Origin of the sequence: Nocardia sp. NPDC049149 (genome assembly GCF_043197455.1) — a bacterium.
Classification (GTDB): domain Bacteria; phylum Actinomycetota; class Actinomycetes; order Mycobacteriales; family Mycobacteriaceae; genus Nocardia.
The window spans coordinates 684,093-737,382 of sequence record NZ_JBICTD010000004.1 but is presented as its reverse complement, the minus strand read 5'-3'; the positions used below and the strand labels follow the sequence as shown (position 1 = coordinate 737,382).

At 66.6% G+C, this 53,290-nt stretch carries 63 protein-coding genes (2 of these 63 only partly in view); 30 read left to right on the top strand and 33 right to left on the bottom strand.

Features of this window, described 5'->3' with window-relative positions:
- The 3 genes in view from ACGFNJ_RS19120 to ACGFNJ_RS19110 are tightly spaced (at most 28 nt apart) and all read left to right on the top strand, a layout consistent with a single transcriptional unit that may run on beyond the window.
- Positions 1–103, top strand: partial view of a hypothetical protein gene (locus ACGFNJ_RS19120; protein WP_393449386.1) — the end only. The gene continues 341 nt to the left of window position 1, outside the view; only the last 103 of its 444 coding nucleotides appear in the window; the start codon falls outside the window, past its left edge; its stop codon occupies positions 101–103.
- The gene (locus ACGFNJ_RS19115; protein ID WP_393449383.1) at positions 100–1,749 is read left to right on the top strand and encodes an FHA domain-containing protein; all 1,650 of its coding nucleotides are present in this window, start codon (positions 100–102) and stop codon (positions 1,747–1,749) included. The genes ACGFNJ_RS19120 and ACGFNJ_RS19115 overlap by 4 nt, the downstream gene beginning before the upstream one ends.
- Before the next feature lie 28 nt (positions 1,750–1,777).
- Complete coding sequence (locus tag ACGFNJ_RS19110) at positions 1,778–2,017, top strand: hypothetical protein (RefSeq protein WP_393449380.1); 240 nt, start codon at positions 1,778–1,780, stop codon at positions 2,015–2,017.
- A gap of 330 nt (positions 2,018–2,347) precedes the next feature.
- Here the strand turns inward: ACGFNJ_RS19110 and ACGFNJ_RS19105 are convergent, their stop codons facing one another.
- Positions 2,348–2,785, bottom strand: coding sequence for a DoxX family protein (locus tag ACGFNJ_RS19105; RefSeq protein ID WP_393449377.1), 438 nt, complete (start codon positions 2,783–2,785; stop codon positions 2,348–2,350).
- Positions 2,786–2,920: 135 nt separating this feature from the next.
- On the opposite strand from ACGFNJ_RS19105, the gene ACGFNJ_RS19100 reads away from it, so the two are divergent.
- On the top strand, positions 2,921–3,316 hold the full coding sequence (locus ACGFNJ_RS19100) for a S26 family signal peptidase (RefSeq protein ID WP_393449374.1): 396 nt from the start codon (positions 2,921–2,923) through the stop codon (positions 3,314–3,316).
- A 184-nt stretch (positions 3,317–3,500) separates the two neighbouring features.
- The gene (locus ACGFNJ_RS19095; RefSeq protein ID WP_393449371.1) at positions 3,501–3,716 is read left to right on the top strand and encodes a DUF1918 domain-containing protein; all 216 of its coding nucleotides are present in this window, start codon (positions 3,501–3,503) and stop codon (positions 3,714–3,716) included.
- 130 nt (positions 3,717–3,846) lie between these two features.
- Here ACGFNJ_RS19095 and ACGFNJ_RS19090 read toward each other — a convergent pair whose 3' ends face one another.
- A complete protein-coding gene (locus ACGFNJ_RS19090) occupies positions 3,847–4,398 on the bottom strand; it encodes a TetR/AcrR family transcriptional regulator (protein ID WP_393449368.1) in 552 nt (183 codons plus the stop codon).
- Between the two features lie 88 nt (positions 4,399–4,486).
- Between ACGFNJ_RS19090 and ACGFNJ_RS19085 the strand changes: the two genes are divergently transcribed.
- On the top strand, positions 4,487–4,897 hold the full coding sequence (locus tag ACGFNJ_RS19085) for a nuclear transport factor 2 family protein (protein WP_393449365.1): 411 nt from the start codon (positions 4,487–4,489) through the stop codon (positions 4,895–4,897).
- A 55-nt stretch (positions 4,898–4,952) separates the two neighbouring features.
- On the opposite strand, the gene rox is transcribed toward ACGFNJ_RS19085, so the two are convergent.
- From rox to ACGFNJ_RS19070, 3 genes are all read right to left on the bottom strand, one after another.
- Complete coding sequence (rox, locus tag ACGFNJ_RS19080; RefSeq protein ID WP_393449362.1) at positions 4,953–6,425, bottom strand: rifampin monooxygenase; 1,473 nt, start codon at positions 6,423–6,425, stop codon at positions 4,953–4,955.
- Between the two features lie 334 nt (positions 6,426–6,759).
- Complete coding sequence (locus tag ACGFNJ_RS19075) at positions 6,760–7,614, bottom strand: class I SAM-dependent methyltransferase (protein ID WP_393449359.1); 855 nt, start codon at positions 7,612–7,614, stop codon at positions 6,760–6,762.
- Between the two features lie 110 nt (positions 7,615–7,724).
- Positions 7,725–8,600: a LysR family transcriptional regulator gene (locus ACGFNJ_RS19070; RefSeq protein ID WP_393449356.1), complete on the bottom strand. Its 876-nt coding sequence runs from the start codon at positions 8,598–8,600 to the stop codon at positions 7,725–7,727.
- 376 nt (positions 8,601–8,976) lie between these two features.
- Between ACGFNJ_RS19070 and ACGFNJ_RS19065 the strand changes: the two genes are divergently transcribed.
- The 6 genes from ACGFNJ_RS19065 to ACGFNJ_RS19040 all read left to right on the top strand — a co-directional run bounded on the left by ACGFNJ_RS19065 (position 8,977) and on the right by ACGFNJ_RS19040 (position 14,413).
- Entirely contained in the window at positions 8,977–10,419 is a 1,443-nt protein-coding gene (locus ACGFNJ_RS19065) for a form I ribulose bisphosphate carboxylase large subunit (protein WP_393449353.1), read from the top strand.
- A gap of 15 nt (positions 10,420–10,434) precedes the next feature.
- Positions 10,435–10,857 carry a ribulose bisphosphate carboxylase small subunit gene (locus ACGFNJ_RS19060; RefSeq protein WP_393449350.1) on the top strand — a complete coding sequence of 141 codons (423 nt, stop codon included), beginning with the start codon at positions 10,435–10,437 and terminating at the stop codon, positions 10,855–10,857.
- Positions 10,847–11,908: an AAA family ATPase gene (locus tag ACGFNJ_RS19055; RefSeq protein WP_393449347.1), complete on the top strand. Its 1,062-nt coding sequence runs from the start codon at positions 10,847–10,849 to the stop codon at positions 11,906–11,908. Before ACGFNJ_RS19060 ends, ACGFNJ_RS19055 begins: the two co-directional genes overlap by 11 nt.
- A gap of 18 nt (positions 11,909–11,926) precedes the next feature.
- Positions 11,927–13,006, top strand: a complete 1,080-nt coding sequence (locus ACGFNJ_RS19050; RefSeq protein WP_393449344.1) for a class 1 fructose-bisphosphatase — start codon at positions 11,927–11,929, stop codon at positions 13,004–13,006.
- A 41-nt stretch (positions 13,007–13,047) separates the two neighbouring features.
- Positions 13,048–13,926, top strand: coding sequence for a phosphoribulokinase (locus tag ACGFNJ_RS19045; protein ID WP_393449341.1), 879 nt, complete (start codon positions 13,048–13,050; stop codon positions 13,924–13,926).
- Between the two features lie 73 nt (positions 13,927–13,999).
- A complete protein-coding gene (locus ACGFNJ_RS19040) occupies positions 14,000–14,413 on the top strand; it encodes a nuclear transport factor 2 family protein (RefSeq protein ID WP_393450045.1) in 414 nt (137 codons plus the stop codon).
- A 109-nt stretch (positions 14,414–14,522) separates the two neighbouring features.
- Here the strand turns inward: ACGFNJ_RS19040 and dinB are convergent, their stop codons facing one another.
- The 3 genes from dinB to sigJ all read right to left on the bottom strand — a co-directional run bounded on the left by dinB (position 14,523) and on the right by sigJ (position 18,070).
- Positions 14,523–15,755, bottom strand: a complete 1,233-nt coding sequence (gene dinB, locus ACGFNJ_RS19035) for a DNA polymerase IV (protein WP_393449338.1) — start codon at positions 15,753–15,755, stop codon at positions 14,523–14,525.
- A gap of 43 nt (positions 15,756–15,798) precedes the next feature.
- Positions 15,799–16,998, bottom strand: a complete 1,200-nt coding sequence (locus tag ACGFNJ_RS19030) for an FAD-dependent monooxygenase (protein ID WP_393449335.1) — start codon at positions 16,996–16,998, stop codon at positions 15,799–15,801.
- Positions 16,999–17,176: 178 nt separating this feature from the next.
- Positions 17,177–18,070: an RNA polymerase sigma factor SigJ gene (gene sigJ / locus ACGFNJ_RS19025; RefSeq protein WP_393449332.1), complete on the bottom strand. Its 894-nt coding sequence runs from the start codon at positions 18,068–18,070 to the stop codon at positions 17,177–17,179.
- A gap of 131 nt (positions 18,071–18,201) precedes the next feature.
- Between sigJ and ACGFNJ_RS19020 the strand changes: the two genes are divergently transcribed.
- Positions 18,202–18,774: an NADPH-dependent FMN reductase gene (locus ACGFNJ_RS19020; protein ID WP_393449329.1), complete on the top strand. Its 573-nt coding sequence runs from the start codon at positions 18,202–18,204 to the stop codon at positions 18,772–18,774.
- Between the two features lie 37 nt (positions 18,775–18,811).
- Positions 18,812–19,252, top strand: coding sequence for a YybH family protein (locus tag ACGFNJ_RS19015; protein WP_393449326.1), 441 nt, complete (start codon positions 18,812–18,814; stop codon positions 19,250–19,252).
- Positions 19,253–19,254: 2 nt separating this feature from the next.
- On the opposite strand, the gene ACGFNJ_RS19010 is transcribed toward ACGFNJ_RS19015, so the two are convergent.
- Positions 19,255–19,875: a TetR/AcrR family transcriptional regulator gene (locus ACGFNJ_RS19010; RefSeq protein WP_393449323.1), complete on the bottom strand. Its 621-nt coding sequence runs from the start codon at positions 19,873–19,875 to the stop codon at positions 19,255–19,257.
- 122 nt (positions 19,876–19,997) lie between these two features.
- On the opposite strand from ACGFNJ_RS19010, the gene ACGFNJ_RS19005 reads away from it, so the two are divergent.
- The gene (locus ACGFNJ_RS19005; protein WP_393449320.1) at positions 19,998–20,393 is read left to right on the top strand and encodes a nuclear transport factor 2 family protein; all 396 of its coding nucleotides are present in this window, start codon (positions 19,998–20,000) and stop codon (positions 20,391–20,393) included.
- A gap of 157 nt (positions 20,394–20,550) precedes the next feature.
- On the opposite strand, the gene ACGFNJ_RS19000 is transcribed toward ACGFNJ_RS19005, so the two are convergent.
- The 3 genes from ACGFNJ_RS19000 to ACGFNJ_RS18990 all read right to left on the bottom strand — a co-directional run bounded on the left by ACGFNJ_RS19000 (position 20,551) and on the right by ACGFNJ_RS18990 (position 22,503).
- On the bottom strand, positions 20,551–21,090 hold the full coding sequence (locus tag ACGFNJ_RS19000) for a hypothetical protein (protein WP_393449317.1): 540 nt from the start codon (positions 21,088–21,090) through the stop codon (positions 20,551–20,553).
- A 260-nt stretch (positions 21,091–21,350) separates the two neighbouring features.
- On the bottom strand, positions 21,351–21,992 hold the full coding sequence (locus tag ACGFNJ_RS18995; protein ID WP_393449314.1) for a DsbA family protein: 642 nt from the start codon (positions 21,990–21,992) through the stop codon (positions 21,351–21,353).
- Positions 21,993–22,044: 52 nt separating this feature from the next.
- Positions 22,045–22,503, bottom strand: coding sequence for an ester cyclase (locus ACGFNJ_RS18990; protein ID WP_393449311.1), 459 nt, complete (start codon positions 22,501–22,503; stop codon positions 22,045–22,047).
- Between the two features lie 88 nt (positions 22,504–22,591).
- Here ACGFNJ_RS18990 and ACGFNJ_RS18985 point away from each other — a divergent pair, with 88 nt between their 5' ends.
- Both ACGFNJ_RS18985 and ACGFNJ_RS18980 read left to right on the top strand, forming a co-directional pair.
- Positions 22,592–22,951, top strand: coding sequence for a winged helix-turn-helix transcriptional regulator (locus ACGFNJ_RS18985; protein WP_393449308.1), 360 nt, complete (start codon positions 22,592–22,594; stop codon positions 22,949–22,951).
- A gap of 25 nt (positions 22,952–22,976) precedes the next feature.
- Positions 22,977–23,756 (top strand): hypothetical protein, encoded by a 780-nt coding sequence (locus tag ACGFNJ_RS18980; protein WP_393449305.1) that lies wholly within the window; start codon positions 22,977–22,979, stop codon positions 23,754–23,756.
- On the opposite strand, the gene ACGFNJ_RS18975 is transcribed toward ACGFNJ_RS18980, so the two are convergent.
- The gene (locus ACGFNJ_RS18975; RefSeq protein ID WP_393449302.1) at positions 23,705–24,301 is read right to left on the bottom strand and encodes an imm11 family protein; all 597 of its coding nucleotides are present in this window, start codon (positions 24,299–24,301) and stop codon (positions 23,705–23,707) included. The two genes, ACGFNJ_RS18980 and ACGFNJ_RS18975, sit on opposite strands and share 52 nt — an antisense overlap.
- Positions 24,302–24,526: 225 nt before the next feature.
- On the opposite strand from ACGFNJ_RS18975, the gene ACGFNJ_RS18970 reads away from it, so the two are divergent.
- From ACGFNJ_RS18970 to ACGFNJ_RS18955, 4 genes are all read left to right on the top strand, one after another.
- Positions 24,527–25,021, top strand: a complete 495-nt coding sequence (locus tag ACGFNJ_RS18970; RefSeq protein WP_393449299.1) for an NUDIX domain-containing protein — start codon at positions 24,527–24,529, stop codon at positions 25,019–25,021.
- Positions 25,022–25,201: 180 nt separating this feature from the next.
- The gene (locus ACGFNJ_RS18965) at positions 25,202–25,606 is read left to right on the top strand and encodes a BlaI/MecI/CopY family transcriptional regulator (RefSeq protein ID WP_393449296.1); all 405 of its coding nucleotides are present in this window, start codon (positions 25,202–25,204) and stop codon (positions 25,604–25,606) included.
- Positions 25,603–26,553 (top strand): M56 family metallopeptidase, encoded by a 951-nt coding sequence (locus tag ACGFNJ_RS18960; RefSeq protein WP_393449293.1) that lies wholly within the window; start codon positions 25,603–25,605, stop codon positions 26,551–26,553. The genes ACGFNJ_RS18965 and ACGFNJ_RS18960 overlap by 4 nt, the downstream gene beginning before the upstream one ends.
- 15 nt (positions 26,554–26,568) lie before the next feature.
- A complete protein-coding gene (locus ACGFNJ_RS18955; RefSeq protein WP_393449290.1) occupies positions 26,569–27,669 on the top strand; it encodes a winged helix DNA-binding domain-containing protein in 1,101 nt (366 codons plus the stop codon).
- Between the two features lie 90 nt (positions 27,670–27,759).
- Here the strand turns inward: ACGFNJ_RS18955 and ACGFNJ_RS18950 are convergent, their stop codons facing one another.
- Both ACGFNJ_RS18950 and ACGFNJ_RS18945 read right to left on the bottom strand, forming a co-directional pair.
- Entirely contained in the window at positions 27,760–28,287 is a 528-nt protein-coding gene (locus ACGFNJ_RS18950) for an NUDIX domain-containing protein (RefSeq protein WP_393449287.1), read from the bottom strand.
- Between the two features lie 89 nt (positions 28,288–28,376).
- Complete coding sequence (locus ACGFNJ_RS18945) at positions 28,377–29,174, bottom strand: prolyl oligopeptidase family serine peptidase (RefSeq protein ID WP_393449284.1); 798 nt, start codon at positions 29,172–29,174, stop codon at positions 28,377–28,379.
- 105 nt (positions 29,175–29,279) lie between these two features.
- Between ACGFNJ_RS18945 and ACGFNJ_RS18940 the strand changes: the two genes are divergently transcribed.
- Positions 29,280–29,678 (top strand): NUDIX domain-containing protein, encoded by a 399-nt coding sequence (locus tag ACGFNJ_RS18940; protein ID WP_393449282.1) that lies wholly within the window; start codon positions 29,280–29,282, stop codon positions 29,676–29,678.
- 31 nt (positions 29,679–29,709) lie between these two features.
- A complete protein-coding gene (locus ACGFNJ_RS18935) occupies positions 29,710–30,207 on the top strand; it encodes a hypothetical protein (RefSeq protein WP_393449279.1) in 498 nt (165 codons plus the stop codon).
- A 31-nt stretch (positions 30,208–30,238) separates the two neighbouring features.
- Here ACGFNJ_RS18935 and ACGFNJ_RS18930 read toward each other — a convergent pair whose 3' ends face one another.
- The 4 genes from ACGFNJ_RS18930 to ACGFNJ_RS18915 are packed head-to-tail and all read right to left on the bottom strand — an operon-like array spanning position 30,239 to position 33,966.
- A complete protein-coding gene (locus ACGFNJ_RS18930; RefSeq protein ID WP_393449276.1) occupies positions 30,239–30,838 on the bottom strand; it encodes an ATP/GTP-binding protein in 600 nt (199 codons plus the stop codon).
- Entirely contained in the window at positions 30,819–31,193 is a 375-nt protein-coding gene (locus ACGFNJ_RS18925; RefSeq protein WP_069161094.1) for a DUF742 domain-containing protein, read from the bottom strand. The genes ACGFNJ_RS18930 and ACGFNJ_RS18925 overlap by 20 nt, the downstream gene beginning before the upstream one ends.
- Positions 31,190–31,615 (bottom strand): roadblock/LC7 domain-containing protein, encoded by a 426-nt coding sequence (locus ACGFNJ_RS18920; protein WP_069161093.1) that lies wholly within the window; start codon positions 31,613–31,615, stop codon positions 31,190–31,192. The genes ACGFNJ_RS18925 and ACGFNJ_RS18920 overlap by 4 nt, the downstream gene beginning before the upstream one ends.
- 2 nt (positions 31,616–31,617) lie before the next feature.
- Positions 31,618–33,966: a nitrate- and nitrite sensing domain-containing protein gene (locus ACGFNJ_RS18915; protein WP_393449272.1), complete on the bottom strand. Its 2,349-nt coding sequence runs from the start codon at positions 33,964–33,966 to the stop codon at positions 31,618–31,620.
- A gap of 203 nt (positions 33,967–34,169) precedes the next feature.
- On the opposite strand from ACGFNJ_RS18915, the gene ACGFNJ_RS18910 reads away from it, so the two are divergent.
- A complete protein-coding gene (locus ACGFNJ_RS18910) occupies positions 34,170–35,756 on the top strand; it encodes a succinic semialdehyde dehydrogenase (RefSeq protein ID WP_393449269.1) in 1,587 nt (528 codons plus the stop codon).
- A gap of 110 nt (positions 35,757–35,866) precedes the next feature.
- On the opposite strand, the gene ACGFNJ_RS18905 is transcribed toward ACGFNJ_RS18910, so the two are convergent.
- Together ACGFNJ_RS18905 and ACGFNJ_RS18900 are read right to left on the bottom strand one after the other, a co-directional pair.
- The gene (locus ACGFNJ_RS18905; protein WP_393449266.1) at positions 35,867–36,268 is read right to left on the bottom strand and encodes a DUF779 domain-containing protein; all 402 of its coding nucleotides are present in this window, start codon (positions 36,266–36,268) and stop codon (positions 35,867–35,869) included.
- A gap of 159 nt (positions 36,269–36,427) precedes the next feature.
- Positions 36,428–37,675 carry a transcriptional regulator gene (locus ACGFNJ_RS18900; protein WP_393449263.1) on the bottom strand — a complete coding sequence of 416 codons (1,248 nt, stop codon included), beginning with the start codon at positions 37,673–37,675 and terminating at the stop codon, positions 36,428–36,430.
- A 138-nt stretch (positions 37,676–37,813) separates the two neighbouring features.
- Here ACGFNJ_RS18900 and ACGFNJ_RS18895 point away from each other — a divergent pair, with 138 nt between their 5' ends.
- Positions 37,814–38,236, top strand: a complete 423-nt coding sequence (locus tag ACGFNJ_RS18895; RefSeq protein ID WP_393449260.1) for an MmcQ/YjbR family DNA-binding protein — start codon at positions 37,814–37,816, stop codon at positions 38,234–38,236.
- Positions 38,237–38,270: 34 nt separating this feature from the next.
- Here the strand turns inward: ACGFNJ_RS18895 and ACGFNJ_RS18890 are convergent, their stop codons facing one another.
- The 3 genes from ACGFNJ_RS18890 to ACGFNJ_RS18880 all read right to left on the bottom strand — a co-directional run bounded on the left by ACGFNJ_RS18890 (position 38,271) and on the right by ACGFNJ_RS18880 (position 40,219).
- On the bottom strand, positions 38,271–38,594 hold the full coding sequence (locus tag ACGFNJ_RS18890; RefSeq protein WP_069161211.1) for a hypothetical protein: 324 nt from the start codon (positions 38,592–38,594) through the stop codon (positions 38,271–38,273).
- 133 nt (positions 38,595–38,727) lie between these two features.
- Positions 38,728–39,867, bottom strand: coding sequence for an alkaline phosphatase family protein (locus ACGFNJ_RS18885; RefSeq protein WP_393449257.1), 1,140 nt, complete (start codon positions 39,865–39,867; stop codon positions 38,728–38,730).
- Between the two features lie 43 nt (positions 39,868–39,910).
- Complete coding sequence (locus tag ACGFNJ_RS18880) at positions 39,911–40,219, bottom strand: nuclear transport factor 2 family protein (protein WP_393449254.1); 309 nt, start codon at positions 40,217–40,219, stop codon at positions 39,911–39,913.
- A gap of 139 nt (positions 40,220–40,358) precedes the next feature.
- Here ACGFNJ_RS18880 and ACGFNJ_RS18875 point away from each other — a divergent pair, with 139 nt between their 5' ends.
- The gene (locus tag ACGFNJ_RS18875; protein ID WP_393449251.1) at positions 40,359–41,243 is read left to right on the top strand and encodes an LLM class F420-dependent oxidoreductase; all 885 of its coding nucleotides are present in this window, start codon (positions 40,359–40,361) and stop codon (positions 41,241–41,243) included.
- A gap of 39 nt (positions 41,244–41,282) precedes the next feature.
- Here the strand turns inward: ACGFNJ_RS18875 and ACGFNJ_RS18870 are convergent, their stop codons facing one another.
- Positions 41,283–41,690 carry a hypothetical protein gene (locus ACGFNJ_RS18870; protein WP_069161085.1) on the bottom strand — a complete coding sequence of 136 codons (408 nt, stop codon included), beginning with the start codon at positions 41,688–41,690 and terminating at the stop codon, positions 41,283–41,285.
- Positions 41,687–41,974 carry a hypothetical protein gene (locus ACGFNJ_RS18865; RefSeq protein WP_393449248.1) on the bottom strand — a complete coding sequence of 96 codons (288 nt, stop codon included), beginning with the start codon at positions 41,972–41,974 and terminating at the stop codon, positions 41,687–41,689. Before ACGFNJ_RS18865 ends, ACGFNJ_RS18870 begins: the two co-directional genes overlap by 4 nt.
- A 151-nt stretch (positions 41,975–42,125) precedes the next feature.
- On the opposite strand from ACGFNJ_RS18865, the gene ACGFNJ_RS18860 reads away from it, so the two are divergent.
- Both ACGFNJ_RS18860 and ACGFNJ_RS18855 read left to right on the top strand, forming a co-directional pair.
- Entirely contained in the window at positions 42,126–44,408 is a 2,283-nt protein-coding gene (locus ACGFNJ_RS18860) for an ATP-binding cassette domain-containing protein (protein WP_393449245.1), read from the top strand.
- 120 nt (positions 44,409–44,528) lie between these two features.
- A complete protein-coding gene (locus ACGFNJ_RS18855) occupies positions 44,529–44,831 on the top strand; it encodes a hypothetical protein (RefSeq protein WP_393449242.1) in 303 nt (100 codons plus the stop codon).
- Positions 44,832–44,992: 161 nt separating this feature from the next.
- On the opposite strand, the gene ACGFNJ_RS18850 is transcribed toward ACGFNJ_RS18855, so the two are convergent.
- The gene (locus tag ACGFNJ_RS18850; protein WP_393449239.1) at positions 44,993–45,841 is read right to left on the bottom strand and encodes a helix-turn-helix transcriptional regulator; all 849 of its coding nucleotides are present in this window, start codon (positions 45,839–45,841) and stop codon (positions 44,993–44,995) included.
- Between the two features lie 100 nt (positions 45,842–45,941).
- Between ACGFNJ_RS18850 and ACGFNJ_RS18845 the strand changes: the two genes are divergently transcribed.
- A complete protein-coding gene (locus ACGFNJ_RS18845) occupies positions 45,942–46,661 on the top strand; it encodes an SDR family oxidoreductase (protein ID WP_393449236.1) in 720 nt (239 codons plus the stop codon).
- Between the two features lie 323 nt (positions 46,662–46,984).
- Here ACGFNJ_RS18845 and ACGFNJ_RS18840 read toward each other — a convergent pair whose 3' ends face one another.
- The 3 genes from ACGFNJ_RS18840 to ACGFNJ_RS18830 all read right to left on the bottom strand — a co-directional run bounded on the left by ACGFNJ_RS18840 (position 46,985) and on the right by ACGFNJ_RS18830 (position 49,027).
- Entirely contained in the window at positions 46,985–47,377 is a 393-nt protein-coding gene (locus tag ACGFNJ_RS18840) for a nitroreductase/quinone reductase family protein (protein WP_393449233.1), read from the bottom strand.
- Positions 47,378–47,572: 195 nt separating this feature from the next.
- Positions 47,573–48,325: a 3-oxoacyl-ACP reductase FabG gene (gene fabG / locus ACGFNJ_RS18835; RefSeq protein ID WP_393449230.1), complete on the bottom strand. Its 753-nt coding sequence runs from the start codon at positions 48,323–48,325 to the stop codon at positions 47,573–47,575.
- Positions 48,326–48,394: 69 nt separating this feature from the next.
- Positions 48,395–49,027, bottom strand: coding sequence for an HAD family hydrolase (locus tag ACGFNJ_RS18830; RefSeq protein ID WP_393449227.1), 633 nt, complete (start codon positions 49,025–49,027; stop codon positions 48,395–48,397).
- 227 nt (positions 49,028–49,254) lie between these two features.
- On the opposite strand from ACGFNJ_RS18830, the gene ACGFNJ_RS18825 reads away from it, so the two are divergent.
- Positions 49,255–49,722: an SRPBCC family protein gene (locus tag ACGFNJ_RS18825; RefSeq protein ID WP_393449224.1), complete on the top strand. Its 468-nt coding sequence runs from the start codon at positions 49,255–49,257 to the stop codon at positions 49,720–49,722.
- Between the two features lie 62 nt (positions 49,723–49,784).
- Here ACGFNJ_RS18825 and ACGFNJ_RS18820 read toward each other — a convergent pair whose 3' ends face one another.
- The 3 genes from ACGFNJ_RS18820 to ACGFNJ_RS18810 all read right to left on the bottom strand — a co-directional run.
- Positions 49,785–50,645: an alpha/beta fold hydrolase gene (locus tag ACGFNJ_RS18820; protein WP_393449221.1), complete on the bottom strand. Its 861-nt coding sequence runs from the start codon at positions 50,643–50,645 to the stop codon at positions 49,785–49,787.
- A 932-nt stretch (positions 50,646–51,577) separates the two neighbouring features.
- On the bottom strand, positions 51,578–51,988 hold the full coding sequence (locus ACGFNJ_RS18815) for a YybH family protein (RefSeq protein ID WP_393449218.1): 411 nt from the start codon (positions 51,986–51,988) through the stop codon (positions 51,578–51,580).
- Between the two features lie 129 nt (positions 51,989–52,117).
- On the bottom strand, positions 52,118–53,290 hold the 3' portion of the coding sequence (locus ACGFNJ_RS18810; RefSeq protein ID WP_393449215.1) for an APC family permease. It continues 231 nt past the right edge of the window; the window shows 1,173 of its 1,404 coding nt (coding positions 232–1,404); the start codon falls outside the window, past its right edge; the stop codon is at positions 52,118–52,120.

Genomic DNA, 53,290 nt, shown 5'->3' with positions numbered 1-53,290 from the left:
CATTCAGTTCGTCCTCACCTGGATCGTGTTCTGGCTCATCGTGAACGGGCCGATGCGGGTGGTGTTTCATCGGTGGCGTTTTCAAGGTGGCAGGTTCCTGTGAGCAGACAGATCGAAGTACTGGCCGGACGGCACCTGGTTGCCGGATCCGGCGGTGTGATCGTGGTGGTCGCGCATCGGCTCGAGACCGCGGTGACGGCGGATTCGATCGCGGCGCGCACGATGACGGCGTTGCTGGACATCGTGGGGCAGGCGGCGTCCAACGAGCCGCGGCGCAGCGGGCGGACGGTGGCGCGGTTGGCCACCAACTGGTTGATGGGGTTGCCGAACGGGGACGAAGACGAGGTCGAGTTCGGGGTGATTACGCCAGGGGACAGTGGGATCGCGGTGTTCCTGCATGGTGGGGTGTCTGCGGTGCTGGCGGGGGCGGAGCGGTCACAGGTGTTGCGGGGGCGGGAGGCCGGGTTCACCGTTGATCGGGTGGTGATGCCCGGGCCTGAGGTCGGGGCGGGGTTGTTTGTCGACGAGGTGGGGCGCGAGGTGGAAACGTTGCCAGCGCGTGGGGTTTTCGGATTGGGGGACGGGACGGTGCCCGGGGCCGGAGCGGTGTTGTGGTTCGCGGGGGCTGAGGTTTCGCCGGTCGAGCGGCCGGTGGTGGAGTCCGTGCCTGCGTCGCAGCCTGCGCTGGATCTGCGCAAACCTGCGGAATCGTCGTATGCGGCAACGATGCTCGACGCAGGGTCGGGGAGCGCGCCGGTGGTGTCGCGTCCTGATCCCGTCGAGGTGGGCGGAGCGCCTGTCGCGTCCCATGTTTCGGGGCCTCAGCCGGTGGTGGACGTGCCCACAGCGAGTGTTGTCCCGTCGAATGTGCCGGCCGAGAGCGCTGCGGAAGGTGTACCGGCACGCAGTTCGAATGTGACGCCTGCCGAGAGCATGCCGCACGCGAGCGCAACGCCGTCGCACCGGCCTACGCCCGTTGCGGGTTCGCCGCGCCAGACTCCCACAGACGCACCGCGTACCGGACCGCAGTCGGCTGACGCACCGCGTACCGGGCCGCAGCCGCAGGAACCGCTGTATGCCGGTGGCGCCGAACAACCCGCGGACCGCCCGAGCGATTCCGGCCCGCTGGCCAGCGTGCACGAATTCGCGCCGGACCACGACTATCGGCCACCCGCCGACGAAGCCCGCAGCCCGGTCGACCTGGACGAAACCAGGATCGCCTCGGCCCTGACCTCCCGCATCCTCGACACCGACCCGCCCGAGCCAGGCCCGGGCGTGGTGATCAAGGGATTCAAATGCGCCCGTGACCATCTCAACGATCCGCGAGTCTCCTTCTGCGCGGTCTGCGGCATCCGCATGGACCAGCTCACCTGTGTCCTCACCGACGGCGTCCGCCCACCGCTCGGCGTGCTGCTGCTGGACGACGGCACCTCGTTCGTTCTCGACAACGACTGTGTTCTCGGTCGCGAACCCGAACATGCCGAGGCGGTCGTCTCGCGCGGCGCCCGGCCCGTCCGCCTCGAAGACCGTTCCGGTGGCATGTCGCGCGCGCATGCCGAGATCCGGCTCATCGACTGGGACGTCACCGTCGTCGACGGCGGCTCCACCAACGGCACCCACGTCCGCCAACCTGCCCATCAGGACTGGACCCGTGCCATCCCGGGCCATCCCGTCAAACTGACCCCCGGCGCGCAAGTTCAACTCGGCAGCCGCGTCGTCACGTTCGACTCTCAACACGGTCAGCTGTAATTCCGTCGGGTCTACTACGCTCGGTCGCATGACAGCGATCACGCGTTTCGGCGCCGGTCGCCGAGGTGCGTGGGCGGCTCTGGTCGTGGGCGTCAGCGTCCTCGGCGTGCTGGAAGTCGGCGTCCTCCACCTGGTGGTCGGCGCCTACGCGCCACCGCTCGTCGCCATGGTCGTCGACCTTGTCGCCGGAATACCCACCGCTGCACTGCTTGTCGCGATGGCGTCGCCCCTCTGGAGTTCCCATCGACTGGACCGCGAGCAGCTGTAGCTGCGTTTCGGCTGGCTCGGCGGCATCGATATCCCGCTGCGCGTCATCCGCGACACCACCACCTATCACCCCCGCCGCGCGCCAACCTGCCCACACCGGCCTGGATTTCGACGTCGAATCGGCGACCTTGCTCCCGAGATGCGTTGCTGGACGGGCGATCAGGGGGCTCTGAGGTAACTGGTCTCTTGGCCGATGCCGCCAACAGAGCCTCCTGATCGCCTGACCAGGGTTGGATCGGTCGCCGCCAACCCCGACGGGCGACCGATCCGGGGACGCACGAAGGGCGATCGGCGGCCAGGCCACCGATCGCCGGTCGTGCTCAGCGGTGTGTCATCGCGTCAGCGTGTTGTGCAGGTCGGTGAGGGTGGCGCGGCGTTCGTAGGCGATCCAGGCGAAGATCGCGGCCAGCACCAGCGGGAAGATTCCCATTGCGGGCTTGTCGGCGATGAAGGCCTGGGTGGCTGCGGCGAGCACGGTGAGCACCGACAGGCCTGCTGCGGCCAGGGCGCTCAGCCGTGGCACCATCAGCCCGATACCGCCGGCGACTTCGACGATTCCGATGAAGATGAGCAGTCCGAAGGGGATGGTCAGGTTCTCGGGGGCGTTGTCCATCAAGGTGTTCGGGATGACGAGCTTGGGCCCGCCGGAGGCGATGATGAAGAACAGGCCGAGCACGATCTGCAGGGTCCACAGCACGCGGTTGCAGATCTTGCCCGGGCGGTAGGTGGCGTCGTCGGCGAAGTGGGCGGCGGGGTTGGCGGTGGTCATCTTCTGATCCTTCTGGTCGGTCGCGCCGGGTTGGTAGCGCGTTCACCAGATAGGACGGAGCACCCGCACAGAACTCATCGCTGCCCGCAGAAATTCCATGGACACCAATTCGGGAGCTCCCGCATGCTGTCGCCCATGGGGAAGTTGGACGTTGTTGCCGCCCGAGTCGCCGCCGGTGCTCTGGTGGAGTTCCGGCCGACGGGCTCCTCCATGGTCCCGCTGATCCGCAGCAGAGACTTGGTCGCCGTCGCTCCGGTGGATCCGACGACACTCGAGGTCGGCGATATCGTTCTGGCGAAGGTCGCGGGAACCGTCTACCTCCATCTGATCTCGGCTCTGGACGTCCCCCGAGGACGAGTGCAGATCAGCAACAACCGAGGCCGAGTCAACGGCTGGACCAACCACGACAGAGTCTTCGGAATCTGTATCGCGGTGGAGGGCATATCGCGGCCCGGCGCGAAGAAGAAAATTCGGCAGTCGCCGCCTCGACGCGGCCATGTCGGTGCAGATTTGCCGAATTCGGAGTCTTGATCACCGCACCGCGTTTGTGGCGTCGCACAATCGCTTGTCGGCGCGCCCCAGGTCAATCGGGTTTCGTTGGGGTGCTTGGCGTGTCGAGTGTACGAACAGTCGCCGAAAACGGCGAAACAACACGATGCGAGTCGTACCGTTTTCACTCGACAGATTAGCGCTTCGGGGGACGAGGAGGCTACTCGTGCAAGCATCAGTGGGTGACCGACTACTCCTGCGCGGTCACGTTGCCGGCCAACAGGATCGGCAGGCTGAGGTCATCGAGGTGTTCGGCCCCAACGGCACGCCACCCTATCGGGTGCGGTTCGAGGACGGCCACGACACGCTCATGTCGCCAGGCCCGGACACGCTCGTGCACCATTTCCCGGCCGAGGGAGAGAACGCCGGTGCTATCCCCTGAGTGACGGCTTCGTCGCCGGTCGGCACCGGCGGCGGGTAATCATCTGAGCGCCAGGCCATCCGACGGCCAAGATGGATGCGTGGCAATCAGATTCGTGCGGCGTGGTGACGGCTCGGCGCTGGTTCGCGACTCAGCGGGTGACGCCGTCGCGGACGATGGTCAGTAGTCGGTCGATTTGGGCGGCGTCGGTGGCGGCGCGTCCGATTCCGTTGGCCGAGGTGAGCAGGTCGGCGACGTCGAGGTCGGGTTTGATCGCGTCCGCTTCCTTGGCGCGGCGCAGCAGATCGGCCGCCGCGGTGTGCATCGTCTGGTGCCAGTCCCGGTACAACGCGGACCGTTGCCCGGCCTCATCGTCCGTAATGGCCAGGGGCAGTTCCCCTTTCGTGGAGACGTGCGCGATGAACGCGCGCAGCCAGGTGAACAGCGCGTCGACCGCCGACGGATCGTCGAGCAGGGTCCGGCCCAGCTCGCCCAACGCGGTGACTTCCTCGGCGTAGACGGCAATAACCATGTCGCGGCGGGTGGGGAAGTGGCGGTACATCGTCGCGTTTCCGACTCCGGCGCGCCGGGCGATCTCGTCCAGGGGTGCGGTCGCCCCGAGCTCGTCGAATACCTCCCTCGCTGCTGCCAGTACCAGCTCGTAGTTGCGGCGCGCATCGGCGCGACGTGGTCGGTCGGCCACCGTCCTCCTTGCCAAGTGGGGTATGCCCCGTTTAGTGTAGTGGCAGTTGAAACGGGGAACTCCCCACTTGTGCGAGAGGTACCTACGAATGCAGGACATCACCGCGGCGGATCGCATCGCGATACACGAGACCATCGCATTGCACGGACATGTGGCCGACGACCGAGACTGGGATCACTGGGGCGAGCTGTACACCGACGATCTGGTACTCGACCTGGAAGATTTCGGGCTCGGCACGATCAACGGCCTTGCGGCGCTGCAGAAGCTGGCCCGCGACAGCCAGGACGACCCGTCCCAGCCACTGGGCCATCACGTCACCAACATCGTTGTCGGCGCACAGGACGGCGACCGGGTGCGGGCGCGATCCAAGGGGCTCGGCGTCAATGCGGACGGGACGACCGGGACCGTCGTCTACGAGGACACGCTCCGCCGGGAACCGCAGGGTTGGCGCATCTGCCACCGGAAGATCCGCGTGCGCCGCGCATCCGTGCAGGCCTGATCCTGATCTCGACCCGAGACAGGCACATTCGCCTGCCTCGGGTACCCGGGTGAAATCAGTTGACGGGCTTGCCGAACCAGCGGGCGAGGTGCTCGTTCAAGTCCTGCTGGCGCTCACCGATCCAGGCGACGTGGCCGTCGGGTCGTAGCAGGACAGCCGGAACATCCAGTGCCGCAGTCGGATCCGCGAGGCAATCGACGCGATCCGACCAGCCGTCGACGGTCAGACGTTCGGTGCGGTCGAGGACAAGACCGCGCCCGCGACGCAGCCGGTCGTAGAGCCTGCCCTGTTTCAGGTCGATATCGCGCATGCGGCGGCCGAGCAGGTCAGGGCCTGCACCGAAGTCGTAGCGGATGCCGATCGCGGTGATCTTCTCGATCAGATGGCGGTTCACCTCGTTGAAGTCCATCAGTTCGGTGAGCAGCCTGCGCACGGCCTGCGGGCCCGGTTCGGTGGACTGCAACTCCATCTGCGCCCGGGTGTTGTCCAGGACGTCGGCGGCGACCGGATGGCGTTCGGTGTGGTAAGTGTCCAGCAAGGTGTCCGGTGCCCAGCCGCGGATCTGCGCGGCCAGTTTCCAGCCGAGGTTGACCGCGTCCTGAACACCGAGATTCAGGCCCTGACCGCCGGTGGGCGGATGGATGTGCGCCGCATCGCCTGCCAGCAGCACCCGTCCGACCCGATAGTGCTCGACCAGCCGGGTGGCGTCGCCGAAGCGGGACAGCCAGCGCGGCGAGTGCACGCCGAAATCGGTTCCTGCGACGGCACGCAACCCTTGTTTGAAATCCACGAGGGTGGGCGGTTCCGCGCCGGGCCCCGCGGCAGGGACGACGACGCGATAGATCTCCGCGCCGAAGGGCGTGAGGCTGAATACCTTGTTGGTCTCGCGTATTTCGGCGACCGCGGCGGCGATCTCCGCCTGCGGCACACCCACTTCCAGCTCACCCATCAGCGTCTCGATGCGCGAGGGCTCGCCGGGGAAACCGACGCCGAGCAGTTTGCGCACGGTGCTGCGCGCACCGTCACAGCCGATGAGGTACCGCGACCGCAGGCGCTCCCCGTCGGCCAACGCGACGCGCACCCCTGCGTCGTCCTGCTCGAAACCGGCTACCGCACAACCACGTCGGACCTGCGCGCCCAGTGCAACCGCGTGTTCTTCGAGCAACTGATCGATGATCGGTTGCGGGAGGCCGAGCAGATAGGCGTGCGCGGAATCCAGGCCCTCGGGAACAGGTTTAGCGATGGCGGCGAAAAAGCCTGCGGCCGGACGTTGTCGCCCGTGCTCGAGCAGGCGATCGAGCAGTCCGCGCATCGCCATCAGCTCGAGACTGCGAATGTGCAGACCGACGATGCGGACGAACGACGCCGGCTCGGTTTCCTTCTCCAGCACGAGGACTCGCACGTCGTGCAACCGGAGTTCGGCGGCCAGCATCGCGCCGGTCGGCCCGCACCCGGCGATGATCACATCGACGTCGGGAGAAGTGTTCGACGACGGAGAATCCGTCGATGATTCAGAGGCGAATTGCATGGTGTTGCCCTTCGGGATTGCCTGATTCCGGCGCTCCCGGCGACACCTACGTCAATCGCCCGACCGTGCACACGAGTGGGAGCACCCACATAGTTGTTGCGTTCATGGGTCTCACCTCCTGGCGTGTTGTCACGGTCTGGAGGACGCTAGCAACCCGGACCTAACCCCGTCCACCCTATTTCTCGCCGCCCCGATTGACCGGTGGCATGCTCCTTCGCGACCGATCGCGCGAATAGGCCGTGGATCGCCGCCTCGGCCGTGGCGCTCTCGGTCGTCGGATCGCGGTCGTGCCGGCCAGCGCTGGCGGCCTCGTGCGAATCTTCGCCCCGGACGCCTAGACGTGCTGGAAGCGGATAACTGCCGACCACGGGTTGCGGATCGGTTTGCGGGGGTCCTGTTGGGGGAGGTAGCTGAACGGGCGCAAGAACCAGGGTAAGCGGCCGACATTGCGGGCGTTGACGAAGATGTTCTCGACCTCGATGGGCTGCCAGCCGAGGTCTTCGAAGAACGTGAGCCCGTTGTCGGGGTCGAACTTCAAGGGTGCGTTGTCGAAGATGGTGCCGGTGCGCATCTGACCCATGTGCAAACTGAGATCGGCCATCCACCAAGCGACTTCGGGGCGCGTCAACGCGCGCGCCAGGTCCGTGACGACCTCGGGGTCGAGGTAGAAGAGCAAACCTTCGGTGAGGACGAGGGCCTTGCGCGCGGGTGTGGTGATCGACTCGATCGCGCCGAGCGCCTCGTCGAGGAACTTGTCCCTGACCGAAGGGTCGGACAGGTCGACGGCACGACGAATCAGCCTGCAGCGCGGGGTCTGATCGGCCAGCGCGGCATCCTTCTCCGCGAGGATCTCCGGCAGGTCCGCCTCGATCCAGACGAAGTCCGCGGGCAGACTCAGCCGATAGGGCCGAGTGTCCAGTCCCGCAGCAAGATTCAGCACCCGGTCGCAGCCTTCGGCGATCGACTTCGCAAGAAGATCATCGATCAACTTGGTCCTGGTGACGATCGGCCACCCGTTGCGCATCACCCGCGGCGCACCGTCGGCAATAGCAAACCCCTGCGCCCCAGCCAACCGCTCCGCCAGCGGATCCCGAAACAGCGCGTCAGGCCGCGCGGTCTCGCGCGCACGATAAGCGGCCACCCAGCGAGCGGTGTCCGACACATTCGAGATCGGTACGTCACCAGCCATGCCGACCAGTCTGGCACAGCGCTGCATGTGAAGCAGGTGCCTGCCAGCTGCGCTCTTAGGCAGCGGCAACTACATCATTCCGAAAGAATTGACCCAGCTGGGGGAGCAGTTCAGGCGGGGTGGAACGCGTCGGGCCCTACTTCGGCGGGGTCGCAGATGTGGGTGAGGAAGAGGCGGGTGGAGGGGGTGGGGGTGCGGGTGGTGATGGCGTGCCATGGGCGGTCCATGGGGGTGCCGGTGACCGGAAGTAGTTGGAGGACACCGGATTCGAGGTCGTGGGAGATGGCGTCGCTGTGGATGAGGGTGACGCCGAGACCTTCGCGGACGGCAGCGAGGACGGCGCCGTGGCTGCCGAGGGTGAGGGTGGGCGGGGTGATGTCGAGGTGATCGAGCAGGGACAGGGTGGCGTCGCGGGTGCCGGAGCCGCGGCCGCGCAGCAACCAGGTGGTGCGGAGCGGGTCGGGGCGGTGCTGGACGGCGCCGACGACGACGAGTTGGCTGGGACGACGAGCGCGGATGACGAGCCCGGTGTTGCGCGGCGGGCGGCCCGCAATGACGAGATCTGTTTCGTGGTGCTGTAATTCGAGGAACAGGACGTCGCGGGGATGGACGGACAGGCTCAGTTCGATGTCGGGGTAGCGGTTGCGGAACGAGGCGAGCGGCCGCAGCAGGACGTATTCGCCCGCGGTGGCGACGACCCCGATGCGTAGTCGCCCGGTCTCGGCTTGTTGCACCGCTGCGTGGGCTTCCTTCATCAGGCCGAGGATGCTGCGGCAGTAGTCGGCGTAGACGCGTCCTGCTTCGGTGAGTGCGATGCCGCGCCCGGATTTGGCGATCAGCTTGGCGCCCAACTGTTTTTCGATGTGCGCGACGGCCGCGGACACGGCGGCCTCGGTGATGTGCAGCTGGGTTGCGGCGCGCCGGATGCTGCTCAACCGTGCGACCACCAGGAAAGTTTCCATTCTGGCCGCGCTGACCGCTCCCATCTGCCGACGGTAGCAAACTTCGACCGCGACTCTGGTGCCATAGGAATTGGTGGCGCAGCGAGGGCGCTGATCTGTGGAAACATCGCTGGCGTAAAGGGTCCATCCGACCGCGGCGCGTTGATCCCCCTTCCGCGCCGCGCTCGAGCACCCCGGGGTGGTGCGCGCTCCGGGGTGCTCGTAGCGGTTCCGGAAGTTTTCCGCCGCGAGCATCCCCTTATACCCGGCCGGCGACGCCACGAAACCTGACTCTTTCCTTGAGCTTTCGCAGGAACAATCAAATTGTTTGTTGTGCACCCTGCCGTCATTCTGGAATTCGCAAGGCGCACAACCCGACCCGGGTTCGAGCGTCCCGCAGTACCGAACGCCAGGAGGAACGATGGCCGATGCGACCGAGCGGGACCGGTGGGATCCGGGTGTTCAATCGTATGCGTCGATGGGATATTACGCGCCGGACTATCAGCCGTCCGATACCGATGTGCTCGCGGTATTCCGGGTCACCCCGCAGCCGGGCGTTGACCCGATCGAGGCCGCCGCTGCCGTCGCGGGCGAATCGTCAACGGCCACCTGGACCGTGGTGTGGACCGACCGGTTGACCGCGCACTCGAAGTACCAGGCCAAGTGCTACCGGATCGTCGAGGTGCCGGGCAGGCAGGGGGAGTACTTCGCCTATATCGCTTACGATCTCGACCTCTTCGAAGAGGGATCGATCACCAACCTGACGTCCTCGATCATCGGCAACGTCTTCGGATTCAAACCGCTGCTGGCCTTGCGCCTGGAGGACATGCGCATCCCGGTGGCCTATGTGAAGACATTCCAGGGCCCACCGCACGGGACGGTGATGGAACGCGAATATCTGAACAAATACGGCAGGCCACTGCTCGGCGCGACGGTGAAACCGAAACTCGGTCTGTCGGCGCGGAATTACGGCCGCGTTGTTTATGAGGCGTGTAAGGGTGGCCTGGATTTCACCAAGGACGACGAGAACATCAACTCCCAGCCGTTCATGCGCTGGCGCGACCGCTATCTGTACGCGATGGAGGGTGTGAACCGCGCGATCGCCGACACCGGTGAGATCAAGGGCCACTACTTGAACGTGACCGCGGCGAGCATGGAGGACATGTACGAGCGAGCCGAGTTCGCCAAGGAGCTCGGCAGTGTCGTGATCATGATGGACCTGACCGTCGGCTACACGGCGATGCAGTCGATGTCGCACTGGGCGCGGCGCAACGGCGTGCTGCTGCACCTGCATCGGGCCGGTCACGGCACCTTCACCAGGCAGAAGACGCACGGCGTCAGCTTCCGGGTGCTCGCCAAATGGTGCAGGCTGATCGGCGTCGACCATGTGCACGCGGGCACCGTCGTCGGGAAGCTGGAGGGTGATCCGGCGACCACCCGCGGCTTCTATGACACGTTGCGGGAGAACCACATTCCCGAGAATCTCGGCAACGGCATCTTCTTCGATCAGGATTGGGCCAGCATGCCCGGCGTGATGCCGGTCGCGTCCGGCGGCATCCATGCGGGCCAAATGCACCAACTGCTCGATCTTTTCAGCGACGACGTGATTTTGCAGTTCGGTGGCGGCACCATCGGGCATCCGCTCGGGATCGCCGCGGGCGCGGAGGCCAACCGGGTGGCGCTGGAGGCGGTGGTGAAGGCGCGCAACGAGGGTCGTGATCTGCTGAAGGAAGGCCCCGACGTGCTGCGCAAGGCGGCCGAGATCTGCCGCCCGCTCGAGGTGGCGCTCGCGACCTGGGGCGATGTCACCTTCGAGTACACCTCCACCGACGCACCCGATGCGGTGCCGACGGCGACCCGCTGACCGATTGGAGCCGACATGTATCTGCGTCACGGAACCTTCTCGTACCTGCCCGAATTCACCGACGCGGAGATCGCCGCGCAGGTGCGGTACGCGCTGCTCAACAGCTGGCCGGTGTCGATCGAATACACCGACGATCCGCACCCGCGCAACGCCTATTGGGAGATGTGGGGCCTGCCGCTGTTCGACCTGGACGAGCCGGACGGCGTGCTCGCCGAGATCAACGCCTGCCGGTCGACGTTTCCCCGCCACTACGTTCGCGTGCTGGCCTACGACGCGCGCTACACCAGGCAGACGACGGCGCTGAGCTTCCTGGTGCAGCGCCCGGCCGACGAACCAGGATTCCTGCTGACCCGGCTGGAAGGACCGGACCGTCAACAGAAGTACGGTTTCCACTCCTATGCCACCGAAAACCGCCAGGGGCAGCGGTATGGCGGCTGAGCCCAACGGTTTCCGACTACACCGGCCAGGCACCGGCGACGGCAGGCCGGTGCGCCCCGAGCCTGCCGAGCCGGTGCCGGAGACCTTGGCCGACGACGCACTGCTCGACCTGTCCACCGATATCGCGGGCGACGATGTCGAGGAGACGTTGCGCAGGCTCGACGCCGAGCTCGTCGGCCTGGCGAATGTGAAGCGCAGGGTGCGCGAGATCGCCGCCCTGCTCCTGATCGACCGGGCGCGGGAACGTTTCGGGTTGAGCTCGACCCGGCCGACCATGCACATGAGCTTCACCGGCGGGCCTGGCACCGGCAAGACCACGGTCGCGCTGCGCATGGCCGAAATGCTGCACGCGCTCGGCTATATCCGGAAACCGAAGGTGCACACCGTTACTCGGGACGACCTGGTCGGTCAGTTCATCGGCCACACCGCGCCGAAGACCAAGGAGGCGCTGGCCAAGGCGGCGGGCGGGGTGCTGTTCATCGACGAGGCCTACTACCTGTTCCGCCCGGAGAACGAGCGGGACTACGGGCAGGAGGTCATCGAAATCCTGTTGCAGGAGATGGAAAGTGAGCGCACCAGCCTGGTGGTGATCTTCGCAGGCTATCCGGACCGGATGGAGCGCTTCTTCTCCGCCAACCCCGGCCTGTCCTCGCGCGTCGCCCATCATCTGGAATTCGCCGACTACACCCACGCCGAACTGCTGGGCATCGCCGAACTCATGGTGGCGCGGGAGAACTTTCACTTCGACGAGGCCGGGCACGCCGCCTTCGCCGAATATCTCGAGCGGCGGATGACGCGGCCGCGATTCTCCAACGCCCGCAGCGTGCGTAATGCGCTGGACCGGTGCCGGTTGCGGCAAGCCAAGCGCCTGGTGGAGCTGCACCGACCGCTGGCCAAAGCCGAGCTGATGATGCTGACCGACCGTGATGTCTACGGCAGCAGCGTGTTCGGCGACGAGCAGGGCGGACGGGAGCCGGCAGGGTCGGCGCGCGCGGGGGAGCAGTCGAACATCGCACCGCCGGACGGACCGACCGCGCGGGCCCCAGCGTGAAACGAGATCGAGGCGCCCATGCCAGAAGGACTGAAGACGCTCACCCGCTACACGATCGAGGAGGAGCACCGGCATCCCGGTTCGTCCGGTGAGTTCTCCGCCCTGGTGAATGTCGTTGCCACCGCGACGAAAATCATCGCCAATCAGGTGACCAGAGGGGCCATCGTCGGCTCGCTCGGCGCCGCTGAGCCGGACAATCTACCGCCGACAGTGCACCGCAAGCTCGACGCCATCGCCAACGACATCATGGTGGCCGAGACCCAATGGACGGGGCACCTGTCGGCGCTGTTGTCCGAGCAGATGGCCGCCATTCACGCGGTGCCCGACGTGCATCGGCGCGGCAAGTATCTGCTGGCGTTCGATCCGCTGGACGGATCCTCGAACATCGACGTGAACCTGCCTGTCGGAACGATATTCAGTGTGTTGCGGGCGCCCGATCGGCCCAACGGCGTGCCTATCGCCGACGACTTCCTGCAACCGGGTGTGCGTCAGGTATGTGCCGGATTCACGCTCTACGGGCCCGCGACGATGCTGGTGCTCACCACCGGCCGCGGTGTCGACGGTTTCACCCTCGACCGCGAGATCGGCGCGTTCGTGCTGACCCACCCGCGCATGCGAATCCCCGAGGACACTTCGGGTTTCGCGATCAACGCCGCCAACGAGCGGTTCTGGGAGCGGCCGGTGCGCCGCTATGTGCACGAATGCCTCGACGGTGTGGAAGGTCCGCGCGGGCGCGATTTCAACATGCGCTGGGTAGCGTCGCTGGTCGCGGACACCTTCCACATTCTGACCAGGGGCGGGGTCTATCTGTATCCGCACGACAACCGCCCGCCGGTGCGGCCTGGCCGAGTGGCGTTGCTGTACGGCGCCAATCCGATCGCCTACATCGTCGAGCAGGCCGGTGGGTGGGCCACCACCGGCGGCGAGCGGGTGCTCGAGGTGCCGCCCGAGCACGTGCACCACCAGGTGCCGTTGATCTTCGGTTCGCGCAACGAGGTCGAGCGGATCGAGCGCTACCACAGCGAGCCGGAGGCCGGACCGAGCTTCGACAGCTCGCTGTTCGGGTCGCGGTCGCTGTTTCGGCCTGCGCCGCACTGAGTTTCCGCTGCGGAAGCCCTTCCGGCAATCGAGGAGATGCCATGTCGATCAAACATCCCGTCGTCGCGATCACCGGGTCCTCCGGGGCCGGCACCACGAGCGTGACCAGGACCTTTCAAGAGATATTCCGCCGCGAAGGCATCAATGCCGTTGTGGTGGAAGGGGATTCGTTCCACCGCTTCGACCGCAACGAGATGAAGCTCGCGATGGCCGAGGCGGAGCAGAACCGCAATCTCACCTTCTCGCACTTCGGGGAGGAAGCGAATCTGCTGAAGGAACTGGAGACGCTGTTTCGCGATTACGGCGAGACCGGGGTGGGTTCGGTGCGCAAATACCTGCACGACGACCGCGAAGCCAAACCCTACGGGCAGCCCGCGGGCACCTTCACGCCGTGGGAGGACCTGTCGCCCGGCAGTGATCTGCTGTTCTACGAGGGGCTGCACGGTGCGGCCGTCACCGACAGCGTGAACGTCGCGCAGTACGCGGACCTGCTGGTGGGGGTGGTGCCGATCGTCAATCTCGAGTGGATCCAGAAGGTGATCAGGGACAAGACCGAACGCGGGTATTCCAGCGAGGCGGTGATCGACACGATCCTGCGGCGCATGCCCGATTACGTGAAGTACATCTGCCCGCAGTTCTCGCACACCTACGTCAACTTCCAGCGGGTGCCGACCGTGGACACCTCGAATCCGTTCATCGCCCGCAGCATTCCGACCGCCGACGAGAGCTTCGTCGTCATCCGCTTCGCCGACCCGAAGGTGATCGACTTCCCCTATCTGCTGTCGATGCTGCACGACTCGTTCATGTCGCGCCCCAATTGCATCGTCGTGCCCGGCGGCAAGATGGAGCTGGCCATGCAGCTCATCTTCACCCCGCTCATCCTGCGGCTGATGGACAAGCGCCCGAAGCGGTCGCGCTGATCTTGCACTGGTGTTTTCCCGGGCTTACTGTCGTGGGATCCCTATTCAACGAGTTGCATATGCGAGGTCGATGATGACTACGTTCCGTGAAGCCGTCGAAGCCATGGACGCCGACGCGGTCGAGGCGCTGCTCGCCGACGACGTCGTGTTCACCAGCCCGGTCGCATTCAAGCCGTACCCCGGCAAGCCGATCACCGCCGCCATCCTGCGCGGCGTCATGCGAGTCTTCGAGAACTTCCGCTACCTTCGCGAGATCGAGAGCGCCGACGGCCGCGACCACGCCCTCATCTTCGAGGCCACCGTCGACGGCAAAACCGTCAACGGCTGCGACTTCCTGCACTACGACGCCGACCACAAAATCGACAGCCTCACCGTCATGGTCCGCCCCCTTTCCGCCGCCCAAGCACTCAGCGAAGCCATGGCCGCGCAGTTCCCCCGCATCCAAGAAGAAGCCCTCGCCGCAGTCCAGGCGCAATCAGCGTCCTAGGCCGCTTCGAAGGCCGTCGGAAAAGGCTTGTTGGAGAAGGCGTTTCGGAACACTGTGAAGGCGATCGAGGCACGCGGCAACGGCGGAGCGGCCGGCTCGACGACGTGAGTCAGTCCGGGAGCATGGGCACGGACAGGCCTTCGCCGCTGCGGAGTAGTGCGGCGCGGGTGACGGCGGCGGAGCCGAAGCGGTGGCGCAGGTCGTCCAGGGTGGCGTCGAGGGTGTTGGTGGCGCGCGGCCCGAAGGGGAGGGTGAGTTGGAAGGGGTCGGCGTCGGCGAGGTTGGTGAGCGACAGGCCGATCAGGGTGAGGCCGCGTTCCTGGATGGTGGGCATGGCGGCGGCAAGCAGGGTGCGGGCTGCGTGCAGGATGGTGTCGGTGTGATCGGTGGCCTCGGTCAGGGTGTGGGAGCGGGTGGCGCGGGCGAAATCGTCGAAACGCATGCGCAACACCACCGTTCGGCAGATGCGGTCGGCGGTGCGGAGTCTGCGCCCGAGCCGATCGGTGAGGCCGTGCAGGCAGGCCTCGATCTCGTCGGGTTCGCGCGGGCCGCGACCGAGGGCCCGCTGGGCGCCGATGGAGCGGCGGCGCACGCCGGTCTCGACGCGGCGTGGGTCGCGGGCCCACGACAGAGCGTAGAGGTGGCGGGCCGCGCCAGGGCCGAGGATGGCCCGCAGTGGGCTTTCGCCGAGATCGGCGAGCTGACCGACCTTCGTGATGCCGTGCTCGTGCAACGTGCGGGCGGTGACTTCGCCAACGCCCCACAGTCTTTCGATCGGCAGCGGATGCAGGAAGTCGAGTTCGCCGTCGGGCGGGACACATCGGAGCCCGTCGGGTTTCGCGACGGCGCTGGCCACTTTCGCCAGGAACTTGGTGCGGGCGATGCCGACCGAGATCGGCAGGCCCACCTGGTCACGCACTGCGCTCCGCAAGCGCTCGGCGATGCCGATCGGTTCCCCCGCGATCCGGCGCAGACCGCCGACATCGAGGAACGCCTCATCGATCGAAATGCCTTCCACCACCGGCGTTGTGTCGTGAAAGACCTCGAACACCGCCTTGCTCGCCGCCGCGTACGCCGCCATCCGCGGCGGCACCACGATGGCATGCGGACACAACCTGCGCGCCTGCCGACCGTTCATCGGCGTGCGCACCCCGAATGCCTTCGCCTCGTAACTCGCGGCGAGCACCACCCCGCTGCCGACGATGACCGGCTTGCCGCGCAGCTGCGGATTGTCCCGCTGCTCGACCGAGGCATAGAACGAGTCGAGGTCGGCGTGCAGGATCGACGCTTCGGCCCGCGCTTGTATCCGCGGGCGAGGTGCGGAGGTGCCGGACACGAACATATGTTCGCATAGACCTCCGACAGGTGCGTCGATTCCTGCCCGGTCAGGCTCCCGGGCCGACCCGAGTCCCGGAGTCCGGCACTCCTGCGTAGTCGGGCAGCTCGACGCCGTTGATTGCGCGCTCGATCAGGTCGGCGAACTCTTGGCTCTCGAAATCGATGCTCGGCTCGGCGCCCGCTCCGGCGACGCTGTGCACATGCAACCGGCCGATCTCCTGGTTGGCCTCCACGAACGAGCGCATCCGCTGCTCATAGGCCGCGAACCCGACCTCGGGATCCCAGTCGGCGGCAGCCAGTTCCCCGGCCAGCAGGTAAGCGCCGACCAGAGCCAGCCCGGTGCCCGCCCCCGACATCGGCGATGCACTGAACGCCGCGTCCCCGAGCAACCCGACCCGTCCGCTCGACCAGCGGTCCATCACCACCTGGGCAACCTGGTCGAGATAGAAGTCGGGGGCGTCGTCCAGGTGCGCGAGGATGTCGGAGGTCAACCAGCCGAAGCCGTCCATCCGCTCGCGCAGCAGACGCTTCTGCGCCTCGACGTCGCGGTAGTCGACATCGAAATCGGCTGAGGGGAACGAAAACATCGCCATCGCCCGGATGGCGTCCTGGATGGGCCGCAGGCCGGCCGAGCGCCCGGACTCCTGGTAGTCGAGGAGCCAGCGGTCCAGGTCGAACTTGTTGGGCACGCTGTAAAAAGCAAGTACGAGCCCGAGGTGGCGGACGAACTGTTCGTGCGGTCCGAAAACTGTGGCGCGCAGCGCCGAGTGCAGTCCGTCCGCGCCGATCACCAGGTCGAAGCGCCGCTGGTCGCCGCCCGCGAAGGTCACGTCGACACCGTCCGCGTCCTGGGTGAGTTCGGCGATGCGGTCGCCGAAGATGTACTCGACACCGTCGCGGGTGTCGTCGTAGAGCACCTGGGACAGGTCCCCGCGCAGGATTTCGATCTCCGCGATGTATCCGTCGCCGCCGTTGTCCTCGGCGCTGTAGGTCTCCAGCACGTTGCCGTCCGCGTCAACGGTGTGCGCGCCTGCGGTATCGGTGCAGGCCGCGCGGACTTCCGCATCGAGGCCCATCCGCCGGATGACTTCCTTGGCGATCCCGCGCGCGTCCACTGCCTGCCCACCGGGGCGCAGTTCGGGGGCGCGCTCCACCACCGTCACCTCGGCTCCCCGCCTGCGCAGCCAGTGCGCCAGCGCGGGCCCCGCGATGCTCGCTCCCGCCACCAACACTCTGGTACCGCTCACTTCCGCCTCCTGTTTACCCGTCCGGAGCATGGTCCGGATCATTGCATCTGGTCTGACCCACCGATGTCGGTGTATCCAGAGGTATGGACGACGGGTCCAACCAATATTCATCGGTGCAGCCCAGATCGTGTCCCCAATCCTGCGAACACGCAATCGAACTGCTCGATGCAGGCGCGGCTCAGCTGTCCGATGCGATCCAGCGGCGCAGCTTCTCGGGATTGCGGATCGCCCAGATGCGAGTGATACGACCGTCGGCGATGTCGAAGGCGTAGACCGAGACGATGGCGTCGTCGACCAGGGCCACCAGGCCCGGTTGGCCGTTGACGGTGCGTTCGAGCAGCTGCACCGTGGCCCCGCGGGCGGCGATCTCGAGCCAGGCCCTGGCGATCTGCGTGCCGCCGGTGATCGGTTCGCGGAAGGCCGGTGCCAGGCCGCCGCTGTCTGCCGTTGCGATCGCCTGCGGATCGAGCAGGCCGATCAGCGCCTCGATATCGCTTGTCTCCCAAGCTCTTTTGAAGTCTCTGACCACGGCCGCGTGCTCGGCTTTCGACGGTTGCGGCGTGCTGCGAATGCGGCGGCGGGCGGAGGACGCGAGTTGACGGCAGGCCGCAGGGGAGCGGCCGACGATGTCGGCGACTTCGGTGAAGGAGTACCGGAACACGTCGTGCAGCACTAACGCCACCCGTTCGGCGGGCGTCATCGAATCCAGGACGACGAGAAAGGCCATGCTGATCGACTCGTCGAGGGTGACGCGGTCGGCGGGATCGGCGAAGGGGTGGCCGCCGAATTCGGAACGGTCCGGTACCGGCTCCGGAATCCATTCGCCCACATAGCGTTCCCGCCTGGCGCGGGCCGAGCCGAGCAGGTCGAGGCAGATGCGGCCTGCGACCGTCGTCAACCAGGCCGCGGGCGTCGTGATGTCTCGGCGCTGCTGCTCGGTCAACGCATACCAGCGCGCGTAGGTCTCCTGGACCGCGTCTTCGGCTTCGGCCAGCGAACCGAGCAGGCGGTAGGCGAGGTTGATCAGCTGACGGCGTTCGCTGATCACCGCGCCCAGGTGCGGATCGGTCATGGCTGCTCCCTAAGTTCGGTCGATCCCTTACCGAACCGACGAAATAGTGGCCCGAAGTGTGAGCCTGACATTCCCGTTGGCTGCGTCGTCGGATGGTGGTGACCGTTTCCGCAGAGCAGGAGTTTCCAACCATGACTCGAATCGCCATCATCCTCGGCAGCACCCGGCCCAACCGCAACGGACCGCAAGTCGCGCAGTGGGTGCTCGAAACCGCGTCGCGTCGCGGCGATGCCGAGTTCGAACTGATCGACCTGCGTGATCATCCGTTGCCGCATTTCGACGAGCCGGTGGCGCCGATGTTCGGGCCGTCCGTGCACGCGCACACGCGGGCCTGGGCCGAGCGGATCGCGCCGTTCGACGGGTTCGTGTTCGTGACGCCCGAGTACAACCATTCGACTCCCGGCGTGGTGAAGAACGCCATCGACCATCTTTTCGTGGAGTGGGCTGACAAGGCGGTCGGGTTCGTCTCCTACGGGGTGGATGGTGGCGTGCGCGCGGCGGAGTTTCTGCGGTTGGTGTGCAGCGCTTTGCGCATGGCCGTGGTGAGCCATCAGGTGTCGATTTCGGTGCTCACCGATTTCGAGAACCACACCACCTTCACGCCGAACGATCGGCACGCCGCGACCTTGGACAGGACGTTGGATCAGGTTGTCGCTTGGAGTACCGCGCTTGCGCCGTTGCGGTCTGCGGTCACGGTCGCTTGAACGCCTTGCCAGTAGCTGAGATTCGAAAGGATTCGCAATGCCTACTCAACGTGAGGTCGACGAGGCCGCGCTCGCGCAGCAAGTCGACAAGATCATCGAAGGAATCCAGGCCAAGGATATCGAAGCCCTGAAGCGCTGTTACGCAACGGATGTCGTGTCCTTCGACGTCGAGCCGCCGCTGCAGCATGTCGGGGTGGACGCGAAAATGCGGAACTGGGCGAAGGTATTCACGTTCTTCACCGAGGTGACCTACGAGCTTCGTGATCTGACGCTCACCGTGGGTGACGAGGTGGCGTTCGGCCACGGCTTCGGTCGCTTGCGCGGCACGCTGCAGAACGGAACCACCACCAGCGGCATGTGGGTCCGAGTCACCTTCTGCTACCGGAAGATCGACAGCACCTGGCTGATCACCCACGACCAGGCCTCGGTGCCGTTCGATGTGTCGACCGGCAGGGGAGTGGCCGACCTCGAACCCTGAAACTAGTTGTGCGCCTTCGGGTCGAGCGTCAGGCCGGAGATGAGCTGCTCGATCACCGCGCGAATGGCTGCGGTGTCCTCGGTGGGGTTGTCGGAATGCGCGAGATATTGGGCTGCCTCGTCCAGTGCGCCGACGATGACCAGCGCCAACGGGCGCACGGGTTGGGCCATGATGCGTTTCGCGGCGATGGCGCCGGCCAACGCGTTCTCGACCCGGCCGATCGTGTGGCGCAGTTCGATCTCGCGCCACCGGCTCCAGCCGAGTACGGCGGGTCCGTCCAGCAGCGCGATCCGCCGTACCTCGGGCGCGGTCGAGGCCTGCAGCCAGGCCAGACAGCCGACGATCAGGTTGGCGATCGGATCGGGCGAAGGCGACTCGGCGATCGCGGCGCCGATCACCTCGACGAGGCCGCGTTCGAGGTCCTCGAAGACCGCCTCGAACAGGTCGCGCTTGTCGTTGAACTGGTGGTAGAGCGCACCGCGGCTGACACCGGCCGCCTCGGCGACCGCAATGGTGCTTACGGCCCCGTACCCGTGCTGCCCGAACAGGTCTCGCGCGGCACGGATCACGGCGCCGCGGGTCGAGGCCGAGCGTTCGGCTTGGGTTCGGCGATCAGCGTTCATGGCGACGTCGAAGTCTAGGGCAGGACCGAATCTGTCTGCGATTCGGCTCATTTCGGCCCGGGCTCGGTGCTACCCTCCTGGAACATACAGTCATCCTGTTTGTATCTTAGAAGGATCAGCATATGTCCGCTGCCACCAAAGATCTGTTCGACCGCTACCACGCCTGCTGGGCTGGGCGCGACCCCGACCGCATCGTCGAATTACACACTCCCGACTCGATTTTCCACCTGCACTCCGGTCGCGAACCTGCGCGCGGGCGTGCCGAGATCCGCGCCGCCGCCGCGGAAACCTTCGCGCTGGTCCCCGATCTCGTCTTCACCCTGGTGAACCTGCGCGTCGGAGACGACTTCTGGGCTGTTCAGTGGAAGCTGTCCGGCACGTCGGTCACCGGCGCCGCCGTCGACGTGGACATCGCCGATATGGTGTACGTCGAGAACGGTGCGGTGCGCGAAAAGCACACCTATGTAGACGGTGTGGCGATGCAGGCCGCGCTGGCCGCACCCGCCGAGATCATTTGAGATAGACGGGACGCGTTCTGGCACGCGCCATTTCGCCGATGAGCCGCGTCTCCGGTTGACGGCAACTCGGGGACACGGCTCAGTCCGGAATCGATGCGTGATTCTGTTGCACGGTCTCACCTGCAAGGCCGGTGCCGCCATGACGCCGTGCGGTCGGTCAATTCTTGCTGATGGTCAGAGCGACCTTCGCTGGACCCAATTGTGCGAGCCCGGGAGATATGAGGCAGTCCGTCGTCCGCGGCGTCGTAAAGGCAATCTGCTCGGTCACCGTGCTGCCGACGAACTCGCCCTTCACGACGGCGCCGGTGAGGGTCACCGTGGACTGACCACCGGCATCCTTGATGGCGCGGTCGAAGGCGAAGGTGCTCGAACGTCCGTCGCCCCAACGGAACACCCTCGTTCCACTCGATTCGGCAAAGAAGGTGGCACAGGACAACGTCGCTGAGCTTTGCTCGCTGTAGCTGCCCGCGATGATGCCCGGGTCCGATGAGCTGCATGGGGACAGAACTCCGTTGACTGCATAGCTGACCGGTTGTGGGGTCTGTCGCAGTCCCGGCTCATAGGTCGCCGTCTCGGTGCCCTCACATGCCAGATCGACTGACACCGCTGCCGCGTGTGGTGTCAGTCCGGCGACGCTGCCACCGGCCAAAGCGGCAACGAGCAGTCCGACCATGGAGCGTGCACGGCTGTTGATCATCTAGCCAGATCCCTTCCTCGTGCTTCCTGGTAGATCTGTCGTGCTGCGGCCCGGGCGGGTCCAGTGCGTCTTCCTGCTTATTCGATCCCGCGGGCGGCCCGGATCGGATGACCCGCCGCGCGGCCAGCGTGTCGGATATATCCGATTCGGCGCCTGTCGTACGCGGACGCGTGCTTTCCGGCATGACGAGTGGCACATGGCTGCGGCATCGTGCGAGTAGAGCTCTCCACCATGTGCCACTCGTCGCGCGGTTACCGGTGTTAGAGGGGGACCGTGGCGAGGATGCTGTCGAGGTGTTCGCCGATCTGGCTCGGGGCGGTGTGCGTGACGTCGAGAATGCGTGGGCCGGAGCCGGTGTCGAGGAGCAGGGTGGGGTAGGACTCGACGCCCAGTATTCGGGACTGAGTGAATTCGCGCCGGGCTTGCTGGTGGCGGACCGGGTCGGTGAGGGCGGCTGCCGCGGTGTCACCGTCGAGGTCGTACTGCTCGGCTATGGCGCGGTAGGTGTCGGGGTCGGAGAGGCCGCGGCCGTCGTGATAGAAGGCGTAACTCATGGCAGAGGCGAGGTCGAGCACCTTGGCCGGCGCCAAGTCGCGTAGTCCGGCCAGGCCGGCCGCGGCGTCTTCGGAATCCATCACGAAGTCACCCTGTTCGAGCAACGTCAGGAAGGCGGGGCCGAAGACGGCGCCGGTGTGTGCGGTGACGCGGTGCCTTGCGGTGGGGATGTGGCGGAGTTCGCGGATCGGCACGCGGCGGGATCCGGTGAACAGGCCGCCCGACACCACCTCGACGGCTAGGTGCGGGCGATCGGCGACGGCGCGGCGCAGCCACGGCGTGAATCCGTAGCACCAGCCGCAGTAGGCGTCGAAGGCGTAGATCAGGAGCGGTCTGAACGGTGCCATGGTCGTTCCCTTTCGAAAGTGGTTGCGGTGGTTTCTGGTTCGACCTTTCGAGTCAGGCCTTGACCTGCATGGTCAGCTGGAGCAGCTCCTCGACGTGGTAGATCTCGGCGATCTTGCCGTCGACCACACGGACGATGTCGGTGCCGTTGAAGGCCACGGGCTTTCCGCTGGCAGGCAGGCCGAAGGCGTCGCCGGTGTGCACGGCGGTCATTTGCCAGTGGTTGACCACCCAGCCGTCGGACAGTTCCTGCTGGAACAGGATTCGATGCTGGGTGTCGGTGAACCCGTCGCGCACCTCGCGGATCAGGTATCGCATGCCGTCGAGTGCGTTCGGTACGCCGGGGACCGGGTTGTGGTCGATGAGGTCGGGGGCGAAGACCTCGTCGACGGCTGCCACATTGCCGGTGTCGTAGAGCTCGTAGTTGCGGCTGGCCACCCGCAATGCGGTGGTCGGGGCCGTGCGGACCATCTCGGCTGCGGTGTTGGCTTGCGGGTCGATGGTGAGGGTCATGATGTTCTCCTGAGGTTTGCTAGCGGGTGGACAACCGTTATAGTTCCTTCGGGGAACCAGTTACTTCAAATGAACTATTGGAGCTATCGTGAGTGATGTCGATCACCTGTTGCCGGAATGCCCGATCGCGCGGTTCCTGGTCATCCTCGATGGACCGTGGGCCACCCTCATCGTGCGAGAGCTACTCGACGGCCCCACCCGCTTCTCTCAATTGCGTTCCGCCCTACCGGGAATCAGCCCCAAAACGCTCTCCTCGCGCCTGCAGCGCTTCCAAGAAACCGGGCTGGTGACACGCACCGCTTACGCCGAAGTACCGCCCCGCGTCGAATACGAACTGACACCTGCGGGTCGCCGGTTGGACGCTGTCCTGGCCGCCATGGCGGACTGGGCTGAACGCGACCTTCCTCGCACAACCACCGCATCGGCAGAAACGGTCGCAGTCTCTTAGTGAGAGTCCGCTTACGGTGGTGGCCATGCAGGGAGGTGCGGTCGGCGCGGTGGAGGAGTTGGCGCGTGGGGCGGTCGAGTGGATGCTCGCGCAAGCCGAGGTGGGGGAGCACGGGCCGGCCTGGCGGCCGGTCGTCGGCGAAGCGGAAGTGGACCCCACCCTGTATCACGGGGGCGCGGGGATTGTGTTGGCGCTGCTCGAGGCGCACGAGCATTTCGGGGACGATCGGTACGGGGAGGAGCGGGAGTCCTCGCCCTGGCCTGCGACCGTCTCGTTGCCCAGCCCGACCCTGTTGCCCGCCGCCAGGCTCGCGAATTCGCCGACGTTCTGGTCGAAGACCTCACCGGGCGCGCCACCATCGACCAGGCAGGAGTCCGCTGGTCCAACCACGAGCATCGCGTCACACCCAGCGACTTGGCGCCACGGCCAGGCTGGGCCATGGGAAACGCAGGCATCGCCCGAGAGCTACTGCGCTACGCACGCGTCTGCCATGGACGGCCGCCCGGATACGCCGTGCAGTGGCCCGGCCATCCCTCGGCGGCATCCCCGGGTTCCGATCAAATCAGTCGCCAATCCGCGAGGCAGGGCACACAATCGCGCCATGCGTGACCTGGATCCGACGCCGGACGCGTTGATTGTCGACAGCGTCCCGCCACTCCGCGCCGCCGAGATCGCCGCCGAATGGTTCATCGGCATCCGGGAGCGGACATGGTTTGTCCGTGTGCCAGGAAGCGGCGCAAAGAAATCGAGCACTCACACGACCCGGTCGGCCTCGAAAACCTCGGCGTCGAAACGGTTTCCGTAGGATCCGTTCTCGGTGTCCCACACTGCCTTGAACCACAGCCCGGTGAACCCGGACGCTTCGATCTCACGCACGATCTCGTCGGTGTAGAAGATTTCACCGTTGTAGAGCTGCTGTGGGATCTTGAACACGGCTCGCGGCGGAATCCGGTCCGGATGGAACGCGTGGGACTCGATCATCATGATCTCACCGGAGCTGAACCGGGCAATTTTGGCGGCACTCTCGTCCAAGGCGTCTACGACGTTCAGCACGTTGAACACCGCGAGCCGGGCGTCGGGGAACTGTGCGGGCAGTAGTTCTCCGAACTCGGCGAGCACAGGACCGAGGACGTCGATAGCCCGGTCCTTCAGCACTAGGGTCGCGGAGAGGAACCAGGGGAAGTCCGACGGCTTTTCGTTCCCGTCCTCGCGAATCGACTCCATCTGCACCGTCCGCCAGGAATCCGCCTTCGGGACACCCGCGAAAGTAAGGTGTTCGAAGGTGTCATCACTGTCGACCGGCATGGCCCACTCGAAGCCTGCGCGGGGAGCACCCACGTAAATCCTCATGCATTCTCCTCGCTCGAGTCGGGCACCGGCTGATCCCCGCACATCGCGTGCCATCCTCGCAATCAACCCTGATGCGACCAACCCCCCAGATCTGGTAGCAGCTCCACTACCGGCACCTGCCGATCTCCAACAACGACCTCCGGCACCGCATCAGCCATTCATTCGATCGAGCGTGAAACTCCAGCGGACAAGGTGAAATAGCCTGCGGCGCATAGGGTGTGTTCTATGCAGTCGGAGATCGCTGAGCACATTGCCTCGCTGCCTCGTAAGCGGATGGGGGCTGGCGCGCTGTTCGTCGATGAGCTGGATCGGGTGATGCTGGTCGAGCCGACATATAAGGACTACTGGGAACTGCCGGGTGGCGTTGTGGAGGCGGAAGAGTCGCCCTATTCCGCAGCTGTCCGGGAGGTTCATGAGGAGTTGGGCCTCACGGTCGCGTTGGGGCGACTGTTGGTGGTGGACTGGGTTCCTTCAGGTCTCTATCCCGGTGACGGCGTGATGTTTGTCTATGACGGTGGAGTGTTGAGTGCTGATCGGACAGCAGCGATAGACCTTCAGGCAGAAGAGCTTCGGAGCTGGGCGTGGTGTGACGACGGCGAGGTTGCGGCGCGACTCCCCGATGTATTGGCTCGACGGGTGCGGGCAGCGCGTCGCGCTCGTGTCGAGGGGGCGATGGCATATCTGGAGGATGGTTTCGCTGTCGGTCAGGCTGCGCCCTGAGGTTTTCGGCGCGGTTGAGCCGAATCGTCCAGGTGCGATGCGGCGAGGTCCAGCGGCGGCAACACGCTCACCCATCCCTGTCGGACAACCCTTCGAATCTACGGGTTGACTACGTAGCAATTCGGGCGAACCGGTAGGCTGGCCCGACAGCAGGGCACGCTTGGATGAGGGAGTCGTACGGTGCGCGGATTTGGAGACCTGGAGGCGGTGATCATGGACCGCATCTGGGATCGGGACGCAGAAGACACCACGGTTCGCGAGATATTCGACGAACTGTCCGCGCAACGTGACATCGCCTATACGACGGTGATGTCGACGATGGACAACCTGCATCGTAAGGGCTGGCTGGCCCGCGAGCGTTCCGGCAAGGCATACAAGTACTGGCCGACCCTCACCAGGGAAGAGCACAGCGCCCGGCTGATGCTGGAGGCGCTCGGCGCGGGCGGGCGCTCCGATCTGGTGCTCAGCCATTTCGTCGACCGCATCAGTGCCGAGGAATCCGCCGGTTTACGCGCCGCCTTACGCAGGCTCACCGCCCGCAAGACCCCGGACGCGCCGCCGGGTGCCGGAGAGGCAGCCCCATGACGTTGGCTGTTGCTTTGATGCTCTACGGCAGCGCGGTCGCCACGCTCGGCCCGCCGGTGCTGCGGCGGCTGACCCGCCGCGGGAATGCGCCGCGTTTGGGCATCATCGCGTGGATCGTCGCCATCGCCGGCACGCTCGGCGCGTGGACCGCGGCCGCGGCCATGCTGACATTCGAGTTCGCCACCTACTGGGGACATCCGCACGACGCGTTGCGCGCGTGCCTTGCGCTCCTCTGGACGCCGATGGACGCGGACGGCAGTGGCGCGAAGCAAGCCGCCACGTTCGCGGTCGGCGCATTGGTCGCCGCCTCCACCATCGCGGTGGTCGCGCGGGCAGTCACGGTGGTGACCGATATGCGCAGGCGCACCAGGTCACATGCGAGGGCGTTGCGGCTGGTCGGACGCCGGGTGCCCGGTGTCGACGCGCTGGTGCTGGATTCGCCGCAGCGCCAAGCGTATTGCGTGCCGGGACAGCCGGACACAATCGTCGTCACGAGTGCCGCGCTCGACGCGTTGACGCGGGATCAGCTCGCCGCAGTGCTCGCGCACGAGCAGGCGCATCTGCGGGGCAGGCATGCGCCGCTCACCGCGGTGCTGCGCGCGATCGCGACAACGCTGCCCGGTTTGGCCCTGGTCACGGTCGGCAGCGCGGAGATCACGCGGCTGCTCGAGATGTGCGCCGACGACAAGGCCGCAGACAAGCATGGGTGCGAACCCCTGCTCGGCGGACTGCTCGCGATCCTCGGCGTGACCGAGCCGGTGCCCGACGGCGCGCTGGCCGCCGCCGGAACGGCCGTGCTGGCCAGGGCGCAGCGCCTGGTGGACCCGGTGAGCTCGCTCCGGCTCGCAACCACCCGCACGGCACTGCTCGGCGTAATCGCCACGACGGTAACCGGGTTCGCGGTCATCACGGCGACGGTGGCATTCTGTAGCGCCATACTCGGCTGATCGAAGGAGCACCCTGTGCCGCTGACCTGGGACCAGGTTTTCACCTGGCGGCTACGCAGGCAGTTCGTCGAACCGCGCGCCACGAGCGTCACCGAGATCGTCCGTCGCTTGTGCGGGGTGCAAGCGCAGGTCACCTCCGCCGCCGAAATGGCGGTGGCGCTGCGGAGTACGGCGCCGGAGTCGGGTGCGCTGGTGCGCGAGTTGCACGACGGCACCTTGATCAAGACTTGGGCGATGCGCGGCACGCTGCACGCACTCACCCCGGAGGCGGCCACCGCCTACCTGTCGCTGCTCGCCTCGACGCGGGTGTGGGAAAAGCCGGTGTGGCAGCGCAATTTCGGCGCATCGCCGGACGATGTCGCGGCATTGGGCGTCGAGGTGCGCCGCGTGCTCGACGGCAAGGCACTGACCCGCGATGAGCTTGTCGACGCCATCATCGCCGACCCGTCCTTCGATCGGCTCGGCGAACAGCTGCGGTCGGGGTGGGGCGCACTGCTCAAACCGCTTGCCTGGCAAGGATTTCTTTGCCACGGTCCGGCACAGGGCAGCAAGGTCACCTTCGCCGATCCGGCCCAGTTGATCACCGGGTGGCCCGGTCTGCCGGAACCCGATGCTGCTGCGCCGCTGGCGATCAGGTCCTATCTGAGCGCCTACGGCCCGAGCACGCCGGAGGCGTTCGATGCCTGGCTCAGCCGGGGCAGTGTCCGCAAACCTGTACTGCGCCGATGGTTTTCGGAGCTGGGCGACGACCTCACCGAGATCGAGGTGGAAGGCCGGCGCGGCTATCTCTGCACCGAGCACGTCGACGAACTCGCCGCGACCAAGCCGACGAAGTCGGTCCACCTGCTCGGCGGCTTCGATCAGTACGTCCTCGGTCCCGGCACCAACGACACCGCACTGCTGCCTGGCGACCATCGGGCCGAGGTGAGTCGCACCGCGGGCTGGATCTCCCCGATTGTCGTCGCCGGCGGCCGCATTGTCGGCACCTGGGAGCTCGACGAGGACACGGTGGTGGTGTCGATGTTCGACGACGCACCACTCCCGAAGAAGGGGCTCGGCACCGCGGTCGACCAACTCGGTGCCGCGCTCGGCCGCGACGCATTGACGGTGCGCTAGCAGCAGGGAGATACATGCCTCGAGAGTTTGGACTCATAGAGGTTCTGCGAATCGCGTTGAGCGCCTGCGCGTCAGGTGAAGGGCCGGAGGTCAGACGATGCGCTGGCCCTGCTCGCACAGCGCTGTCGCGCCCTGATCGACGGCCGCCAGTGCTGAGGCGATTCGGTCGGCGAGTATAGGTTTGACCTTGCGGCGGGCTTCGGCGACGGTGTGGAGGCTTGCCGAAAGGAGTTCGCCGTCGGCGAATTTCATTTCGGCGATGTCGTTGTCGGTGACTAGGCCGCCGTCGAAGACGAAGACGATGCCTTCTGGGCGTGCGTCGTACGGCTTGATGTAGTCCACTACCAGTAGTCGGCCGGGTGGGCGGTGCCAGCTCAGTTCCTCGGCCAGCTCGCGTTCCGCGGCGGCCCAGGGGGATTCGTCCTGCTCGACTACGCCGCCGGGTATCTCCCAGTTCGGTTCGTAGGAGGGTTCGACCAGCAGCACCCGCCCTGCTGCGTCGCGGAAGATCACGCCTGCGGCCATCCGCTTGCGGGCCAATCCCGCTATGTACTGCGCGGCCGGAAGCTCGCCGTCTGCTGATGGTTGACCCGAATCCGGTGTGCTCGGCTGCGGCATCTGCCGAACGTACTCCACTGCTTGCGAATATGGCTGGCTGTGGCGGGTATTCGGTCGTCTGGGCAGGCGGATTCCGTAGCTCGGCGACCTCAGCTTCCGTTGGCGAGGTGGCGGCCGAACCAGGTGGTCAGGGCGATGTCGACCTCACGGGTCAGGGGGAGTTGGGGAGCGGGTTCGATGCCGGGTTCTTCGGCGAGGGCGTGCGCCAAGCCGGGGATGGTGCGGAGTTCGGCGCGATCACCAAGGGCGGCGTCGAGGTTTGTTGCGTCGGTACGCAATCGAGGGTCGTCCATTTCGCCGCTGACGATCAGGAGCGGAGCGCGGGTGGCGATGGCGGGTGCTTTGGCGATGAAATCCAAGTCGTCTACGGCCTTTTCGGATTCGGCGTCGTAGGGGTAGTCGCCGGGGAAGAGGTCGACGACGGACCGCATTCTGATCGCGGCGTTGACGACGGCGGCGGCGAAGACAGGAGTCTCGGTGGTGGCGAGGATGTTCAGCGCGACCGCTCCGCCCAGCGAACCACCGAGGATCCCGATGGGGCCGTCGTCGACGGGGAGTTGGGTGCGGATCGCGGCCAGGGCGGCGGGGAATTCCTCGGTGGCCTGTTCGACGAACGGATGCAGGAAGGCCATCAGCGGGTCTTTCGTGAACAGCTCGACGATGGCGTCGGTGCTGCCGTTGATCATGCGGGCGCCGCACATCGGCATGGCGAGGTGCACTCGCCACGCAGGCAGGTCGTGCATCGGCAGCGCGGCGGCGAAGGCGGCGTCGGATCGCGGCGCATCCAGCATGTGCCAGGTGAGGATCAGCGGCGCGGTGGCGTTGTCGGCGGGTGGGAGCGCGGTGAACGGTACGCCCGCGGCGGTGCCGGTGATCGGTGACTGCATGCGGGTCATGCTAGGGCGGATGTCGGATACCTGGCATCGGTTATCGCCAGCAGCGAAACCGAGCCGGGTCGTCGGCACACAGAGCGCCGGGCCTAGGGTGCTGGGGTGGCGGACGCACAGTTGATCGATACGGTGGCGTGGGTGCGGATCGAGGGTGGGCGGATTCTGTGTGCCCGGCCGCGAGGAAAAGACGTCTTCTACATCCCCGGCGGGAAGCGGGAAGGCGACGAAACCGATCTGCAGACGTTGCTGCGGGAGATCGAGGAAGAGCTGACGGTGGCGTTGCTGCCGGACACGGTCGCGCACGTCGGCACGTACGAGGCGGTGCATGGGGCCGACCTCGTCGTGCGAATGAGCTGTTACAGCGCGGACTATCGCGGCACCCTCGCCGCAAGCAGTGAGATCGAGGAGATGGCGTGGTTCAGCTACGCCGATCGCGCGTTGGTGCCGCCGGTCGATCAGTTGCTGTTCGACGATCTGGTGGATGCAGGCCGATTACGGTGAGCCACAGCGGTAACCGGTTACCGTCGTCGGTATGAGCTGGGTTCGGATGTGGTTGCGCGCCGCAGGGTATGCGGTCTGGGCACTACCGCTCGCGATGAGCCCGGTGGCTACCCGGCTGCGGGTGCCCCGGCGGACGTTCGGTGAATCCGTCACGCCGCGTGACCGATTGGCATGGCGTGCGACGATGCATTCGGTGCTGAGTGCGGCGGTCGCGTTGCTCGCGATGTTCTTCGTTCTTCTCGCGGTGCTCGGCGCGGTGCGTGGCGTCGCTTATCCGCTGGTGGCGGGCGACAACCACGAGAACTCCTGGGGTGGGCCGACGTTGGTCGGCGCGTGGGCCGTGCACGCGGTACTCGGCCTCGGCGTGCTGCCGCTGTGGTTCGCGGCGCTCGCCGGGCTCGGTGCGCTCCAGATCAGGCTGGTCCGTGGCACTCTCGGCCGGGTGGGACCGCGTTGGCCGGTCCCTGTCGCGATGCTGCTGATCGCAGGCGGTGTGCTGTTGTTCGTCTGCTGGCTACACCAGGTGTGACCCGTCGAGTCGAACCCCGGCCGCCTCCGTCTCAGGTGGCGATCGGCTGTCGCTGCACGCGTTCGATGAGATGCTCCACCAGCGTCATCAGCACCGTCTTGCAGGACGCCCGATCGCGGGCATCGCACAGCATCACCGGAGTTTGCGGGTCCAGGTCGAGCGCATCACGGACCTCGTCGATGGTGTAGCGCGGCGCACCGTCGAAACAGTTGACGCCGACCATGAACGGCAGTCCGCGCCGCTCGAAGAAGTCAACGGCGGCAAAGGAATTACCGAGGCGGCGGGTGTCGGCGAGCACGACGGCGCCGAGCGCGCCGCGCGCGAGCTCGTCCCAGAGGAACCAGAAGCGGTCCTGTCCCGGCGTGCCGAACAGGTACAGCACCAGGTCCCGGTCGATGGTGAGCCTGCCGAAGTCGAGCGCGACCGTGGTCGTTGTCTTCGACTCCACGCCGGACAGATCGTCGACGCCGGTGCTGACCTCGGTGATCAGCTCTTCGGTGCGCAGCGGCGCCACCTCGCTGATCGCGGAGACCATGGTCGTCTTGCCGACGCCGAACCCGCCGGCGACGAGGATCTTGACCGAGGCGGCCAGGTGCGGCGTGCCGCTCGGGTCAAATTTTTCGGATTCCATCCAGTACCGCTCGCAATATGTTGAGGTCTTCGGGCCCGGCTTCCGTCGGGACGGGAGCACGGAATATGAGTTGCCCGTCGCCGATGAGGTCGCCGACGAGGATCTTCGTCACCGCGAGCGGTAAACGCAACTGTGCCGACACTTCGGCGACCGACTGCGAAACCCGGCACAGCCGAAGGATATCGGCGTATTCCGGTTCCGCCCGGCGCAGCGTGCCTGCCGAATCGTTGACCACCACGGACGTGAGCATGTCCAATTCGGGGCCTGCTCCGGTGGTGCGCCCACGCGTGAGCGCGTACGGGCGGACCAGCGGGCCCGCCGCTTCGTCGAACCAGGGCTCACGCGGGTGGGTCATGGCAGATTCGGCTCTCCTTGCCCGACAAGGTCATGTCGCGGCGTAGTGGACAGGTAGGTGCCGACCCGTTGTACGGTCAGGTTCATCTCGTAGGCCACCATGCCGAGGTTCGCGGACTCGATGGCTTGCAGTGCGAGACAGGCGTTGTCGCCTGCCGAGGTGACAAACAGTACGGCACGGTCGAGTTCGATCACGGCCTGGCGCACGCCGCCGCCGTCGAACCGGTTGCCCGCGCTGCGCGCCAACCCGTACAACGCGGACGACATCGCCCCGAAGTGTTCGGCGTCTTCCCTGGTCATCGCGCTGGAGCGGCCGAGAAGCAGTCCATCGGTGGACAGCACCACCGCGTGCCTGACGCCGGCCAGCCGATCGACGAGATCGTCGAGCAGCCAGTTGAGATCACCTGTCGGAGTAGCGGACACCCCTAACCTTCCTGTTCGTCCGGGATCGTAGCGGAGCGTCGGCCCTGCTTTGTCCCGTTCTCGATGGCGGACATGAGATCACGAGCCTGCTCGGCGGACCTGGCCTGCGCCGGGGGAGCGAACGGCGAGGGCGCCGGTTCGGCCAGTTGCGGAGGCAGATTGGTCTGCCTGCTGCGGCGTGGCAGGGCAGGCCTGGTGTCGCCGGGTGACGGCTGTGGCGGCTCCGGCTGTGCGCCAACCCCATTCATCGGTGGCGATTCGATCGCGAGCGTGGCGACGGCGCCGACCGGCTGGGGCTCGGACGACGACATGGACACCGGCGCCGCCGGAATGCGCCGTCGCCGACCGGGATCGGTGAGCTCGGCCGGGGTTTGATCGGGCACGCTGTCGGTGACGATGAGCGCGGAGGGGATGAGCACGATCGCCTTGATGCCGCCGTAATCGGATTCCGACAACCGCACCGTGATGCCGTGCCGGATGGCCAGCTGCGCGACGACGAACAGGCCGAGCCGAGAGTCCGCCGACAACGCGGCGACACCGAAATCCGGTGGCGTGCGCAGCATGTCGTTGAGGCGGGCCTGCTCGCCGTCGGACATGCCCATGCCCTGGTCGCTGATCTCGACGACCACGCCCTTGCCGACGACGTTGCCGCCGACCTCGACCCGGGATTGCGGCGGCGAGAAGGCGGTCGCGTTGTCGACGAGCTCGGCGAGCAGGTGGATGAGGTCGGCGACGACGGTGCCGAGGACGTGCACCTCGGGCAGCCGGGATACGCGAACCCTGGCGTAGTCCAGGGTTTCTCCGACGGCACTGCGCACCACGTCCATCAGCGGAACGGGGTTGCGCCACTGCCTGCCCGGCTGGCCGCCGCCGAGGATGGTCAGGTTCTCGGCGTTGCGGCGTTCCCGGGTGGCCAGGTGATCGAGCCGGAACAGGGTGTCGAGCAGTACCGGATCTTCTTGCCGCTGTTCGGCTTCGTCGAGGATCTCCAGCTGGCGGTGCACCACGATCTGGCTGCGGTGCGCGATGTTGAGGAAGACCGCCTTCACGCCTTCGCGGGTGCGGGCCTCGGCGACGGCCGCGCCGATGGCGGCGGCGTGCGCGTGCTCGAATGCCTTGGCCACCTGACCGATTTCGTCCTGGCCGAAGTCCAGGGACGGGGTTTCCGCGGCAGGGTCGATGATGTCGCCCTCGTTGAGCCTGCGCATGGTCTCGGGTAGTCGCTCGTCGGCCATCAGCAGGGTTTGCCTGCGTAGTCGCTTGAGCCTGCGGATGATTCGATTGGCCAGCACGAGCGCGATCAGGAACGCCACAATGCTGACGACCAGCACGCCGCCACCCGCGTAGAGCGAATTCGCCGCCGACGCAGTGGCTTTCTTCTCGGCCAGTTCCTGGGAGTGCCGGTTCTGCGAGATCCACACATCGATGAGGCCGCGGTTGACTTCGGATGCCGCGTTCTGCCACTCCGTCGTCGTCAACGGCAGCGGGGGCAGCGACTGCTTGGACGACGAGGCGGTGCTCGACGAGCCTGCGGAGTTGGTCGTCGAGGTCGGCTGCGCCACCAGATAGCGTTGCGCGACGGCGCTTTCCATCAGCGACAGCTGCTGCCAGGAGTTGCTGCCGGTGAGCGCCTGGATGCGTTGCTGCTGGGCGCCCGCGGTGCCCTGTTCGGTGGTCAGGTAGCCGATTTCGGTGTGGTAGAAGCCGACCTGGCGCAGGAACTCGTCGATCGGGATGGCCGAGGGCCCGTTCGAGGTGGCGAGCATGACGCCGAGTGCATTGCTGCGTGACATCGCCTCTGCCGCATTGAGAAAGCGCATGCCGTCGGCGATCGCGACGCCGATCTCGGTGTCCGGCGCGGTCTGCTCGGCGATGCCGGTGCCGACGGAGATGACGTCGAGCAGCCGGTTGTAGAACATGTAGGCATCCGACGGTTGCAGCTGGCCTGCGTCGGTCGCCATCCGCACCTGCGTCATCTGGCTGAGCAGGGTGTTGAAGCCCGCGACATCGTCGCCGATCTTGGAATCGTCGACTTCGCGCAGGCCGGTCGAGGCTTCGATCAGGCCGCGCATCGCGCCGTCGAGCCGGATCCTGGCCGCGGCAAGCGCGGGCGGCACGGTGTCGTCACCGGCGAGCTGTGCGAGGGTCAGGCGGCGCTCCTGCTGCACCGATTCCATCAACTCTCTGGTCGGCGGAATCGCCTGCTGATTCTGGACCGCCCAGTCCTTGGCCTTGGTCCCCTCGGCTACCAGATATCCCGCTGCGCCCACGCCGACCACAAGCAGAGTCAGGCTCGGAATGAGCGCGATCGCCAGAATCCGCGTACGAACCCCGAGCCTCGCTCTGAACATCGGCACAACCTAAACCAGAAATCGGACCGACCGACCAGACGGTCCCGCTGAGTGAGACTCGGTTTGACTTCGCTGCCGCACCGGGGTTTCGGCGGGTCGAAGCCGACATATCCGGCCGAATGATTGGCTGGACAGGCGAGGATCGATGGGGATTACCCGCCGGTAGGACATACCGGCGTAGATTGTGTGTATCTCACAGTTACATGAGATCTCACCCACACCATCAGGAGGCAACGATGCCCGCGCCGGAAGCCGCAGTCTTCGACCGTCTGAGCGCACTGGCCGCGATCGACAGCCCCGACGCGCGGTCACGCAAGACGATCGCCGAGACCTTTACCGGGAAGCCGCTCGGCAGCGTGCCCGTCGGCACCGTCGAGGATGTCGAGGCCGCGTTCGAGAAGGGCCGTGCCGCGCAAGCGCGCTGGGCCGAACGCTCGGCGGCCGACCGCGCCGCGGTGCTCGACCGGTATCGCGCGCTGGTGGTGGAGAACCGCGAATTCCTGATGGACATCGTGCAAGCCGAAACCGGCAAGGCGCGCTGGGCGGCGCAGGAAGAGATCATGGGCCTGATGTTCGCGGCCCGCTACTTCTCGAAACACGCTGCGCCGCTGCTCGAACCGCACCGGGTGCCCGGCGCGTTTCCAGTGCTCAACCGCACCTCGGTGGGGGCCAAGCCCAAGGGTGTCGTCGGCGTCGTCGCGCCGTGGAACTACCCGATGCTGCTCTCGATCGGCGACTCGATCCCCGCGCTGATCGCTGGCAACGCGGTGGTCGTCAAGCCGGACAGCCAGACCCCGTTCTCCTCGCTGGCCAACGCCGAACTGCTCTACCGTGCCGGCCTGCCCCGCGATCTGCTCGCGGTGGTGCCAGGGCCGGGCACCGTGGTCGGCACGGCCATCGTCGACCGCTGTGACTATCTGATGTTCACCGGTTCGTCCGCGACCGGCCGCACCCTGGCCGAGCAGTGCGGGCGCAGGCTGATCGGCTTCTCCGCCGAACTCGGCGGCAAGAACCCGATGATCGTCGCCAAGGGCGCCAAACTCGACAAGGTCGCCAAGGCCGCGGTGCGCGCCTGCTTCTCCAACGCCGGGCAGCTGTGCATCTCGATCGAGCGGCTCTACGTCGAACGCGAGATCGCCGACGAGTTCACCGCGCAGTTCGTCGCGGCCGTCAAGGCCGCGAAACTCGGTGCCTCCTATGACTATTCGGCCGATATCGGCTCGCTGATCTCCGAGGCGCAGCTGGAGACGGTGTCCAAGCACGTCGCCGACGCCACCTCCAAGGGTGCGAAGGTGCTCGCGGGCGGCAAGGCACGCCCGGATCTGGGGCCGCTGTTCTTCGAGCCGACCGTGCTCGCCGACGTGACCGACGAGATGGAATGCGGGCGCAACGAGACGTTCGGCCCGCTGGTGTCGATCTACCCGGTCGACTCGGTCGATGAGGCGATCCGGCTGGCCAACGACACCGAGTACGGCCTCAATGCCAGTGTGTGGGCGGCAAGCAAGTCCGAGGGCGAACGCATCGCCGCCCGGTTGCACGCGGGCACCGTGTGTGTCGACGAGGGCTACGCGCCCGCGTGGGGCAGCACCGCCGCGCCGATGGGCGGCATGGGCATCTCCGGTGTCGGGCGCAGGCACGGCCCGGACGGGCTGCTCAAGTTCACCGAGCCGCAGACCGTCGTGGTCACCCGCTTCCTGAATCTCGATGCGCCGCCGATGGTCTCGCAGGAATCGTGGCAGCGCTTCCTGATGACGGTGTCGCGCAGCCTGCGGTTCCTGCCCGGTCGCTGATCCGGTGTCCGCCAGGTGGTCGTGCCCACCTGGCGGACACCGCCTCCGGTTGGCCGCGCCGCGCAGAGCCGTCCGGTTCGACCGCGCAGGCTCGGGGCATCGGCGGAGGTTCAGGTCATCCGATCAGCACCGGTGCGCGGCGGTGACAGCAGCGCCGCCTCCGCATCGGTGAGCAGACGCGATCGGATGAGGAAGCGCACGCCGTCGGACGCCTCCAGGGAAAAGCCGCTGCCCCGGCCGCTTGTCACATCCACGGTCAAGTGGGTGTGCTTCCAGAGTTCGTACTGATCGGCGCTCATCCAGAATTCGGTGTGCCACGGCAGATAGCCGAACAGCACGTCCGCCCGCCCGATCTGGTACTCGCGTATCGGAAAACACAGTGGCGAGCTGCTGTCACAGCAACCACCGGCGGACTGGTGTAACAGCACCGCACCGTGCTGTTCGATCAACTGCCGCAAAACATCTCGCGCCCGCTCGGTGATGGCGACGCGATGGGTTCGGTGCTGCTGCATCAGCAGTTCCCGAGTTCGGTGCACACTACTTTCTCGACGGACCCCGGTCTGGCATAGATCATGGCGTCGCTCCTCGCAGCATCTCTGTGATCGGGCAACTATGAACCGTGAAGGTTGGCGTGAGGTTGGTGCCGTCTGCCACCTGCGCTGGAACGCGTTCTAGGCGTGTAGCGCGGTGTGCAACCTGGCGGCGACCACGGCGCGACGCACGTCGTCGATGGGTAGCAGGCGCAGCGCGTGCTCGTGCACCGCGATATCGCCGGGTGCGCGTTCACCGAAGGCGACGGCATGCTCGGCGCGGTCGCTGGCCAGCACCGCATTGCGCACGCCCACATCGAGATACGCGCGCCACTGCACCACGCCCGGGGTGTCCGAGCCGGGCAGCAGCGGGCCGCGATAGAGCCACACGGCCGAGGTGGTGTCGCCCGCCGCGATGGCGGCCAGCAAGTCGACGGCATCGCAGGCGACCGGGCCGGTCAACAGCCAGCGACGGGTGGCTATCTCGCCGCCGGTGGCGCGGCGCAGGTGCGAGACATCGGCTTTGAGGGTGCTGGTGGAGACCGCGCGATCGCCGTAGACGGCGGCGTGCAGTTGTTCGGGGGTGAACCCGTCGGGTTCCAGGGCGAGCAGCGCCAGGATCTCCAGCTGCCGCGGCGGCAGCGGCACCGGCCTGCCGTCGCGCATGAGCCGTGCGGCGCCGAGACATTCGAGGCGAACACCGGGCCGAGGCGCGGGTTCGGCGGCGCGCAGCATGGTTTCGACGGCGGTGACCAGGGCCCGCACCGAGGTCAGCACCAGCGGGTGCGAGCGGTCCCATGAGCTGGACAGGTCGAGCACGCCGACCTGGCTGCCGTCGGGTGCGTGGATCGGTGCGGAGTAGCACACCCAGCCGTGCAGCGCGGCGATCAGATGTTCGGCGGAGAACACCGAGCACGGGCGGTCGTCGTGCAGTGCCAGCGATAAACCGTTGGTGCCCATGTGGCTTTCGTCCCAGCAGCCGCCGGGCGCGAAGTTCACCTGTTCGGCCTGCCTGCGCAGGGATCGGTCGCCCGCCGACCACATGATGGTGCCCTCGGCGTCGGTGACCACGGCGAGATACCCGGAGTCTTCGGCGATGCCGCGCAGGTCACCGGCGAGTTCGGTGATGGGGGCGCGCAGCGGGGACGCCGACCAGCGGTCGGCGATGTCGTCGAATCCGGGGGCGACGGTGCGGGCCGGGTCAACGGTGTGCAGCGAGCGCTGCCAGGATTGAGCGACGTCGCTGCGTAGCAAGGTGGTTCGTGGCGGTGGCGGACCTGGCTTGCGCGCTGCGGTATCCGGAGCCGTAGCCCAGCGCTCCCATTCTTTTTCCAGTTCGGCCCGCTGTTGGGTCAGGGTGCGGAACTGCGCCACTTCGGGGAACCCCATCGTTGTGTGAGCTCACATTCGCTCTCTCATTCTGGCGTACGCATGAGGGCGTCGGGGGATATTGGGGCCAAACCGAACGGTCTCAATGTGCCTGGCGGAGTGTCGCACTCGGCGTGGCGGACGGATTAAGCTGCTGACATGGCGACCGTTTCGCGGCGAGCCAGGCTTGCCGACGTGCACGAACTTGCGGCGGGGATGCCGCATGTGACGCGCATCGACGGACCACGCGGCAACACGGTCTATCAGGTGGGCGGCAAGTCGTTCGTCTTCTTCCGCACGCCGCGCCCCGACGCGTTCGATGCCGACACCGGCCAGCGCTACACCGACGTCATCGTGTTCTGGGTGCCGTCGGAGTCCGACAAGCTGGCCCTGGTGCAGGACCCGGAACTGCCCTTCTTCACCACCGACCATTTCGACGGTCATCTGTCGGTATTGCTGCGCGGCAGCCGGATCGGGGAGCTCACGCATCGGGAACTGACCGAAGTGGTGCAGGACGCGTGGTTGTCACGCGCCTCGCGCAAGCGGGGCGCCGAGTGGCTTGCCGCGCACCCGGCGCCCTGAACGGCGCAGTCGCTGCACTTCTGCAGCGCGGGCACTACTTGTTGATGAAAATGCCTGCGATGTCGGCGTTCTTGATCGGGGTCTCGGCGTTGGCCTGAATCCCGCAGAGCACATCGACCGAGACCATGGTCGTGTCGACGGCGGTGCCCGACGGCTCGTGGTCGTTGTTGGTCTGCTGCTTGATCGCCTTGGTGATCGTCATGCGCTTGGTGTCCTGGTCCTGCTTGACGTATTCGTTGCAGGGAGTGTCGCCGCCCTTGTTCAGGGCGCGCTGGACATCGGTGCAGCCCGCGAGGATCAGCGCGACCGCCGCGATCCCGAGGCCGGCCCGTCCGGTCCGTGACAGCGTCGCGTTCATGTGCTCCTCCTGAAGGCGTGCGTCGGCGCGGCCATCCGCGCTGATCCTCTCCACCCTAAAGCCCGCGACGCGGCGCGGGCGTCAACGCTGAGAGTGAATTGGTGGTGGCGCGTTCTCGGGGTTTACCCCGAACTCAACGGAACAACCGCAGGGGGATGTCGAGTTCGGCGGGGGTGAGCGAGCCGTGGTGGCCGACCATCATCGATTGCAGCGGCTCGACTCCGCTGCGGATGACGCCCCTGGTGCCGCGCGCGGCGACCACGACGTCGCCGATGCGCTCGGCAACCTGCGGGGCCACGATCGGGCCGAACCAGCCGCGGCTGATCACCTCGTCGCGGAGCAGGACCGCGAAGTCGTCGCCGAGGATCTCCTGCCAGGCGGCCGCGACGTCTTTCGCGGCACCCGGTGCGGTGTAGACGTGGCGTGCGCGGGGTTCGCCGCCGAGCTGTTCGACATCGGCACGCAAGTCGGGGCGCTGGTCGAAGTCGACGCGCTCCTCGAGTTCGACCATGCCGTGATCGGCGGTGACGAGCAGCGCGGCGCCCGGCGGCAACCGTTCGGCGATCTCGGCGGCGATGCGGTCGACATGGGCCAGCTCCAGCAGCCAGGCCTCGGAATTCGGGCCGCGGACGTGCCCGGTGGTGTCGAGGTCGGCGTGATAGGCGTAGACCAGCGAGCGGCTGCCCGCGCGCAGTGCGATGCCGATACCGTCGATGAGGTCGCCGACCGAGACGTTGGCGCGAAACTCGCTGCCGCGCAACACCGCCCGGGTCAGGCCGGAACCGTTCTGATAGTGCGGGGCGACCTGGGACACGGCGATACCGTTGGCCGCCGCGCGCTCGAAAACCGTTGCGGTGGGCTGGAACTGCTCCGGCGTCAGCTCGTTGAGCAGGTCGACCCGGTCGCCGTCGCCGTGCAGGCGCCAGCGCAACGCGTTCACCAGGCGATCCTGGCCGGGCACCCGCACCAGATAGCCGACGATGCCGTGCTGACCGGGCGGCACGCCGACACCGAGTGAACTCAAGCTGGTCGCGGTGGTACTCGGGAAACCCGCGGTGAGCGGGGTCGAGGTCAGGCCCGACAGAAACGGCGCCACACCGGGATTCGCGGCGAGCGCGGCCGCGCCGAGCCCGTCGATCAGCAGCACGCAGACGCGGTCGGCGCTCAGGCCGAGACCGAGCCGGTCGGTCTCGCCGGGCACCCCGAAACCGGCGAGCAGCGAAGGAAACAGATCAGCGAGGGAGCCCGTACCGTAACGGGGCGCGGCGAACACGAGTGTCAGAATGTCAAGGCCGGGACTGCCCGGGCAAGCCGGATCAGGCCTGGCCGGTCTCGAAACGGCTGACCTTGCCGTCTCGCACGGTGAATCGCCAGCTCGTTCGCATCGAGCCCCAGCGGGAATTGGTGTAGTCGGCAACGAGTTCGGTGCCGCCGTCGCCGACGGATTCGACCTGCATGCGGGCGTTGCTGCCGAAGACCTCGGAGTCGGTCCACTGGGCGATGTTGCGTTCGACGCCGTCGTCGGACATGGTCGCGTCGTCGGTGAGCGCCGCGAAGAACCGGTCGTGGTCGTTGGCGTTGAGCGCGTCCACGAATTCCTGCACCACAGGGTCGAGCTGAGTCATCCGGTTACCCCTCTCGGATCGGGTAGCGAGCATGAGCAGACCTACAGCAAACCTGTGCTGTCCACTCTAAGGCAGCATCGCGCCACCGCGGGGAGTGGTCACCGTAAGCCCGCGAGCCGCGTGCTGGTAGACAGGAAACGTGACCGCGCAGCGTGCATTCCGGTTCGGTGTCAACATGGTGGCGCCGGACGAGCGGGCCAGGTGGATCGAAAAGTGCCGCAAGGCTGAGGAACTGGGGTACGACGTGATCGGCGTCGCCGACCATCTCGGCTGTCCTGCGCCGTTTCCCTCGATGATCCTCGGGGCCGAGGCGACCTCGCGGGTGCGGCTGAACACGTTCGTGCTGAACACCCCGTTCTACAATCCGGTGCTGCTGGCACGGGATATCGCCGGCGCCGATCAGCTCACCGACGGGCGCGTGGAGATCGGGCTCGGCGCGGGCTACGTGCAGGCCGAATTCGATGCCGCGGGTATTCCTTTCGAGAGCGGCGGCAAGCGTGTCGAGCATCTCGAGCGCACGGTCACCACGTTGCGTACCCTGTTCTCCGACCCGGAATATCAGCCGCGCACGGTGCAGCCGTCGGGCCCGCCGATGCTGATCGGCGGCTGGGGTAACCGGCTGCTTCAGGTGGCCGCCACGCATGCCGACATCATCGCGTTTCCCGGCGCGTCCGCCACCGAGAACGGCGGGCCGCTGCACCTGGCGGGGCTCGGCGAGATCGAGGAGAAGGTCGAGTACGTGCGCGGGCTGCTCGGTGCGCGGGCCGACCGCGTCGAATTCAACATTCTCGTGCAACGCGTGGTGCCGCCGGAGGAGCGGACGGCCGTGCTCGAGCTGTTCGGTCCCGCGCTGCCCGATGATGTCGCCGATCATCCAGAAGACTTGCCCACCTTGCTCATCGGCACGCCGCAGGAGATTGCCGACCGGCTGCGCGCGAATCGCGACCGGTTCGGGTTCAGCTATATCACCGTGCTCGAGCACAGCATGGAGCAGTTCGCGCCGGTGATCGAGTTGCTGCGCTGAGCTTTTGGTAGTGGTTGGTCGCTGCGCAGCGGGTCGCGCCTAAGGCAGTGGGTCGATGATGATCCGGGAATCGAGTTGGCGCAGCTTCTTCGGGCGCGCGGTGAGGCACGGCCAGTCACGGGCGACGGCCTCGCGGGTGGCGTGGCCCGCGGGTAAGAGCACGTCGGCGTCGGTGCTGCCCGCGAAGGTCGCGCCGAGTTCCTCGGCGGTACATCGGTCGAACGACGAGACGATGGTGTGCGGCAAATCCAGCAGTGCCGCAAGGATATCCAGCCGGTTGGCCGGGATGTGCGCGCGCGCCGCGCCGAGCACGGTGGCGGGCACGACGATGGTGTTGCCCGCGTTCACGGTGGCCCACACGACGGCCTGCGCGTAGTTGGCCTGGTTCACGAATCCGACGACGGCCGCCGTGTCGAACACGACGCCGCCGAGTGCCGCGCTGATCACGCGGCGCCGGCGTGTGGGCCGCCGGCTTGCTCCTCGGATAACGGCGGCAGACCCTGTGCCGCGCGGGCGCGATTGATGAGATCCAGCGGTGGTCGGCCGCCGAAGACCTCCTCGAGTTTCGCCAGCGACTGCGCGTCACCGACGCGCGCGCACACCGATTCGGCGACGAAGGCGGCCACCGATTCGATGCGTCCGCTGTCGCGCCAGGCTTCCAGGGTCGCGACCAAGTCTTCGGGCAGCGTGACGGTGACTTTCCGCGTTTTCGGCTCCCGAGACGATGGCATGGGTTGACTTTATCGCGGGTTCACGGTGGACGGGCGGGTTGTGGAACGTTCCGATTTGCGCACACCCTTACCGCTGGTGAGCGCCGAAATTATGTGATCTGCGTCACATTACGCTGCGCAAAATGTCGGTGGTGGATGGCATGGTGTCGGTATGTCTTTCGCCGAATCCGCCCTTTCCTCCGATGTCATCCGAGTACTCGGAGCCAGCGAGCACAACCTGCGCGACGTTTCGCTGGAAATCCCCAAGAACAAGATCACCGTATTCACCGGGGTTTCCGGATCCGGCAAGTCCTCCATCGTGTTCGACACCATCGCGGTGGAATCCCAGCGCCAGCTCTACGCCACTTTTCCCGCGTTCATCCTGAACTTCCTGCCCCGCTACGAGCGGCCGCACGCGGAGGCGATGGAGAACCTGACCGCGCCGGTGATCATCGATCAGCAGCCCGTCGGCGGCGGGCCGCGCTCGACGGTCGGCACGATGACCGACATCTTCTCGATGGTGCGGGCCATGTTCGCCCGATTCGGTTCGCCCTCGGCCGGATTCGTCTACAACTACTCGTTCAATGTGCCGCAGGGGATGTGCCCGGACTGTGACGGGCTCGGCATCTCGGTGCGGGTGGATCCGGATCGGCTGCTCGATCGGAGCAAGTCGCTCAACGAGGGTGCGATCCTGCTGGCCGGGCACGGGGTCGGCAGCGGTGACTGGCAGATGTACGGCAAGTCGGGGCGATTCGATCTGGACAAGAAGCTCGTCGACTACACCGACGAGGAGTTCGAGGATCTGCTGCACGGCACCGGCGGCCAGGTGGAGCTGACCTTCGCCAAGGGGTCGTGGACGGCGAACTACGAAGGCATCGCCGCCAAGTTCACCCGGACCAAGCTGCAGCGGGACACCTCGGGGCTCAGTGAGAAGACCCGGGCCCAGATTCAGCAGTACCTCACCGAAGGGGTGTGCCAGACCTGCCACGGCGCGCGGCTCAACGCCGAGGCGCTGGCCACGAAGATCAACGGGCGCAACATCGCCGACTGGGCGGGATTGCAGATCACCGATCTGATGGTGGTGCTCGACGAGATCACCGACCCGGCCGCGCTCGGACTGGCCGCGGCGATCAGGGTTTCGTTGCAGCGGGTCGCCGACATCGGGCTCGGGTATCTGAGTCTGGATCGGCCGACGTCCTCGCTGTCCGGCGGTGAGGGGCAGCGGCTGAAGATGATCAAACACCTGTCCAGCACGTTGATCGGGATGACCTACATCTTCGACGAGCCGAGCGTCGGGCTGCATCCTCGCGATGTCGGGCGGTTGAACAACCTGCTGAAGGCGTTGCGGGACAAGGGGAACACGGTGCTCGTGGTCGAACACGATCCCGATGTCATCCAGATCGCCGATCACATCGTCGATGTCGGGCCGCGGGCCGGTGTGCACGGCGGCAGGGTGGTGTTCGAGGGCACCTTCGCCGAGCTGCGCGCGGCGGACACCCCGACCGGCGCCGGGCTGCGCAGGCCGTTCACGGTGAAGTCGGCGTTCCGGCCTGCGACCGGTGAGCTGTTGATCGCGAACGCCACCGTGCACAATCTGAAAGACGTCAGCGTCGGTATTCCGACGGGTGTGTTGACGTCCATCACCGGGGTGGCAGGATCGGGCAAGAGCAGCCTGATTCGCGATGTGTTCGTGGTGGAGCACCCCGAGGCGATCTTCGTCGATCAATCGGCGATCGGGGCGTCGTCGCGGTCGACGCCCGCCACCTATCTGGGTCTGATGGATCCGATCCGCAAACTGTTCGCCAAGGCCACGGGGGAGGCGCCCGGCCTGTTCAGCTTCAACTCGACCGGTGCGTGCAAACAGTGCGAGGGCCGCGGAGTGATCATCACCGAGATCGCCTACATGGATCCGGTCACGACCCACTGCGATGCCTGCGACGGCCGCCGGTTCTCCGACGACGTGCTCGCATTGACGTTGCGCGGCAAGTCGATTGCCGATGTGCTCGAGCTGTCGGCGGAGGAAGCATTGGACTTCTTCACCGAGAAGGCACTGAATGCCAAGTTGCGCACCATGAATGAGGTCGGCCTCGACTACCTGAGCCTCGGTCAGGCGATGAGCACGCTGTCCGGCGGTGAGCGCCAACGCATCAAGCTCGCCACCCAACTCGGCAACACCGGCAGCGTCTACGTCTTGGACGAGCCGACCACCGGACTGCACATGTCCGACGTGGACACCTTGCTCGCCCTGCTCGACAATCTCGTCGAACGCGGCAACACCGTGGTGGTGATCGAACACAACCTCGACGTGGTCGCACATTCCGACTGGGTGATCGACCTCGGGCCCGACGGAGGAAAGGACGGCGGCGAGATCGTGTTCACCGGCACACCCGCCGAGCTGCTCGACCACCCGATGTCGCTGACCGGGCAGTACCTGCGCAAGTACAAGGAGGCGTAGGGGTTTCGGGTGCCCGTCGGATCGGTCGGCTGGCACGTCGTGTGCGACCCGCGCGGCGGGCACACCCGTGAAGACGGCGTAGGGGTCTCGGGGCCCGTCGCATCCGTCGACGGGCACGCCGTGTTCGATCCGTCCGGCGCGCCGGGTCGGTACGTCATCGATGCGGTGATCCGCGCCGCCGCGTCGGCGGTGTCGCTGGTTCGTCGGCGGAACACCAGCGGTGACACTCTCGGCAGTCGGATACAGGTTGTGCCGATGTTCAGAGCGAGGCTCGGGGGTTCGTACGCGGATTTTGGCGAGGCGGCCCCTGGTCACGACGCGCAGTCGAGGGGGATCTGGTTTCCGAAAATCGGCGAGACCGCCGCGATGGAACCTGCTGGCAATCATCCGAATCCGGGCCGTCTGTCGACGCATGACCGGTGATGGGTCCGGGCCGTCTGCCAATGCATGACCGGTGATGGGTCCGGGCCGTCTGCCAATGCACGACCGGTGATGGGTCCGGGCCGTCCGCCAATGCACGACCGGTGATGGGCGTCCGGGTGGTCCGCCAATGCACGACCAGTGGCCGGCGGATAGGCCTGGCTTCAGGTAGGCGTGCTGAATTGTTGGGTGCCGGTGATGCGCAGGAGGTCGAGGGCGGTGGCGGCGGGGGTGTTGGGGGCGGCGGAGTAGACGACGACGGCTTGGTCGGTATCGGGGACTAGGAGGGTGTCGCATTCGAGGGTGATGTCGCCGAGGTCGGGGTGGCTGATTGTTTTGGTGGCGTTGCGCCAGGGGGTGGACGGGCGTTCCTCCCAGAGGCGGGCGAAAGCTGGGCTGTGGGAACGGAGTTCGGTGATGAGACGCTCGAGATCGGGGTCGGTGGGGTAGCGGGCTTTTGCGCTGCGCAAGGTGCCGACACCGTAGGCGCCCAGTTGCTCGAATTCCGCCTCGGTCAAGTGGATGCGGCTTGGTTCGGTGCCGAGGAAGCATCGCCAGATGATGTTGCGCTGGGCAGGTGGCATGGCGGAGAAGTCGCCGAGCAGTGCGGCGGCCATCGGGTTCCAGGCCAGCACATCGCCTTTCGCGGACATGACGAGTGCGGGGAGGTCAGCCATTCGGTCGAGTAGTCGTAAGACGCTCGGCCGCACCGTCATGGCGATGCGGCCCGGCTGCGGAGGTGCCGAACCGGCGAGTTGGAACAGCAGGTCGCGGTCGTCGTCGTTCAAACGCAGCGCTCTGGTCAGTGCGGCGAGCACAGCGGTCGAGGGTTGTGGACCGCGGCCCTGTTCGAGGCGCACCACATAGTCGACGCTGACCCCGGCGAGCTGTGCCACTTCTTCGCGTCGCAGCCCTGGGACTTGGCGTCGAGCCCCGGCGGGCAGGCCGACATCGCGCGGTTGAATCCGCGTGCGGGCTTGCCGGAGTAGCGCTGCGAGTTCCGAACGATCCATCCTTCGATCATCCCGCAGTGGGCGTGGCCCGGGGTGGTACCACCGGTCCCATGACAAGACGGTCCTGGTCAGGTGGTGCGCGGGTGCCGAGGCTGGAGGCATGAATGCAACGACAACGGCTCTGGTGACCGGAGCGAACAAGGGGCTCGGCCGCGAAACCGTGCGCAGGCTCGGCGAGCTCGGCTGGCAGGTCTTCCTCGGGGCACGCGATGCCGACCGGGGCAAGCAGGCGGCCGCCGAGTTCGTGGAACAAGGATTGAACGTCGAATTCGTTCCACTCGACGTGACCTCGGTCAATTCGGTCGCCGCGGCGGTCGCGACGGTGCGTGAGCGGGCGTCGCGGCTGGACGTGCTGATCAACAACGCGGGGATCCTCGGCCCGATCCGGACGCCGGAGGAAACTCAGGCCGAAGACTTTCGGGCGGTGTTCGAGACCAACGTGTTCGGATCGGTCCAGGTGACGCATGCGTTCCTGCCGCTGCTGCGTGCCGCGGACCACCCGCGCATTGTGATGGTGTCGAGCGGGATGGGTTCGCTGGCGATCACGTCGGATCCCGACCGCCTCGAATCCACCCTGCTCTCGCTGACCTACACCTCGTCCAAGTCGGCGCTCAACATGATCACCTCCCAGTACGCGCGAGCACTGCCGGGAATCCTGGTCAACGCCGCCGACCCCGGTTACACCGCAACGGATTTCAACAACCACGCCGGCTACCAGACCCTCGTCGAAGGCACCGACGCCATCGTCCACCTCGCCACCCTCACCCCCGACGGTCCGACCGGCGGCTACTTCGACCGCAGCGGTCGCATCCCGTGGTGAACGCCGGGACACGGCTGCTGCCCTGACGCACTCCGGACCAAACATGATCTGCGATTGCCGCGCCAAGTGACATTGGGGCACAACCACTCCCGGCCAGCCGGCGCGGATCTCGCCGCTGTCACTACCTGGCCGCGAATCGAGCGACGAGTGGCACATGACGGAGAGCTCTACTCGCACTTTGCCGCAGTCATGTGCCACTCGTGGCGCCGCGCCCGACTGATGGAGCTGCCGCCTTATCGGGTCTGCGTCGCCCCGATCGATCGGGGCGACGCAGGCGGCCGAAACATGCTCGGCGGCACGAAAGTAGAGGTGCCACGGGGGTTCTAATTGAGATCGATGCGCAAGCTCAACAGGTTGTTGCCGAGCAGTCGAACGCCGAGGCTGTTGCCGCGTGGCAGCCGGTCGAGCAGCTCGAGCGGATCTCGCTCGGGCATCAGGAAAGCCCTGCCGCTGTGCCAGTCGCCGCGCAACCGCAGTCGAACACTGTTGTTCGCCATGATGTTTCGAACATACTGTGAACGGTCGCCGAACTCCGACACCATCCAGAAGGAGTTGTCGATCAGCCTTCCTCCGATCGGTGTGATCCGAGGTTGTCCGCTGATGCGGCCGATTGTTTCCAACAGTTCCTGGTTCGGCAGTTTGCATCTGACCGGGTTGGCGATACGTCGTTGAAAGATGTTCACAGCACGCTGTTTTCGATCCAGTGGCGTAGACATGGAGGCAGGCTAGCAACGACGCCGACTGTCACAGCTGGGCACATTCCCGCCGGTGATACGTTTAACATGCTCTCGCGCAGTGCTATTCGATAGCCGCACTAAGGATCATGCGGCGGCCCGAACGAACGGCGCACCCGGGGAAACCAGATGCGCGGGCCGGGTCACCGGGCCTGGCCCGCGACTGACCGGGCCGGGTCAGCGGGCGCCGCCGTTGACGTAGAGGGTTTGGCCGCTGACGTAGGAGGCTTCGTCGCTGGCGAGGAAGGCGATGACGGCGGCTACTTCTTCGGGTTGGCCGACGCGGCCGAGGGGGGTGTGTTCGGCGACGGATTTCTGGTGGTCTTCGGCGGACATGCCGACGCGGGTGGCGGTCGCTGCGGTCATGGCGGTGGCGATGTAGCCGGGGGCGACCGCGTTGACGTTGATGTTGTAGCGGCCGAGTTCGATGGCGAGGGTGGCGGTCAGGCCTTGGATGCCTGCTTTGGCGGCGGCGTAATTGGCTTGGCCGCGGTTGCCGAGGGCCGAGCGGCTCGACAGCGAGACGATCTTTCCGTACCGCTGCGCGACCATGAACTTCTGGGCGACCTGGGCGCAGTGGTAGGCGCCGGTCAGGTTGACGGCGAGCACCGCGTTCCAGTCGTCTTCGGTGAGCCGGAAGAACAGGTCGTCGCGGGTGATGCCCGCGTTGTTCACCAGGATCTGCGGATCGCCGAGTTCGCTTGCCACCTTGTCGAATACGGCCTGCACAGAGCTGCGGTCGGTGACATCGCAGATATAGCCGCGTGCGGTGCCGCCCGCACGTTCGATCAGCGCGAGCGTGTCGTCGGGAGTGTTGCGGTCGAGCACCGCAACGGTGGCGCCTTCGATCGCGAGACGCAGCGCGGTGGCCGCGCCGATGCCCTGCGCGGCACCGGTCACCACCGCGACCTTGTCGGTGAATCGATCCATTGCTTGGTTCTCCTCTCAACGCGCGCTCGCGACCTCGTCGCCGCGCTACCTCGTGTGCAGGTTAGTGATTCAGCCCGCGTTGGCGACGGTGTCGGTGGGGTCGAGTTCGGCGGCCAGCCAGTCCGGGAACTCGGTGAGGTCGCGCAGGATGACGTCCGCGCCTGCCGCACGGAGTTCGTCGGCGTCGCAGGGGCCGGTGGGGACGCCGACCGCGAGCACGCCTGCCGCTCGTGCGCCGCGCATGTCGCCGACATGGTCGCCGACGTAGACGTTCGCGCGTTCGTCACGCAGCACCGAGGCTTTGCTCGCCGACCACAGGTCGCCCGCGAGATGGTCTATCCGCCAACCGAGTTCGTCGATGTGCAGTTGGGCGAGCGGGCCGTGTTTGCCGGTGACGACCAGGACGCGCCCGCCGCGGGCGTCGACGGCGGCGAGCGAGGCATCGGCGCCGGGCATCGCGGGAACGCTCGACACGATCGTCGGATACAGCTCGCGGTAGCGGGTGACCAGCGCAGGCACCAGTTCTTCCGGTGCACCCAGTTCGACCAGGATGGTGGCCAATGGCGGGCCGAGCCGCTCGGCGAAGTCGCTGCCGCGGATCGGCAGGTCGAACTCGGCCGCGAGCTGGTCGATGGCCCGGCTGACGCCCGGTCGCGAGTCGATCAGCGTCATATCTAGGTCGAAACCCACAGTCCAAGTCACCACCCGACCCTAGCGGCCGAGTCGTCCCATGATCGATTCAGCCGCGTTCGGGGTGGCCTCGCAAGGCCGGTGCGCAGTCGAGGGGGTAATGGTGCAGGTGCGCTCTCGGCCGATGCCTGCACCATTACCCCCTCGGCGGTGGCCGGACGGTACCGGCGTTCGGAGGGCGCGGAGGGGGCGGGTGTCCTAGGGTCGAGGCAACGAACGCGAGGATTAGAGGGGCCGCTATGGGGCATGTCGAGCACAGTGCAACGTGTAAAGCGCCGGTGGGCTTCGTGTTCGGGTATGTCGAGGACTATCGGAATGTGCCGGATTGGATGTTCGGCGTGCGGCATTTCACGCCGGTGGGGGAGCAGACCTCGGGCATCGGTTCGGTGTTCGATACCGCGCTGCATCTGGGGCCGACAACGTTGAAGTTGCGCGCGGACACCGTCGAATGGGTCGACGGTGAGCGCGTCACGATGCGGGCGATCAAGGGGATCGAGGGCACGATCCGATGGGACTTCGCTCCGGTCGGCGCCGAGACGACGAAAGTGACTGCCACCGCTGACTATCGGGTGCCAGGTGGGCTCGCGGGCAAGGCGCTCGATCGGGTGATCCAGGCGTTCATCGGGCCGGCGATCCGGCACACCGAGAAGGGCCTGCGGGAGCGGATCGAAACCAACTATCAAGAGTCGCTGCGCAAAGACGGCTGAGCGTCGCACCGGCCTCCGCGATGCGATGGCCGGAGATACCTTCGCCGTGCCCGGTGGTCAGGTCAGCCGAACCGCTGAAGGAAGTCTCGGGTCAGCTCGACCACCTCGTCGAGATGGGTTTCGAGCAACCAGTGCCCGCCGTCGAGAATGTGTAGCTCGGCGTCGGGATGGTCGCGGTGGTAGGCGTGCGCAGCACCCTCGGGCATGTAGCCGTCGTGGCGGCCCCAGACGATGAGGGTCGGTGGGCGGTGCTCGCGGAGATACGCCTGCTGCCTGGCGAACCATGGCACCGTATGACGTTGATCGGCAAGCAGATTCACGAGGTTCGCGCGACGTTCGGGGGTGCGCGTCACCGACCAGGACAGGACCCACAGATCGGGACTGACTCGGTCGGCGAGGTGCTCGGGTAGCTCACCGATGAACTCGCCCCGGAATCCCTCCTCGGTGACCGCGGCAGTGAGCGCGGCCCGCCCCTCGTCGGTCGGGTTGTTCCAGAAACGTTTCAGCGGTGCGTATTTCGGTCCGTGCTGATCCTCGTAGATGTCACCGTTCTGCACGATGAGCCCGCGCACCCGCTTCGGTGCGTCCATCGCCAGCCGCAACCCGAACTGAGATCCGTAGTCGTGCAAGTAGATTACGTACTCCTGCAGGTCGAGGACCTCGGTGAAGCGACGCAGAAACGCCGAGTAGCCGTCGAAGGTGTAGGAGAAGTCGGCGGGTGCTTCGCTGTAGCCGAAGCCGGGCAGGTCGGGCGCGATCGTGCGCCAGCGATCGGCGAGCGCGGGCATGAGGTTGCGGAACTCGAACGACGACGACGGATAACCGTGCGGCAGCAGCACAACGGGCCCGTCCGCCGGCCCCGCCTCGCGATAGAAGATGTCGATGCCGTCGACCGCGCATCGACGATGCCTGATGCCGCCCATGTGATCCCTCCGTAGGTTCAGCCGCGGGAGTCGTCTCCTACTCGGTTCTACCGAAGCATGCCCCGACTGTCGACCAAATCACGTTTCACACTCGTCCCCCGGAAACCCTTTCCGGTGCACCGGCTCCGCCGGATTCACGTGGAACCCCGCGTGCATTGGATGCCGAATTACCCACCCCACCAACTTAATTCGCGTGCGATCAGCATGCACACCGCGCATGTATGCATCGCCCGCAACAAGCCGGGCCGATCCGCACTCTCTCTGGAAACCCGCACCCGTTCCGGGCGCCCGAAGGTGGTGCGGATCCGCAGAGAGAGTGCGGATTCCGAGGAGACGTGCGAATTCCGGTGCGGCGCTGACGAAGGTCCAGGCGCGCTGCGTTGATCCTCCGCCCCGCCTGGGCGCGGGCTGACGGCGCGTTACGGTCGCGCCCCACGTCCAGAGTGTGGACGAGGCGCTGCGGTTGATCCCCCGGCTCCGCCCCCGTGCGGTGTGGGGTGAGTGACGGTCAGCATGCGCATCCTGGGTGCGGACGATCCGCCGATCGGTGTCCCGGCGAAACGCCGCAATGTACCCGCAGTCAACAGGAATGGCCATCGATGCAATGTTGCGTCGCGTGCTCTCGCTAACGCCGTCGCGCCCGTGTTGCCCCGGATATCCGTCGATAGGGCCCGACCGTCATCGATTGCACGATCGACGACGTCAACGGTGACATCGCTACCGTGAGCACACGATGGACGACGAGCGTGGACGGCCTGCCCTTCGCCTTCGATGTCCGCCTCGACACACTTGGGCCGGACACCACTGCCTGATTCACGAGAGACTCGTGGGCCTACTTATGGATCAGGACTTTAGGCCCCGACCAGGACGACGCACTCGCGGCAGGACGGCAAGCCCGCGTATCAAGCGTTTCCTGCGGCGCCTTCTCGTGCTCAGACCGCAGGCAAGGTGGCGTCGGGGAAGGAGTGGTGTTCGTGGGTGACGGTCCAGCGGCCGTTTTGTTTGCGCAGGCCGAGGGTCAGGCGCAGGCGCCGGGCCGGGTTCTCGGCGAAATCCTCGGCGGTGCCGCAGAGGAGCAGCGCGTGGGCGAAGGCGACGTCGGCGCCGGCGGTGACGTCGAGGGAGACGATCTCGAAGGTCGCGCCTTGGGCCTGCCACTCGAAGAAGGCGGGCCAGGCGGCGCGGTAGGCGTCGATGCCGCGCAGTCCTTCGTCGGGGCGCGGCACGTCGAACATGACGATGTCGTCGGAATGATCGGCCAGGACGGCGTCCAGGTCACCGGCGTGGACGGCGGCGGCCCACCGTTCGATCAGGACCCGGATCTTCTTCTCGTCGTCCGACATCGTGCATCGTCCCTTCCTCTGGCCGCACCGGCAGGCGTCGGCTTCTGTGAGCCTGCCGAAAACCTGCTTGGGGCGCAATGGATTCCGGGGCATATGTGAGATTTCCCGACCGCCGGTGGGCGGTTTGTGCTAGTTGCGTACGGCTACCGTCGCCAGGGTGGAGCGTTTGCGGCTGTATCCGAGGTAGACGGCCAGCCCGACGACGACCCAGACCGCGAAGCGCACCCAGGTGAGCCCGTCGAGTGTTGTCGCGAGCAGCACGCAACCGATCAGCGCGAGCACCGGTACCACCGGCACGAACGGGGTGCGGAACGGGCGCTCGCGTTCGGGCTCGGCTTTGCGCAGGACGAGCACGCCGACGCAGACGACCGCGAAGGCCGACAGCGCGCCGATGTTCACCAGCTCGACCACGATGTCGATGGGCAGCAGCCCGGCGATCACGGCACCGAACAGCCCGAGCACCAGCGTCAGCCGCACCGGCGTCGCGCGTTTGCCGGTCTGGGCGAGGCCGAAGGGCAGCAGGCGGTCTCTGCACATCGCGAACATCAGTCGCACCTGCGCGTACACGATCAGCAGCAGCCCCTTGGTGAGGGCGATGATCGAGGCGATCACGATGACGTTGCCGATCCAGCCGATCTTCAGCCCGCCGAACGCGGTCGCGATGGGTGCGCTGTTGTCGAGCGAGGCGAACGGCGCGATCCCGGTGAGCACAGCGCTGACCAGCGCGTAGAGCAGGGTCGCGATGAGGACGGTGCCGATGATCGCGAACGGCACGTCCCGGCGCGGGTTGCGTGCCTCTTCGGCGGATGCCGCGACGACATCGAAGCCGAGGAACGCGAAGAACGCGATGGCCGCGCCGCCGACGATGCCGCTGAGGCCGAAGGGCGCGAACGGGGTCCAGTTGGTGACGTCGATGTGCGGGGCGCCGACGGCGACGACGAGCACAAGCACGCCGATCGTCACACCGACCAGTGCTTTGGTGATGCGCGCGGTCAGCGACACCTCGCCGACGAGCACCACGACGATCACGCCGATGATCAGCACCGCGGGCAGGTTCACGATCCCGCCCTCGCCGGGTCCGGCGGCCAGCGCTTTCGGGACGGTGATCCCGAACAGTGAGTCCAGCGCCGCCACTGTCGTCCCCGACCAGCCGATGGCGACCGCGGCCCCCGCGATCACGAACTCCAGCAGCAGGTTCCAGCCGACGAGGAACGCGGGTCCTTCACCGAGGGTCGCGTAGGTGTAGGTGTAGGCGCTGCCGGAGACCGGCACCATTGCGGCGAGTTCGCTGTAGCACAGCGC

Bases quoted from the DNA above. Each gene is read 5' to 3' on its own strand.
- ACGFNJ_RS18820 (WP_393449221.1), bottom strand. From the start codon at position 50,645: ATGGGCGGCATCAGGCATCGTCGATGCGCGGTCGACGGCATCGACATC.
- ACGFNJ_RS18980 (WP_393449305.1), top strand. From the start codon at position 22,977: ATGCAGGGAGGTGCGGTCGGCGCGGTGGAGGAGTTGGCGCGTGGGGCG.
- ACGFNJ_RS18890 (WP_069161211.1), bottom strand. From the start codon at position 38,594: ATGAACGCGACGCTGTCACGGACCGGACGGGCCGGCCTCGGGATCGCG.
- ACGFNJ_RS19055 (WP_393449347.1), top strand. From the start codon at position 10,847: ATGGCGGCTGAGCCCAACGGTTTCCGACTACACCGGCCAGGCACCGGC.
- ACGFNJ_RS18905 (WP_393449266.1), bottom strand. From the start codon at position 36,268: ATGCAGCAGCACCGAACCCATCGCGTCGCCATCACCGAGCGGGCGCGA.
- ACGFNJ_RS19060 (WP_393449350.1), top strand. From the start codon at position 10,435: ATGTATCTGCGTCACGGAACCTTCTCGTACCTGCCCGAATTCACCGAC.
- ACGFNJ_RS19050 (WP_393449344.1), top strand. From the start codon at position 11,927: ATGCCAGAAGGACTGAAGACGCTCACCCGCTACACGATCGAGGAGGAG.
- ACGFNJ_RS18845 (WP_393449236.1), top strand. From the start codon at position 45,942: ATGAATGCAACGACAACGGCTCTGGTGACCGGAGCGAACAAGGGGCTC.
- ACGFNJ_RS19065 (WP_393449353.1), top strand. From the start codon at position 8,977: ATGGCCGATGCGACCGAGCGGGACCGGTGGGATCCGGGTGTTCAATCG.
- ACGFNJ_RS19000 (WP_393449317.1), bottom strand. From the start codon at position 21,090: ATGATCAACAGCCGTGCACGCTCCATGGTCGGACTGCTCGTTGCCGCT.
- fabG (WP_393449230.1), bottom strand. From the start codon at position 48,325: ATGGATCGATTCACCGACAAGGTCGCGGTGGTGACCGGTGCCGCGCAG.
- ACGFNJ_RS18925 (WP_069161094.1), bottom strand. From the start codon at position 31,193: ATGACCCACCCGCGTGAGCCCTGGTTCGACGAAGCGGCGGGCCCGCTG.
- ACGFNJ_RS18840 (WP_393449233.1), bottom strand. From the start codon at position 47,377: ATGTCTACGCCACTGGATCGAAAACAGCGTGCTGTGAACATCTTTCAA.
- ACGFNJ_RS18860 (WP_393449245.1), top strand. From the start codon at position 42,126: ATGTCTTTCGCCGAATCCGCCCTTTCCTCCGATGTCATCCGAGTACTC.
- ACGFNJ_RS18895 (WP_393449260.1), top strand. From the start codon at position 37,814: ATGGCGACCGTTTCGCGGCGAGCCAGGCTTGCCGACGTGCACGAACTT.
- ACGFNJ_RS18995 (WP_393449314.1), bottom strand. From the start codon at position 21,992: ATGGCACCGTTCAGACCGCTCCTGATCTACGCCTTCGACGCCTACTGC.
- ACGFNJ_RS19110 (WP_393449380.1), top strand. From the start codon at position 1,778: ATGACAGCGATCACGCGTTTCGGCGCCGGTCGCCGAGGTGCGTGGGCG.
- ACGFNJ_RS18900 (WP_393449263.1), bottom strand. From the start codon at position 37,675: ATGGGGTTCCCCGAAGTGGCGCAGTTCCGCACCCTGACCCAACAGCGG.
- ACGFNJ_RS18850 (WP_393449239.1), bottom strand. From the start codon at position 45,841: ATGGATCGTTCGGAACTCGCAGCGCTACTCCGGCAAGCCCGCACGCGG.
- ACGFNJ_RS18880 (WP_393449254.1), bottom strand. From the start codon at position 40,219: ATGACTCAGCTCGACCCTGTGGTGCAGGAATTCGTGGACGCGCTCAAC.
- sigJ (WP_393449332.1), bottom strand. From the start codon at position 18,070: ATGACCGATCCGCACCTGGGCGCGGTGATCAGCGAACGCCGTCAGCTG.
- ACGFNJ_RS18825 (WP_393449224.1), top strand. From the start codon at position 49,255: ATGGGGCATGTCGAGCACAGTGCAACGTGTAAAGCGCCGGTGGGCTTC.
- ACGFNJ_RS18815 (WP_393449218.1), bottom strand. From the start codon at position 51,988: ATGTCGGACGACGAGAAGAAGATCCGGGTCCTGATCGAACGGTGGGCC.
- ACGFNJ_RS19040 (WP_393450045.1), top strand. From the start codon at position 14,000: ATGACTACGTTCCGTGAAGCCGTCGAAGCCATGGACGCCGACGCGGTC.
- ACGFNJ_RS18960 (WP_393449293.1), top strand. From the start codon at position 25,603: ATGACGTTGGCTGTTGCTTTGATGCTCTACGGCAGCGCGGTCGCCACG.
- ACGFNJ_RS18950 (WP_393449287.1), bottom strand. From the start codon at position 28,287: ATGCCGCAGCCGAGCACACCGGATTCGGGTCAACCATCAGCAGACGGC.
- ACGFNJ_RS19085 (WP_393449365.1), top strand. From the start codon at position 4,487: ATGCAGGACATCACCGCGGCGGATCGCATCGCGATACACGAGACCATC.
- ACGFNJ_RS19005 (WP_393449320.1), top strand. From the start codon at position 19,998: ATGTCCGCTGCCACCAAAGATCTGTTCGACCGCTACCACGCCTGCTGG.
- ACGFNJ_RS19075 (WP_393449359.1), bottom strand. From the start codon at position 7,614: ATGGCTGGTGACGTACCGATCTCGAATGTGTCGGACACCGCTCGCTGG.
- ACGFNJ_RS18935 (WP_393449279.1), top strand. From the start codon at position 29,710: ATGAGCTGGGTTCGGATGTGGTTGCGCGCCGCAGGGTATGCGGTCTGG.
- ACGFNJ_RS18915 (WP_393449272.1), bottom strand. From the start codon at position 33,966: ATGTTCAGAGCGAGGCTCGGGGTTCGTACGCGGATTCTGGCGATCGCG.
- ACGFNJ_RS19020 (WP_393449329.1), top strand. From the start codon at position 18,202: ATGACTCGAATCGCCATCATCCTCGGCAGCACCCGGCCCAACCGCAAC.
- ACGFNJ_RS18910 (WP_393449269.1), top strand. From the start codon at position 34,170: ATGAGATCTCACCCACACCATCAGGAGGCAACGATGCCCGCGCCGGAA.
- ACGFNJ_RS19070 (WP_393449356.1), bottom strand. From the start codon at position 8,600: ATGGGAGCGGTCAGCGCGGCCAGAATGGAAACTTTCCTGGTGGTCGCA.
- dinB (WP_393449338.1), bottom strand. From the start codon at position 15,755: ATGTTCGTGTCCGGCACCTCCGCACCTCGCCCGCGGATACAAGCGCGG.
- ACGFNJ_RS18990 (WP_393449311.1), bottom strand. From the start codon at position 22,503: ATGACCCTCACCATCGACCCGCAAGCCAACACCGCAGCCGAGATGGTC.
- ACGFNJ_RS19045 (WP_393449341.1), top strand. From the start codon at position 13,048: ATGTCGATCAAACATCCCGTCGTCGCGATCACCGGGTCCTCCGGGGCC.
- ACGFNJ_RS18970 (WP_393449299.1), top strand. From the start codon at position 24,527: ATGCAGTCGGAGATCGCTGAGCACATTGCCTCGCTGCCTCGTAAGCGG.
- ACGFNJ_RS18930 (WP_393449276.1), bottom strand. From the start codon at position 30,838: ATGGAATCCGAAAAATTTGACCCGAGCGGCACGCCGCACCTGGCCGCC.
- ACGFNJ_RS19105 (WP_393449377.1), bottom strand. From the start codon at position 2,785: ATGACCACCGCCAACCCCGCCGCCCACTTCGCCGACGACGCCACCTAC.
- ACGFNJ_RS18945 (WP_393449284.1), bottom strand. From the start codon at position 29,174: ATGCAGTCACCGATCACCGGCACCGCCGCGGGCGTACCGTTCACCGCG.
- ACGFNJ_RS19100 (WP_393449374.1), top strand. From the start codon at position 2,921: ATGGGGAAGTTGGACGTTGTTGCCGCCCGAGTCGCCGCCGGTGCTCTG.
- ACGFNJ_RS19010 (WP_393449323.1), bottom strand. From the start codon at position 19,875: ATGAACGCTGATCGCCGAACCCAAGCCGAACGCTCGGCCTCGACCCGC.
- ACGFNJ_RS18865 (WP_393449248.1), bottom strand. From the start codon at position 41,974: ATGCCATCGTCTCGGGAGCCGAAAACGCGGAAAGTCACCGTCACGCTG.
- rox (WP_393449362.1), bottom strand. From the start codon at position 6,425: ATGCAATTCGCCTCTGAATCATCGACGGATTCTCCGTCGTCGAACACT.
- ACGFNJ_RS19015 (WP_393449326.1), top strand. From the start codon at position 18,812: ATGCCTACTCAACGTGAGGTCGACGAGGCCGCGCTCGCGCAGCAAGTC.
- ACGFNJ_RS18975 (WP_393449302.1), bottom strand. From the start codon at position 24,301: ATGAGGATTTACGTGGGTGCTCCCCGCGCAGGCTTCGAGTGGGCCATG.